The organism is Agromyces mediolanus (assembly GCF_023715325.1).
GTDB lineage: Bacteria > Actinomycetota > Actinomycetes > Actinomycetales > Microbacteriaceae > Agromyces > Agromyces mediolanus_A.
Window position 1 is genome coordinate 227,385 of the sequence record NZ_JAMBNX010000002.1, and the last position, 55,845, is coordinate 283,229.

53 protein-coding genes (2 of these 53 running past the window's edge) are annotated in these 55,845 nt (G+C 72.5%); 30 read left to right on the top strand and 23 right to left on the bottom strand.

Going from position 1 to position 55,845, the window contains the following annotated elements; genetic code table 11:
• Positions 1 to 622 carry the 5' portion of an RDD family protein gene (locus M3147_RS04770; RefSeq protein WP_251202337.1) on the bottom strand. The gene continues 215 nt to the left of window position 1, outside the view, so 622 of the gene's 837 nt are visible here — the first part of the coding sequence; the start codon lies at positions 620 to 622; the stop codon falls past the left edge of the window.
• 17 nt (positions 623 to 639) lie between these two features.
• Between M3147_RS04770 and M3147_RS04775 the strand changes: the two genes are divergently transcribed.
• Entirely contained in the window at positions 640 to 1,635 is a 996-nt protein-coding gene (locus tag M3147_RS04775; protein ID WP_251202338.1) for a stage II sporulation protein M, read from the top strand.
• 63 nt (positions 1,636 to 1,698) lie between these two features.
• Here the strand turns inward: M3147_RS04775 and M3147_RS04780 are convergent, their stop codons facing one another.
• The 6 genes from M3147_RS04780 to M3147_RS04805 form a co-directional block, all read right to left on the bottom strand.
• The gene (locus M3147_RS04780) at positions 1,699 to 2,424 is read right to left on the bottom strand and encodes an aquaporin (protein ID WP_251202339.1); all 726 of its coding nucleotides are present in this window, start codon (positions 2,422 to 2,424) and stop codon (positions 1,699 to 1,701) included.
• Between the two features lie 176 nt (positions 2,425 to 2,600).
• Positions 2,601 to 3,986, bottom strand: coding sequence for a DUF58 domain-containing protein (locus M3147_RS04785; RefSeq protein WP_251202340.1), 1,386 nt, complete (start codon positions 3,984 to 3,986; stop codon positions 2,601 to 2,603).
• A gap of 1 nt (position 3,987) precedes the next feature.
• Positions 3,988 to 4,959, bottom strand: coding sequence for an AAA family ATPase (locus M3147_RS04790; protein ID WP_251202341.1), 972 nt, complete (start codon positions 4,957 to 4,959; stop codon positions 3,988 to 3,990).
• Entirely contained in the window at positions 4,956 to 6,224 is a 1,269-nt protein-coding gene (locus M3147_RS04795) for a DUF4350 domain-containing protein (protein ID WP_251202342.1), read from the bottom strand. The genes M3147_RS04790 and M3147_RS04795 overlap by 4 nt, the downstream gene beginning before the upstream one ends.
• Positions 6,221 to 6,871, bottom strand: coding sequence for a DUF4129 domain-containing protein (locus tag M3147_RS04800; protein ID WP_251202343.1), 651 nt, complete (start codon positions 6,869 to 6,871; stop codon positions 6,221 to 6,223). The genes M3147_RS04795 and M3147_RS04800 overlap by 4 nt, the downstream gene beginning before the upstream one ends.
• Before the next feature lie 5 nt (positions 6,872 to 6,876).
• Positions 6,877 to 8,130: a hypothetical protein gene (locus M3147_RS04805; protein WP_251202344.1), complete on the bottom strand. Its 1,254-nt coding sequence runs from the start codon at positions 8,128 to 8,130 to the stop codon at positions 6,877 to 6,879.
• Between the two features lie 174 nt (positions 8,131 to 8,304).
• Between M3147_RS04805 and mtrA the strand changes: the two genes are divergently transcribed.
• The 6 genes from mtrA to secA all read left to right on the top strand — a co-directional run bounded on the left by mtrA (position 8,305) and on the right by secA (position 16,943).
• On the top strand, positions 8,305 to 8,985 hold the full coding sequence (gene mtrA / locus M3147_RS04810; protein ID WP_251202345.1) for an MtrAB system response regulator MtrA: 681 nt from the start codon (positions 8,305 to 8,307) through the stop codon (positions 8,983 to 8,985).
• A 3-nt stretch (positions 8,986 to 8,988) separates the two neighbouring features.
• The gene (mtrB, locus tag M3147_RS04815; RefSeq protein ID WP_251202346.1) at positions 8,989 to 10,656 is read left to right on the top strand and encodes an MtrAB system histidine kinase MtrB; all 1,668 of its coding nucleotides are present in this window, start codon (positions 8,989 to 8,991) and stop codon (positions 10,654 to 10,656) included.
• Positions 10,649 to 12,325, top strand: coding sequence for an LpqB family beta-propeller domain-containing protein (locus M3147_RS04820; RefSeq protein ID WP_251202347.1), 1,677 nt, complete (start codon positions 10,649 to 10,651; stop codon positions 12,323 to 12,325). The genes mtrB and M3147_RS04820 overlap by 8 nt, the downstream gene beginning before the upstream one ends.
• Positions 12,326 to 12,421: 96 nt before the next feature.
• A complete protein-coding gene (locus M3147_RS04825) occupies positions 12,422 to 13,123 on the top strand; it encodes a ComF family protein (protein ID WP_251202348.1) in 702 nt (233 codons plus the stop codon).
• A 90-nt stretch (positions 13,124 to 13,213) separates the two neighbouring features.
• Complete coding sequence (gene hpf / locus M3147_RS04830) at positions 13,214 to 13,918, top strand: ribosome hibernation-promoting factor, HPF/YfiA family (RefSeq protein ID WP_251202349.1); 705 nt, start codon at positions 13,214 to 13,216, stop codon at positions 13,916 to 13,918.
• 223 nt (positions 13,919 to 14,141) lie between these two features.
• Entirely contained in the window at positions 14,142 to 16,943 is a 2,802-nt protein-coding gene (secA, locus tag M3147_RS04835) for a preprotein translocase subunit SecA (RefSeq protein WP_251202350.1), read from the top strand.
• Between the two features lie 162 nt (positions 16,944 to 17,105).
• Here secA and M3147_RS04840 read toward each other — a convergent pair whose 3' ends face one another.
• Positions 17,106 to 17,549 (bottom strand): Rv3235 family protein, encoded by a 444-nt coding sequence (locus M3147_RS04840; RefSeq protein WP_251202351.1) that lies wholly within the window; start codon positions 17,547 to 17,549, stop codon positions 17,106 to 17,108.
• A gap of 178 nt (positions 17,550 to 17,727) precedes the next feature.
• Between M3147_RS04840 and M3147_RS04845 the strand changes: the two genes are divergently transcribed.
• Positions 17,728 to 18,306: a hypothetical protein gene (locus M3147_RS04845; RefSeq protein ID WP_251202352.1), complete on the top strand. Its 579-nt coding sequence runs from the start codon at positions 17,728 to 17,730 to the stop codon at positions 18,304 to 18,306.
• Positions 18,307 to 18,494: 188 nt separating this feature from the next.
• Here the strand turns inward: M3147_RS04845 and M3147_RS04850 are convergent, their stop codons facing one another.
• The gene (locus M3147_RS04850) at positions 18,495 to 18,788 is read right to left on the bottom strand and encodes a helix-turn-helix domain-containing protein (RefSeq protein ID WP_251202353.1); all 294 of its coding nucleotides are present in this window, start codon (positions 18,786 to 18,788) and stop codon (positions 18,495 to 18,497) included.
• 164 nt (positions 18,789 to 18,952) lie between these two features.
• Here M3147_RS04850 and M3147_RS04855 point away from each other — a divergent pair, with 164 nt between their 5' ends.
• From M3147_RS04855 to bcp, 4 genes are all read left to right on the top strand, one after another.
• On the top strand, positions 18,953 to 19,561 hold the full coding sequence (locus tag M3147_RS04855) for a hypothetical protein (protein ID WP_251202354.1): 609 nt from the start codon (positions 18,953 to 18,955) through the stop codon (positions 19,559 to 19,561).
• A complete protein-coding gene (locus M3147_RS04860; RefSeq protein WP_285873388.1) occupies positions 19,561 to 20,880 on the top strand; it encodes an AAA family ATPase in 1,320 nt (439 codons plus the stop codon). Before M3147_RS04855 ends, M3147_RS04860 begins: the two co-directional genes overlap by 1 nt.
• A 3-nt stretch (positions 20,881 to 20,883) precedes the next feature.
• Positions 20,884 to 22,377, top strand: a complete 1,494-nt coding sequence (locus tag M3147_RS04865; RefSeq protein WP_251202355.1) for a sensor histidine kinase — start codon at positions 20,884 to 20,886, stop codon at positions 22,375 to 22,377.
• Between the two features lie 75 nt (positions 22,378 to 22,452).
• A complete protein-coding gene (bcp, locus tag M3147_RS04870) occupies positions 22,453 to 22,929 on the top strand; it encodes a thioredoxin-dependent thiol peroxidase (RefSeq protein WP_251202356.1) in 477 nt (158 codons plus the stop codon).
• A 36-nt stretch (positions 22,930 to 22,965) separates the two neighbouring features.
• Here the strand turns inward: bcp and M3147_RS04875 are convergent, their stop codons facing one another.
• Positions 22,966 to 23,418, bottom strand: a complete 453-nt coding sequence (locus M3147_RS04875; RefSeq protein ID WP_251202357.1) for a hypothetical protein — start codon at positions 23,416 to 23,418, stop codon at positions 22,966 to 22,968.
• A 235-nt stretch (positions 23,419 to 23,653) separates the two neighbouring features.
• On the opposite strand from M3147_RS04875, the gene M3147_RS04880 reads away from it, so the two are divergent.
• Complete coding sequence (locus tag M3147_RS04880; RefSeq protein ID WP_055859573.1) at positions 23,654 to 23,902, top strand: WhiB family transcriptional regulator; 249 nt, start codon at positions 23,654 to 23,656, stop codon at positions 23,900 to 23,902.
• Between the two features lie 66 nt (positions 23,903 to 23,968).
• Here M3147_RS04880 and rsgA read toward each other — a convergent pair whose 3' ends face one another.
• Both rsgA and aroA read right to left on the bottom strand, forming a co-directional pair.
• Positions 23,969 to 25,039, bottom strand: coding sequence for a ribosome small subunit-dependent GTPase A (gene rsgA, locus M3147_RS04885; protein WP_251202358.1), 1,071 nt, complete (start codon positions 25,037 to 25,039; stop codon positions 23,969 to 23,971).
• On the bottom strand, positions 25,036 to 26,397 hold the full coding sequence (gene aroA, locus M3147_RS04890) for a 3-phosphoshikimate 1-carboxyvinyltransferase (RefSeq protein ID WP_251202359.1): 1,362 nt from the start codon (positions 26,395 to 26,397) through the stop codon (positions 25,036 to 25,038). The genes rsgA and aroA overlap by 4 nt, the downstream gene beginning before the upstream one ends.
• 111 nt (positions 26,398 to 26,508) lie before the next feature.
• On the opposite strand from aroA, the gene M3147_RS04895 reads away from it, so the two are divergent.
• From M3147_RS04895 to M3147_RS04905, 3 genes are all read left to right on the top strand, one after another.
• A complete protein-coding gene (locus M3147_RS04895) occupies positions 26,509 to 27,132 on the top strand; it encodes a sigma-70 family RNA polymerase sigma factor (protein WP_251202598.1) in 624 nt (207 codons plus the stop codon).
• A complete protein-coding gene (gene rsrA / locus M3147_RS04900) occupies positions 27,129 to 27,383 on the top strand; it encodes a mycothiol system anti-sigma-R factor (RefSeq protein WP_251202360.1) in 255 nt (84 codons plus the stop codon). Before M3147_RS04895 ends, rsrA begins: the two co-directional genes overlap by 4 nt.
• A gap of 74 nt (positions 27,384 to 27,457) precedes the next feature.
• On the top strand, positions 27,458 to 29,650 hold the full coding sequence (locus M3147_RS04905; RefSeq protein WP_251202361.1) for an MMPL family transporter: 2,193 nt from the start codon (positions 27,458 to 27,460) through the stop codon (positions 29,648 to 29,650).
• Positions 29,651 to 29,718: 68 nt separating this feature from the next.
• Here M3147_RS04905 and M3147_RS04910 read toward each other — a convergent pair whose 3' ends face one another.
• On the bottom strand, positions 29,719 to 33,534 hold the full coding sequence (locus M3147_RS04910) for a multifunctional oxoglutarate decarboxylase/oxoglutarate dehydrogenase thiamine pyrophosphate-binding subunit/dihydrolipoyllysine-residue succinyltransferase subunit (protein WP_251202362.1): 3,816 nt from the start codon (positions 33,532 to 33,534) through the stop codon (positions 29,719 to 29,721).
• Positions 33,535 to 33,680: 146 nt separating this feature from the next.
• Here M3147_RS04910 and M3147_RS04915 point away from each other — a divergent pair, with 146 nt between their 5' ends.
• From M3147_RS04915 to M3147_RS04930, 4 genes are all read left to right on the top strand, one after another.
• Complete coding sequence (locus tag M3147_RS04915; RefSeq protein ID WP_251202363.1) at positions 33,681 to 35,120, top strand: GuaB1 family IMP dehydrogenase-related protein; 1,440 nt, start codon at positions 33,681 to 33,683, stop codon at positions 35,118 to 35,120.
• Between the two features lie 127 nt (positions 35,121 to 35,247).
• Entirely contained in the window at positions 35,248 to 36,573 is a 1,326-nt protein-coding gene (locus M3147_RS04920; RefSeq protein WP_251202364.1) for a hemolysin family protein, read from the top strand.
• Positions 36,570 to 37,607, top strand: a complete 1,038-nt coding sequence (locus M3147_RS04925; protein ID WP_251202365.1) for a hemolysin family protein — start codon at positions 36,570 to 36,572, stop codon at positions 37,605 to 37,607. The genes M3147_RS04920 and M3147_RS04925 overlap by 4 nt, the downstream gene beginning before the upstream one ends.
• Before the next feature lie 109 nt (positions 37,608 to 37,716).
• On the top strand, positions 37,717 to 38,148 hold the full coding sequence (locus M3147_RS04930; RefSeq protein ID WP_251202366.1) for a VOC family protein: 432 nt from the start codon (positions 37,717 to 37,719) through the stop codon (positions 38,146 to 38,148).
• Positions 38,149 to 38,154: 6 nt separating this feature from the next.
• Here the strand turns inward: M3147_RS04930 and M3147_RS04935 are convergent, their stop codons facing one another.
• Positions 38,155 to 38,799 (bottom strand): HAD family hydrolase, encoded by a 645-nt coding sequence (locus tag M3147_RS04935; RefSeq protein WP_251202367.1) that lies wholly within the window; start codon positions 38,797 to 38,799, stop codon positions 38,155 to 38,157.
• Positions 38,800 to 38,822: 23 nt separating this feature from the next.
• Between M3147_RS04935 and M3147_RS04940 the strand changes: the two genes are divergently transcribed.
• Positions 38,823 to 39,671 (top strand): ADP-dependent NAD(P)H-hydrate dehydratase, encoded by an 849-nt coding sequence (locus M3147_RS04940; protein ID WP_251202368.1) that lies wholly within the window; start codon positions 38,823 to 38,825, stop codon positions 39,669 to 39,671.
• Positions 39,672 to 39,708: 37 nt separating this feature from the next.
• Here the strand turns inward: M3147_RS04940 and M3147_RS04945 are convergent, their stop codons facing one another.
• Genes M3147_RS04945 through M3147_RS04955 form a run of 3 tightly spaced genes read right to left on the bottom strand, consistent with a single transcriptional unit; the run spans position 39,709 to position 42,237 of the window.
• Positions 39,709 to 40,497, bottom strand: coding sequence for an amino acid ABC transporter ATP-binding protein (locus tag M3147_RS04945; RefSeq protein WP_251202369.1), 789 nt, complete (start codon positions 40,495 to 40,497; stop codon positions 39,709 to 39,711).
• On the bottom strand, positions 40,494 to 41,360 hold the full coding sequence (locus M3147_RS04950) for an amino acid ABC transporter permease (protein WP_251202370.1): 867 nt from the start codon (positions 41,358 to 41,360) through the stop codon (positions 40,494 to 40,496). Before M3147_RS04950 ends, M3147_RS04945 begins: the two co-directional genes overlap by 4 nt.
• 40 nt (positions 41,361 to 41,400) lie before the next feature.
• On the bottom strand, positions 41,401 to 42,237 hold the full coding sequence (locus M3147_RS04955; RefSeq protein ID WP_251202371.1) for an ABC transporter substrate-binding protein: 837 nt from the start codon (positions 42,235 to 42,237) through the stop codon (positions 41,401 to 41,403).
• A 103-nt stretch (positions 42,238 to 42,340) separates the two neighbouring features.
• On the opposite strand from M3147_RS04955, the gene M3147_RS04960 reads away from it, so the two are divergent.
• The 4 genes from M3147_RS04960 (at position 42,341) to M3147_RS04975 (ending at position 45,680) form a co-directional block, all read left to right on the top strand.
• On the top strand, positions 42,341 to 43,660 hold the full coding sequence (locus tag M3147_RS04960; protein WP_251202372.1) for a glycosyltransferase 87 family protein: 1,320 nt from the start codon (positions 42,341 to 42,343) through the stop codon (positions 43,658 to 43,660).
• Positions 43,657 to 44,007, top strand: coding sequence for a hypothetical protein (locus M3147_RS04965; RefSeq protein WP_251202373.1), 351 nt, complete (start codon positions 43,657 to 43,659; stop codon positions 44,005 to 44,007). The genes M3147_RS04960 and M3147_RS04965 overlap by 4 nt, the downstream gene beginning before the upstream one ends.
• Positions 44,008 to 44,016: 9 nt before the next feature.
• A complete protein-coding gene (locus M3147_RS04970; protein ID WP_251202374.1) occupies positions 44,017 to 44,322 on the top strand; it encodes a thiamine-binding protein in 306 nt (101 codons plus the stop codon).
• 80 nt (positions 44,323 to 44,402) lie between these two features.
• Positions 44,403 to 45,680, top strand: coding sequence for an MFS transporter (locus M3147_RS04975; protein WP_251202375.1), 1,278 nt, complete (start codon positions 44,403 to 44,405; stop codon positions 45,678 to 45,680).
• A gap of 39 nt (positions 45,681 to 45,719) precedes the next feature.
• On the opposite strand, the gene M3147_RS04980 is transcribed toward M3147_RS04975, so the two are convergent.
• From M3147_RS04980 to M3147_RS05005, 6 genes are all read right to left on the bottom strand, one after another.
• The gene (locus tag M3147_RS04980; protein ID WP_251202376.1) at positions 45,720 to 46,376 is read right to left on the bottom strand and encodes a response regulator transcription factor; all 657 of its coding nucleotides are present in this window, start codon (positions 46,374 to 46,376) and stop codon (positions 45,720 to 45,722) included.
• A complete protein-coding gene (locus tag M3147_RS04985) occupies positions 46,377 to 47,621 on the bottom strand; it encodes a hypothetical protein (RefSeq protein WP_251202377.1) in 1,245 nt (414 codons plus the stop codon).
• A complete protein-coding gene (locus M3147_RS04990) occupies positions 47,618 to 48,772 on the bottom strand; it encodes a sensor histidine kinase (RefSeq protein ID WP_251202378.1) in 1,155 nt (384 codons plus the stop codon). The genes M3147_RS04985 and M3147_RS04990 overlap by 4 nt, the downstream gene beginning before the upstream one ends.
• A 161-nt stretch (positions 48,773 to 48,933) precedes the next feature.
• Positions 48,934 to 50,139 (bottom strand): homoserine O-acetyltransferase MetX, encoded by a 1,206-nt coding sequence (gene metX, locus M3147_RS04995; RefSeq protein WP_251202379.1) that lies wholly within the window; start codon positions 50,137 to 50,139, stop codon positions 48,934 to 48,936.
• Between the two features lie 216 nt (positions 50,140 to 50,355).
• Positions 50,356 to 51,678 (bottom strand): bifunctional o-acetylhomoserine/o-acetylserine sulfhydrylase, encoded by a 1,323-nt coding sequence (locus M3147_RS05000; RefSeq protein WP_251202380.1) that lies wholly within the window; start codon positions 51,676 to 51,678, stop codon positions 50,356 to 50,358.
• A 118-nt stretch (positions 51,679 to 51,796) separates the two neighbouring features.
• Entirely contained in the window at positions 51,797 to 52,957 is a 1,161-nt protein-coding gene (locus M3147_RS05005) for an acyltransferase family protein (protein WP_251202381.1), read from the bottom strand.
• 34 nt (positions 52,958 to 52,991) lie between these two features.
• On the opposite strand from M3147_RS05005, the gene M3147_RS05010 reads away from it, so the two are divergent.
• The 5 genes in view from M3147_RS05010 to M3147_RS05030 are tightly spaced (each overlapping or abutting the next) and all read left to right on the top strand, a layout consistent with a single transcriptional unit that may run on beyond the window.
• Positions 52,992 to 53,774, top strand: coding sequence for an SDR family NAD(P)-dependent oxidoreductase (locus M3147_RS05010; RefSeq protein ID WP_251202382.1), 783 nt, complete (start codon positions 52,992 to 52,994; stop codon positions 53,772 to 53,774).
• On the top strand, positions 53,771 to 54,568 hold the full coding sequence (locus tag M3147_RS05015; RefSeq protein WP_251202383.1) for a potassium channel family protein: 798 nt from the start codon (positions 53,771 to 53,773) through the stop codon (positions 54,566 to 54,568). The genes M3147_RS05010 and M3147_RS05015 overlap by 4 nt, the downstream gene beginning before the upstream one ends.
• Positions 54,549 to 55,064 (top strand): phosphoribosyltransferase, encoded by a 516-nt coding sequence (locus M3147_RS05020; RefSeq protein WP_189086348.1) that lies wholly within the window; start codon positions 54,549 to 54,551, stop codon positions 55,062 to 55,064. Before M3147_RS05015 ends, M3147_RS05020 begins: the two co-directional genes overlap by 20 nt.
• Complete coding sequence (locus tag M3147_RS05025) at positions 55,061 to 55,777, top strand: Type 1 glutamine amidotransferase-like domain-containing protein (RefSeq protein ID WP_251202384.1); 717 nt, start codon at positions 55,061 to 55,063, stop codon at positions 55,775 to 55,777. Before M3147_RS05020 ends, M3147_RS05025 begins: the two co-directional genes overlap by 4 nt.
• Positions 55,774 to 55,845: the beginning of a uracil-DNA glycosylase gene (locus tag M3147_RS05030; RefSeq protein ID WP_251202385.1), read on the top strand. Its footprint extends 630 nt past the window's final position; 72 of the gene's 702 nt are visible here — the first part of the coding sequence; its start codon is at positions 55,774 to 55,776; its stop codon lies off the right edge, out of view. The genes M3147_RS05025 and M3147_RS05030 overlap by 4 nt, the downstream gene beginning before the upstream one ends.

Consider the following 55,845-nt stretch of genomic DNA (forward strand, 5'->3'; position numbering starts at 1 on the left):
CGAGGTGCTCGGCGTTGCGGAAGAACGCGGCGATGCGACGCTCGAGGGTCGTCGGGAGGCGCCCGACGTCGGCCGTCGCCGCCCACGCCGTGAGCGGGGCCGGCACGCCGAACGGGTCGATCGTCAGCTTCGGCACGCGCTCCATCTGCGCGTGGGTGCCCGCGAGGAGATCGCCGAGCCGCTTCGAGGAGGGGTTCAGGAAGCCGACGAGGAGCGCCAGCCCGCCGAGGGTGAAGTAGATCTCCAGCACGCCGGTGAGGGCACGGATGAACGCGTGCCGGAAGCCGATGGAACCGCCGTCGTCGCGGACGACCCGGAGGCCCACCGCGAGCTTGCCGAGCGAACGGCCCCGGCTCGCCGTCTCCACCGCCGTGGGCGCGACCACGAGACAGACCACGAGCAGGGCGATCCCGATGGCGCGGAGCGCGGCCTCGTCGAGGCTGATGCTCGCGGTCAGCCAGAACAGCCCGCCGCCGACGAGGAGCGTCGCGAGCACGTCGATCGCGGCGCCCGCGGCTCGCAGCACCGCCCCGGCCGGGCGGACGTCGAGCTGGACCGCCTCGCCCGTCAGCAGGCCCTCGTCGGCCACGGTGGAACGGCGCTCTGGCGCTGCGACGGTCATGGGTAGTATTCAAGCAGATGGATCTCGACGCTCTCGCCGCAGCCCGTGCCGATGACTGGCAGCGCCTCGACGCGCTCACCCGGCAGCGCCGGCTCGACGGCCGGGAGACCGACGAGCTGATCGAGCGCTACCAGTCCGCCGCCTCCGACCTCTCGGCGGTGCAGACGACGGCGGGCTCGACGGCGCTCGGCGACCGAGTCTCGATCCTGCTCGCCCGCGCGCGGCTCCGGTTCACCGGGGTTCCCGAGAACCCGCTCCGGCAGTTCACCCGCTTCTGGCTCGTCTCGCTGCCCGCGGCGCTCTACCGGGTGCGCTGGGTGACCCTCGCCGTGGCCGTCGCGACCGTCGTCGTCGCGGCGCTCTTCGCCTCGTGGGTGCTCTCCGACCCGAGGGTGATCGCGAACCTCGGCAGCGAGGCCGAGCTCGAGCAGATCGCCGACGAGGGCTTCGCCGCCTACTACTCCGAGCACCCCGCCGGCTCCTTCGCCGGCTCGGTCTGGACGAACAACGCCTGGATCGCCGCGCAGTGCGTCGCGTTCGGCGTCGTCGGCGTCTGGGTGCCGTGGGTGCTGCTGCAGAACGCGCAGAACCTCGGCGTCATGGCCGGCATCATGCTGCACTTCGACGAGGCCGACACCTTCTTCCTCTACATCGCCCCGCACGGGCTGCTCGAGCTCACCAGCGTCTTCGTCGCCGCAGCCGCCGGGCTTCGCATCTTCTGGGCCTGGATCGCACCCGGCCGACGCAGCCGCAGCTCCGCGCTCGCCTCGGAGGCCAGGGCACTGTTCACCATCGCGATCGGCCTCGTGTTCTGGCTGTTCGTCGCCGGCCTCATCGAGGGCTTCGTCACCCCGCAGCCCTGGCCGTGGGCGGTGAAGATCGGCATCGGCGCGCTCGCGCTCGCCGCCTTCCTGTTCACGATGCTGGGGCTCGGCCGTCGCGCCGCGAAGGCGGGAGAGACCGGCGATCTCTCCGAGTTCGACTCGGGCGAGCGTCGCATCGTCGCCGGCTGACCGGCCCGGAGACGCCGATGGCGGATGCCCCGTCCGGGACATCCGCCATCGTGGTCGAGAGGCTCAGGCGGTGAGCTTCGTCGTGCGATCGAAGACCGCCTTGTAGATCACGCCGGCGACGAGGCCGCCGACGATCGGGGCGACGATCGACGCCCAGAGCTGCACGAGCGCGTCGCCGCCGCCGAAGACCGCGGTCGCGATCGAGCGGGCCGGGTTGAACGAGCCGTTGGTGATCGGACCGGCGACGAGCACCAGCACGGTCAGGGTGAGGCCGATGGCGAGCGGCGCGAGGTTCGCCGCCGAGCGTCCGGCCGAGGTCACGCCGAGGATGACGAACAGGAACACCGCGGTCGCGACGATCTCGGCGATGAAGAACGCGCCGAGGCCGTACCCGTCGGGCGAGAGCTCGTCGTAGCCCGTTGACGCCGCACGGAACGTGGCGACGACGTCGGCGCCGGGCGCGCTCGCGACGATGCCGAGGAGGACGACGGCACCCAGGATGCCGCCGACGATCTGTGCGACGAGGTACCCGGCGACGTCCTTCCAGGCGAAGCGGCCCGCGACGGCGAGGCCGAGGGTGACGGCCGGGTTGAAGTGCCCGCCCGAGATCGGGCCGAAGGCGTAGACCCCGACGAGCACGCTGAGGCCGAGCGCGAAGGCGACACCGAGGAGGGTGGCGTCGGCGGACGAGAAGATCGCCGCGCCGATGACGCCGAAGACGAGGATGAAGGTGCCGAGGAGTTCGGCGGTGAGCTTCTGCCCCGTCGAGGGGGCGGCCGTTCCGGCCATGCTGGTGTCCTTTCCTTGGAGACGAATCGCCCCCTGCGGGGGCGACGAAACGGCGCGGGACCCCTCCGCGCCGGGCATGAGCCTATCGACAACGGGGATCGCCGCCGCGGCGAGCCGCGCCGGTGTGTCGTGCCACGACGTCGGATGACGGCGGGAGTCTCCGCGTGCGCGGGGGCCTACAGTCGGCCTGCCGCCTTCAACGCCAGATACCGGTCGGCGAGGGCCGGCGGGAGCTCGTGCGGAGGGGCGCTGACGGTCTCGGCGCCGAGGCGCCGGATGGCCGCCTCGACCCGTGCCCCGTCGAGGAGGCCTCGCTCGGCGGCGGCGGCATGGTAGACCTCGTCGAGATCGTTCGTGCGCGTGCTCGCGGCGACGGCCTCGGGGTCGGCCACGGAGGCGACGATGACGAGGTGCCGGGCGGTCAGCTGGGGGAGCATGGCGAGCAGTCCGGCGGCGTTCGCGGGGGAGTCCACGCCGGTGAGGATGACGACGAGCGCCCGACGGCTCGTGAGGCGGCGCACGTGCGCCGGCACCGCCGACCAGTCGGCCTCGATGAGCTCGGGGTCGATGGTCGCCATGGCGTCCACGAGCCTCGCGAGCAGCTCGGCGCCGTTCGCCCCGTGGACGCGCCCCCGGACGCGGCGGTCCCAGGCGAGCCAGTCGATCCGGTCGCCGGCGTGCGAGGCGAGGGCGGACAGCAGCAGGGATGCCTCGAACGCAGTGTCGAGTCGCGGCTCGTCGGCGATGCGGGCCGCGGCGGTGCGCGAGGTGTCCGTGACGATCACGATGCGCCGATCGCGCTCCGGGCGCCAGGTGCGCACCATGAGCCGCGTGCCGCCCGGGGCATCCGGGTCGGTGCGGCGCGCGGTCGCCCGCCAGTCGATCGATCGGACGTCGTCGCCCCGCACGTACTCGCGGATGGAGTCGAACTCGGTGCCCTGCCCGCGGATCAGGAGCGGCGTCCGGCCGTCGAGCTCTCTCAGGCGGGTCAGTCGCGAGGGCAGGTGCACCCGGGACGCGAACGGCGGCAGGACGCGCAGCACTCCGGGGGCGGCGAGGGTGGCCTGCCGCGACCACAGGCCGAGCGGCCCGGCGCTGCGGACGGTGACCTGCTCGACGCGACGATCGCCTCGCCGCCGGGGCACGAGCACGAGGGCGACGCGTCGGCGTTCGCCGGCGGGGATCCGGAGGCGCGTGCGGTTCGCGCCCGTCACGCCGGCGGAGGGCTGCCAGCCGTCGCGGACCACGGCGCGCAGCAGGCGCGGGCCGAGGTTCTGCACGATGAGCTGCGAATCCGCCGGCTCGCCGAGCCGGACCCGGGCGGGCAGCTCACGCTGGAGCGCGATCCGCCGAGGCGACGCCGCAAGCGAGAGGTCGATCGCCCCGAGGCCGATGCTGAGCGCCGCCCAGGCGAGCAGCGCGAGCCACGCCGCCTGGGCCCCGGCCGCCGCCGCGTCCGCGGGGAACGGCGCGCCCGACGCGGCGCTCGCGAGCACGCCCGCCGCGACGACCGGCACGACGCCGAGCGCGAGGAGCAGGACGAACCTCCCGGAGATGGTCATCTCAGAGGGGAACCCGAACCTGCTGGACGATGCCGCGCAGCACCTGGTCGACGGCGACGCCCTCGAGCTCGGCCTCGGGCCGCAGCTGGACGCGGTGACGCCAGACCGGCAGCAGCATCGCCTGCACGTGGTCGGGGGTCAGCCGATCGTAGCCGGTCAGCCAGGCCCACGCCTTCGCCGCCGCGAGCAGCCCCGTCGCCGCGCGGGGGCTGACGCCGAGCCGGAGCGACGGCGCGCGGCGGGTGGCCCGGGCCAGGTCGACGAGGTACGCGAGCACGTCGTCGGAGGCGCCGACCCGGCCCGCGGCGGCCCGCGCGGCGGCGAGCTCGCCGGCCGAGAGCACGGGCTCGACTCCGGCGGCCGCCAGATCGTGGGGGCTGAATCCGTCGGCGTGCCGGCGCAGCATCGCGAACTCCGCGTCGCGCTCGGGCACCTCGAGCACGAGCTTCATCAGGAAGCGGTCGAGCTGCGCCTCGGGCAGCGAGTAGGTGCCCTCGTATTCGATGGGGTTCTGGGTGGCCGCCACGAGGAACGGGTCGGGGAGGGGGCGGGTGACGCCGTCGGCGGAGACCTGCCGTTCCTCCATGGCCTCGAGCAGCGCGGACTGGGTCTTCGGCGGCGTGCGGTTGATCTCGTCGGCGAGGAGCAGATTCGTGAACACCGGGCCCTCGCGGAACGCGAACTCCCCGGAGCGCGGGTCGTAGGCGAGGGAGCCCGTGACATCGCCCGGCATCAGGTCGGGGGTGAACTGCAGCCGGCGGGTCTCGAGCCGGAGGGTGCGGCTCAGGGTGCGCACGAGCAGCGTCTTGGCGACGCCGGGCACCCCCTCGAGGAGCACGTGGCCGTCGGCGAGCAGCGCGATGATGAGGCCCGTGATCGCGCCGTCCTGGCCGACGACGGCCTTGCCGACTTCGGCGCGCACACGGTTCAGGGCGTCGCGCAGCTCGGCGTCCGTCTGGATGGGGTCGGTCATGAGGGCCTTCCTGGTCGTTCGGTGGTCTGCGTGAGGTCGGCGTCGGGCCGGAGCGTTCGCCGCACCTCGGCCTCGAGCTCGTGGATGCCGGCGGCGAGCTCGACCAGCCGCCGGTCGTCGGCGGGCTCCTCGCCGACGAGCAGCCGCTCGGTGGCGTACGGGTCGCGGCCGGTCGCCAGCGCGGCGGCGAGGGCGATCTCTCGGGCGTCCGCCGAGCGAGGCAGCTTCAGCACGCCGGTCAGCCGGCCGAGCGCGCCGATCCTGAGCTGATCGAGCGCGTGGGTGCGCACCGCGCTGCGCTCGTAGAGGCGTGCGCGGCCCTCTCTCGTCTCGGCGACCGGGACGTCGACGACGAGGTCCTCCGCGACGAGCGGCCCGAAGCGGCGGCCCCGCCAGACGGCCGCCACGACGACGAGCACGATGGCGAGCAGGATGGTCGGGGTGACCCAGCCCGGGGTGAGCTCGCCGAGGGTGGGAGCCGTGGACGCGTCGACGTCCTCGATGCCGGGGACATACCAGGCGAGCTCGGCGGTCTGCCCGAGCAGCCCGAGCGCGAGCGCGGCGTTCCCGGCCTCGTCGACGGTGTCGTTCGCGAACGCCGTGGCCGCGGCGACGATCGCGACGCGGCCGCCCTCGCTCGGCCCTTCGGCGACGGCGACGCCGAACTCGCCGTCGGGGAAGCAGCCCTGCCAGCCCTCGGCCTGTGCCTCGTCGTCGACGCGGAGCAGCCGTTGCCCGTCCGACAGGGTCCCGGCCCGCTCCGCCGCCGGGAGGCGGCAGTCGGCTCCTTCGATCGCCCCGCTCGCAGCGCCGGCGAGCCGCACCCCGTCGACGAGTGCGGAGAGCGAGGCGAAGCCAGGTTCGACGACGACGAGCCGCTCGGCCGCGTGGCTGAGCTCGGCGAGGCGATCGGGGTCGAGGAAGCCCGCGGAGTCGGCGACGACGACGGTCGCTCCCGCACGGGCGGCGTCCTCGGCGTCGTCGAAGGCCGACACCTCGCGGACGTCGACGCCCTGTGCGCGGAGCACTTCGACGACGGCCTTCGCCCCGGCGGGACCGGGGTTGTCCGCGCCGAGCGCGGGGCCGCCGCCCCCCGGTGCTCCCTGGAGCAGGATCAGGGCGGCCGCCCCGAGGATCGCGACGGCGGCGATGGCGATCCAGGTGCGCGCACGACGGAGCCCGCCCCGGAGCGTCGGGGTGAGCGAGGTCGCCTGGGCGGGGCCGGCCGCGTCCTGCTCGGCGGGCGGCGCCTCCCGGCGGCTCATACGGGCACCGCCGGCCGGGCGGGCGCCGGTTCACTCGGCGTCGTGGCGGCGAGCCTCGTCTCGAGCTCGGTGAGCTGCTCGTACTCCGCCACCCCGCCGCTGCGGCCCAGATAGCGGACTTCGTCGAACGCGCGCGCGCCCTGCTGCAGCGCGGCCGAGGCGTCGGGGAACGGCGTCGCCGCGGCGGTCGCGATCGCGTGCGCGGTCGTGCCGGGGTGGATGCGCACGAGCTCGCGCTCGACGAGACCGCGGGCGAGCGCCCGGAACCGCTCCTCGATCGCGAGCGGCCAGTCGCCCGCCTGCGCCGCGAGCTCGGCGGCCCGACGGAGCTCGTCGAGCCCCCGGACGTCGCGGTCGTCGAACAGCGGCACCTGCGCGGCCCGCCGACGGCGGAGCCTCGGGAGGCCGAAGACCAGCAGGCCGACCACGACGAGTGCGACCACGATCAGCACCACGATGCCGATGACGAACGGCTGCGGGACCCCGCCCGCGCCGGAGAACAGCTCGTTCAGCGCCTCGCCGATGCGCTGCATCAGCCGGTCGAACCAGCTCGGCTCCGCCGCACGGTACTCCGGCTTCGCCAGCTCGTCGATGAGCCACCGCCGGGCCTCCTCGGCGTCCGGATCGACCGGGATCTCGATGCGCACGGGGCTCAAGCCCAGGTCGGCGCGGTCGCGGAGGGCGTCGCGGACGGCGCGAAGGGGTCGCCGACCGGGTAGCCCGCCTCGCGGAGCTCGACGTGCCGTTGCAGGACGAGGTCGAGTCCCTCCTTGCGCATGCGGAGGTCGACGTAGACGACCGCCACGACGGCGGACTGGACGACGGCCGTGACCGCGCCGATGACGAGCGAGAGCACCATCGAGATGGCGTACACGGCGATGATCGCCCCCGTGCCGCTGCCCGTGCCGGTCGGGTCGACGAGGCCGGCGATGATGCCGCCGATGAGGCTGACGGGCGTGGTCACGAGCTGCGCGGCGAAGGAGAGGATCACGGCCACGAGGGCCTCGACGCCGAAGGTGCGCCAGAAGTACCCGTTCGTGAGCTGCCACGACCGTGCGATCCCGCGCCCGACCCCGGCCCCCTCCATCACGATGACGCTCGGCACCAGGGAGAGCTTGACGGCCAACCAGACGGCGACCGCCCCGATGGCGAGGGCGACGACGCCGATGATGAGCACGGTCGCGACGACCCCGCCGACTCCGCCGGACGTGGTCGATGCGAAGCCGACGCCCACGAGGATGCCGAACAGCACGAGCGCGACGATCGCGATGATGACCGCGAGCGCGACGAGGAGCGTCCAGCCGATGAGGGGCCAGATGCGCCGGGCGGTGCGTCGCCAGAGCTCGCCGAAGCGGAGCCGCTCGCCGAGGGTGCTGCTCGCCACCTCGACGACCATGATGCCCTGCAGGAACGCGCTGCCCACGACGGACAGCGCCAGCGGGATCAGCATCAGGAGGAGGAAGCCGCCGATGGCGCCGGCGGTGACGGCATCCTGGTCGGCGGCGCTCGCGGACCCGACCCGCGACGTCATGGCGAAGAAGAACGGGACGAACGCGCCGACGGTCGTGAGCGCCACGACGAGCTGCACGATGAGGCCGCTGCCGAGCACGGGGCCGGGGTTGCGCCGCAGGGTGCGGAACGGCGCCCACATGAGGGTGCCGAACCCGAGCGGGCGGAGCGGCAGGAGGCCCGGCTTCGGCGGCGGCGTCCAGCCGGGCTGGGGTGCGCCGTACCCGGGCGGCTGGGGCGGGCCGTATCCCGGCTGGGGTGCGCCGTATCCCGGCTGGGGTGCGCCGTACCCGGGCTGCGGTGCGCCGGGCGCCGCCCACCCGCCCGCGGGAGTCCCGCCGTTCACCGGCGGCGGCCACGCGCCCTGTCCGGGCGCCTGCCACTGCGGATCGGTCACGAAGGGCTCCTTCCGGCGGTCTCCCCATGCTTTCACATCCAGCGCGGGACGCGCGTCCGCCCCGCACTGTCCGGCCGGGGAACGCCGGGTTCCAGCCTCGTCCGTCGTCGAGCGGCTACGCTTGGACGACCGGCCACGTCGCAGAAGCCCCGGCCCGAGCGGAGATGTGAATCGATGTCCCAACGCATCCTGGTCGTCGACGACGACACGGCCCTCGCCGAGATGATCGGCATCGTGCTGCGTTCCGAGGGCTTCGAGCCGCTGTTCTGCGCCGACGGCGCGCAGGCCGTCGAGGCGTTCCGCGAGGCGCGACCGGATCTCGTGCTCCTCGATCTCATGCTGCCCGGCATGGACGGCATCGAGGTCTGCGGCCGCATCCGCGCCGAGTCGGGGACCCCGATCATCATGCTCACGGCGAAGAGCGACACGACCGATGTCGTGCGCGGCCTCGAGTCGGGCGCGGACGACTACATCGTGAAGCCCTTCAATCCGAAGGAGCTCATCGCCCGCATCCGCACGCGCCTGCGCCCCGCCCCCGAGCAGGCTCCCGAGACGCTCGGCGTCGGCGATCTCGTCATCGACGTCGCGGGGCACGAGGTGCGGCGCGGCGACGAGCGCATCAACCTCACACCGCTCGAGTTCGACCTGCTGCACACCCTCGCCGCGAAACCGCAGCAAGTGTTCACCCGCGAGATGCTCCTCGAACAGGTCTGGGGCTACCACTACAAGGCCGACACCCGGCTCGTGAACGTGCACGTCCAGCGCCTCCGGGCCAAGGTCGAGCACGACCCGGACAACCCCCGCATCGTCATGACCGTGCGCGGCGTGGGCTACCGCGCCGGCGCCACCACCTAGCCCATGAGCACGGCCGAGGCGGCGCCGGCGACGCTGCGGATCGGCCGCTGGCGAGGCATCCCGCGGCGGCTGGCGACCCTGTGGCGCCACTCGCTGCAGTTCCGCACCGTGCTGATCACCCTGGCGTTGTCCGGGCTCGCCATCCTCGTGATCGGGCTGTACATCAGCTTCAGCGTCGCCTCCAATCTCTTCCAGACGCAGCTCGAGCAGGTGCTGGGCTCGTCCAACAACGCGACCGCGGCGGCGCAGCGCATCCTGAACCCCTCCGACGCCTCCGACCAGGCGGCCATGCAGTCCCTGATGGACTCGACGGTGAAGATCGTGCAGTCGAGCTCGGGCAGCTCGCTCATCGGCGTGTACCGCGCGCCCGACCAGGACCCGTCGACGATCGCCCCCCTCGGCAGCATCGCGCCCGGCCTCGAGGCGGTCCTCAGCGACGAGCTGCGCGAACGGGTGCAGGAGAACCCCGGCGGCCAGTTCTGGCAGTCGGTCGCGCTCGACGACGGCGAGGGCGGGACGGACCCCGGGGTGGTGGTCGGCTCCGACCTGCAGGTGCCCGGTGCCGGGCGCTACGAGCTGTACATCGGCTACGACTTCGCGGACGCCCAGCAGACCCTCGACCAGATGCAGGCCACGGGCATCGTCGGGGCGATCGCGCTGCTCGCGCTGCTCGCGGTCATCACCCTCCTCGTCGTGCGGTGGGTCATCGAACCGATCCGCACCGCGGCCGTGACCAGCCGACGGCTCGCGGCCGGCGACCTCGGCGTGCGGATGCCGGAGAAGGGCGAGGACGAGCTCGCCACGCTCGCGGCCTCCTTCAACGGCATGGCCGACAGCCTGCAGGCCCGCATCCGCGAGCTCGCCGAGCTCTCGGTCGTGCAGCAGCGCTTCGTGTCCGACGTCTCGCACGAACTCCGCACGCCGCTCACGACCATCCGGCTCGCGGGGGACGTGCTCTACGGCCAGCGCGACGACTTCCCGGGCCCGACGGCGAGGACGGTCGAGCTCCTGCACACCCAGACCGACCGCTTCGAGCAGCTCCTCGCCGACCTCCTCGAGATCAGTCGATACGACGCCGGCTCGGTGGAGCTCGCGACCGAGCCGACGAACCTGGTGCACCTGGCGGGCGACGCCATCGAGTCGATGCACGAGCTCGCGCAGGAGCGCGGCAGCGAGCTCCGCCTCGACGCGCCCGGCGGCCACCTCGACGCGCACGTCGACCCCCGGCGGATCCGTCGCATCGTCCGCAACCTCCTCGGCAACGCGATCGAGCACGGCGAGGGACGGCCCATCGTGATCGCCGTCGACTCGAACGAGCAGGCGGTCGCGCTGAGCGTCCGCGACTACGGGCTCGGGATGAGCGACGAGGAGCAGTCGCACGTCTTCGACCGGTTCTGGCGCGCCGACCCGAGCCGGACCCGGACGATCGGCGGCACCGGGCTCGGGCTCGCGATCTCGCTCGAGGACGCGGTCGCCCACGGCGGCGCGCTCGACGTCTGGTCTCGGCCCGGCGTCGGCACGCTCTTCCGGCTGACTGTGCCGCGGATGGCCGGCGGCGAGATCGCCTCCTCGCCGCTGCCGCTGATCCCGGTCGACCCGGAGGCCGTCGGGCCCGGGGCGCCGAACGCGATGACGACCGACACGAAGAGCCTGGGGGTGCCCGATGCGTAGGGGGATCGCGCTCGCCGCGGCGGCGCTCGCCGCCCTGCTGCTGGCGAGCTGTGCGTCGCTGCCGAGCTCCGGCGGGGTGAACGCCGGCAGCCCGGGCACGGGCGACGAGGCGCTCGAGCTCGACCTGCAGGCCCCCTCGCCGACGGAGGGCGCGAGCCAGGAGGAGATCCTCCGCGGCTTCATCAACGCGGCGACGAGCCCGCGGAGCAACTACGCCGTGGCGAGGCAGTACCTGGCGCCCGAGTTCGCCGACGAGTGGCAGCCGGGCGAGGGCGCCACGATCGACCGATTCGCCGATCGCGACACGGTCCGCGTGAACGACGGCGAGCTCCGGATCGACGCGGTGCCGGCCGCGGAACTCGCGGCGAACGGGCAGTACCAGGCGGCGCAGTCGCAGGCGCCGATCCAGCTCGACTACCGCTTCGCGCGGGTCGGCGGCGAGTGGCGGATCAGCGAGGCCCCCGCCGGCGTGCTGATGGACGAGTCGAACTTCTCCCGCGTGTACCGCACCCACACCCTCTACTACTACGATCGCGACTTCCGCTTCGCGGTGCCGGACGTGCGCTGGTTCGCGGGGCGCGAGTCGGTGCAGACGAGCATCGTGCGGGCGCTCCTCGCCGGCCCGGCGGACTGGCTCGACGCCGGCGTGGTCTCGGCGTTCCCCGAGGGGGTGCGGCTCGATCCGGACGCGGTCCCGATCGACGGCGGCATCGCCGACGTCTCGCTCGAGGGCGTGCCGGCCGATGACGAGCTGGCGTCGCAACGCATGCGCTTCCAGCTGAAGGAGAGCCTCGCCTCGGTGCCGAACGTGGACGACGTGCAGCTCTCGCTCGACGGGACGGTCCAGGGTGGCGCGCTCACCTTCGCCGCCGTGACCGACCCGGTCGGCGACTCGAGGCCCGTCGTCTACGACGGCACCACCTTCGGCCGTCTCGTCGCCAACGGCGGCGGGATCGAGCCGATCCCCGGGCTGTCCGACCAGGTCGCGGCGCTGCTGCCGACGGCGGCGGCGCTCGCCCCGGAAGCGCAGTCGGCGGCGGTCCGCTCGGTGGAGGGCGACGTCTATCGCGTCCGCCCGGACGAGCAGCCGGTCCGCGTCGACGATCGCGACGGGCTGATCGCGCCCGCCATCGACGGGCAGGGGTACATCTGGACCGTGCCGGCCGGGGCGGCGCGCGAGATCCGCGCCACGGGCACGGACGGCACCACGGTGGCGCTCACCCCGCCCTGGACGGCGAACACCATCGCCTCGATGGAACTCTCCCCGGACGGCACGAGGCTCGTCGCGCTCCTCGACGACGGCACGGGGAGCCGCTTCGTCGCGGTCTCCGTGGGCCGGACGGCCGCCGGTGCGCCCCAGTCGATCGGTTCGGTGCAGCTCGTGCTGGCCGGCGAGGCCGGTGCGGCCGAGGACGTCAGCTGGCTCGACCAGACGACCGTGGCCTCGTTGACCTCCGCGGAGGGCGGCAGCGCGATCGTGAGCCAGGTGCTGGGCGGGCTCGCCACCCGTCGCGACGGACCGGCGGGGGGCGTGCAGATCGACGCGGCGGCGAGCCCTCGGGAGTACCGGGTGCTCACCACGGCCGGCGAGCTCGAGACGGTGAGCGGGGTCGGCTGGCAGGTCCGGGCGGGCGATCTGCGGTTCCTCGGCACCCAGCTCGCCGGCTGAGTCGCGCCCCTCCGTCCCCACGCCGACCCCGGCGTCGTCATCCACGGATCCTCGCTCGGACGTGGCAGCGCGCAATCCCGCTGGAATGGTGGCGGAATGAGGTTCGCCGCGGTCCGCGCCGCCGTCGCCGAGGCGGTCGCGCTCGCACTCCCGGTCTCCTGCGCCGGCTGCGGCGCGTTCGACCGGGCGGTCTGCCGAGCCTGCCGGGCCGAGCTCGTGCCGGCGCCGCGGCTCGTCGTCCGAGACCGCGCCGGGACGGCCCTCACGGCCTGGGCGGGGCTCGCCTACCGCGGAGCGGTCCGCCCCGTGCTCGGCGCCTACAAGGACGGCGGGCGCACCGACGCCGCCCCGGCGCTCGTGCCCGCGCTCGCCGCGTCGATCGACGCGGCGCTCCGGGCCGCGGCCCACCGCACCGGGAGCGCCGGCATCGAACTCTGCACGATCCCGTCGACGCCGTCGGCCATCCGGGCGCGCGGGTACCGCCCGGTCGACCGGTTGCTCGCGCGGCTCGACCTGCGCGCCGCGCGCGTGCTGCGACCGATCGCCGGACACCTCGATCAGGCGGGTCTCGACGCCGAGGCGCGCCGGCGCAACGCGTCGGGCTGGCTGCGGGCCCGCGGGGCCGGAGGGCGCCGCTTCCTGGTGGTCGACGACGTGCTCACGACGGGGGCGACGCTGGCCGCGGCGGTGGCCGCGCTGGAATCTGGCGGTGCCGAGGTCGTGGGGTGCGCGGTGCTGGCCGAGACGCCGCTGCACCGTGATGAACATCGCAGGAGATCCTCGGCGAACTCTCCGTGACAACCGAGCCGAAGCGGGCTACGGTGGCAGCACAGGCGTGGTCCAACCACCCTTCAGAACCGGGTGACACGCCGGGAGATGGAGGCCGTAATGGAACTGAACATCGTCGGACGCAACCTTGGGGTCACCGATCGATTCCGTGCCTACGTCACAGAGAAGGCCGAGAAGGTCTCGCACCTGGCCGAGCGTGCGATCGCGCTGGATGTGAAGCTCGTGCGCCACAGCGAGAAGAACGGCAACCCCGGTCCAGACCGCGTCGAGCTCACGCTCGTCGGGCGCGGTCCCGTCGTCCGGGCGGAGGCGGACGGCAGCGACAAGTACGCCGCGTTCGATGTGGCGCTCGGGCGATTGCTCGAGCGGGTCCGCCGGGCGAAGGATCGGAAGAAGGTGCATCGGGGTGGGGCGCACCGGCCCACCTCGCTCAGAGAAGCTGCCGACGCGGGCTTCGCGGGAGTCGGAGTCCAGGCCGCGGGGGCGGAGGTGCTCGAACAGGTCCGCACCGGCAGCATCCCGGTCGTCGACGAGCAGGAGGACCACGGCGAAGACGAGGTGTACACCCCGGTCGTGATCCGGCGGAAGGTGTTCGCCTCCGCGCCGATGTCGGTCGACGAGGCCCTGTACTTCATGGAACTCGTCGGACACGACTTCTACCTCTTCGTCGACTCCGAGTCGGGCCGGCCGAGCGTCGTCTATCGCCGCAAGGGCTGGGACTACGGGGTCATCGGCATCGACGAGCAGGCTGACGCCGTCGTCGACAGCCCGGTGACGAAGGGACGCGAGGCGGTCGCCTCCTAGAACGTGGGAACGCGCGGGGCATCCGGTCCGAGATCGGATGCCCCGCGTCACGTCCGTCCGCCCGCCCCGACGCGCGCCGCCGCGCCCGGCGCCGGCGTCCCGGCATCCGGCTCGTGTCCAGCTCGCTGGCCACTAGCATGGCTATGATGACCGTCTGCACAGGCGGCAGCGGGCGCGCCCTCCACCCGAGCGGGTGCGGCCGACGACACTGGGAGAGCATTTCGTGGCTTCGATTCTGGAAAAGGTCCTGCGCGTCGGCGAGGGCCGCACCCTCAAGCGCCTCGAGAACTACGCGAAGGCCATCAACGCCCTCGAGGACGACTTCAAGGACCTCAGCGACGAGGAACTGAAGCACGAGACCGTCGAGCTTCGCGAGCGCTACTCGAACGGCGAGTCGCTCGACGACCTGCTGCCCGAGGCGTTCGCGGCCGTGCGCGAGGCCTCTCGCCGCACGCTCGGCCTTCGTCACTTCGACGTGCAGCTCATGGGTGGGGCGGCGCTCCACCTCGGCAACATCGCCGAGATGAAGACCGGTGAGGGCAAGACGCTCGTCGCGACGACCGCGGCGTACCTCAACGCCCTCACGAGTCGCGGCGTCCACATCATCACCGTGAACGACTTCCTCGCCTCGTACCAGTCGGAGCTCATGGGCCGCGTGTTCCGCGCGCTCGGCATGACGACGGGCTGCATCCTCTCCGGGCAGACCCCGCAGCAGCGACGCGAGCAGTACGCGGCCGACATCACCTACGGCACGAACAACGAGTTCGGCTTCGACTACCTGCGCGACAACATGGCGTGGCAGGCCTCCGACATGGTGCAGCGCGGTCACTACTTCGCCATCGTCGACGAGGTCGACTCGATCCTCATCGACGAGGCGCGCACGCCGCTCATCATCTCCGGCCCCGCCTCGGGCGAGGCGAACCGCTGGTTCACCGAGTTCGCCCGGCTCGCCGAACGCCTCGTCCCCGGCGAGGACTTCGAGGTCGACGAGAAGAAGCGCACCGTCGGCGTGCTCGAGCCCGGCATCGAGAAGGTCGAGGACTACCTCGGCATCGACAACCTGTACGAGTCGGCGAACACGCCGCTCATCTCCTTCCTGAACAACTCGATCAAGGCGCGGGCGCTGTTCAAGAAGGACAAGGACTACGTCGTGATGAACGGCGAGGTGCTGATCGTCGACGAGCACACCGGCCGCATCCTCGTCGGCCGCCGCTACAACGAGGGCATCCACCAGGCGATCGAGGCGAAGGAGGGCGTGCAGGTCAAGGCCGAGAACCAGACGCTCGCGACCGTCACCCTGCAGAACTACTTCCGGCTCTACTCGAAGCTCTCCGGCATGACCGGTACCGCCGAGACCGAGGCAGCCGAGTTCATGTCGACGTACAAGCTCGGCGTCGTGCCGATCCCGACGAACAAGCCGATGCAGCGCATCGATCAGCCCGACCTCGTCTACAAGAACGAGGAGTCGAAGTTCGCGCAGGTCGTCGAGGACATCGTCGAGCGGTACAAGAACGGCCAGCCGGTGCTCGTCGGCACGACGAGCGTCGAGAAGAGCGAGTACCTCTCCCGGCTGCTCGCGAAGAAGGGCGTGCGCCACGAGGTCCTGAACGCGAAGAACCACGCGCGCGAGGCCGCGATCATCGCCCAGGCCGGCCGCCACGGCGCCGTCACCGTCGCCACCAACATGGCCGGTCGAGGCACCGACATCATGCTGGGCGGCAACGCCGAGTTCATCGCCGTGCAGCGCATGCACGAGAAGGGCCTGTCGCCGGTCGACACGCCCGAGGAGTACGAGGCCACCTGGGACGAGGTCTTCGCCGAGGTGAAGCGCGAAGTCGAGACCGAGGGCGAGAAGGTCCTCCAGGCCGGTGGGCTGTACGTGCTCGGCACCGAACGGCACGAGTCGCGACGCATCGACAACCAGCTCCGCGGCCGTTCCGGTCGACAGGGCGACCCCGGCGAGAGCCGCTTCTACCTCTCGCTCACCGACGACCTCATGCGCCTGTTCAACGCCGGCGCGGCCGAGAGCATCATGTCGCGCGGCGTGCCCGACGACGTGGCGATCGAGTCGAAGGTCGTCTCCCGGGCCATCCGTTCGGCGCAGTCGCAGGTCGAGGCGCGCAACGCCGAGATCCGCAAGAACGTGCTGAAGTACGACGATGTGCTGAACCGCCAGCGCGAGGCGATCTACTCCGACCGCCGGCACATCCTCGAGGGCGACGACCTGCACGAGCGCACGCAGGCGTTCCTCGAGAACGTCATCGACGAGGTGCTCGACCAGCACACGGCCGAGGGCAACCCCGACGAGTGGGACCTCGACGCGCTGTGGACCGAGCTCAAGACGCTCTACCCGATCGACATCACGATCGACGAGGTCGTCGCCGAGGCCGGCGAGAAGGGGCGGGTCAACCGCGACTTCATCCGCCGCGAGATCCTCTCCGACGCGAAGCTCGCCTATCAGCGCCGCGAGGAGCAGCTCGGCAGCCCGGCGATGCGCGAGCTCGAGCGCCGCGTCGTCCTCTCGGTGATCGACCGCCGCTGGCGCGACCACCTCTACGAGATGGACTATCTGAAGGACGGCATCGGCCTGCGCGCCATGGCGCAGCGCGATCCGCTGGTCGAGTACCAGCGCGAGGGCTACGCGATGTTCCAGCAGATGATGGGCTCGATCCGCGAAGAGACGGTCGGCTTCCTGTTCAACCTCGAGGTCGAGGTCGCGCAGCAGGGCGGCGTCGCGGGGCCGAACATCGAGGCCAAGGGGCTCGGCCGGCAGGCCACCCCCGAGGAGAAGCTCAGCTACACCGCGCCGAGCGATTCTGGCGAGGCCGAGGTGCGCAACCAGCGCGGTCAGCTGCAGCAGGCCGCGACGCAGCGTCTTCGCCGTGCGGTTGCCGAGTCGCAGAGCGAGGGCGCGGGCGAGGCGCCCACCCAGGGCGGTGCCCGGGGCGCCTTCGGGCAGGCCACCGGCGAGGCGGCTCCGCAGAACCGCGCCGAGCGGCGCGCGCAGGACCGCAAGGGCCGCTAGCGGGTCACCGCCGAGACTCGACCGAGGAGGGCCGCGCATCCGAGCGATGCGCGGCCCTCCTCGCGTCGCGTGGCGGTCGGCCGGCGGGGGATGCCGCGTCGATCGCCGGAGGATGCCGCTCCGCGGGCTCGACGCGTCCGGACGGAGGCCGGGCGGTGCGGCTCAGAGCACGCCGAGGACCGAGGCCCGCCAACGGGCGTCGAACCCCTCGATGCGGATGACGATGGCACGGGTGCGCGGGCGCTGGTGCACGAGCACCACGGCTTCGACGACGCCGTCGGCGGGCTCGCTGGCTCGGATGGTGCCGATCGCGAACACCGGCCGGTGCGGCCGTGCACCGCGAACACGCCTCGCGCGGGATGCGAGGGCGACGCGCTTCTCGAGCCCGCGATAGACGTCGTCCGTCACCCAGCGCGCCAACTGTTCGAGGTCTCTCGCGCCGGCGAGGGCCTCGACGACGCAGTGCGCGAGGTTCCGAAGCACCGGGATCGGGTCGGGAAGCTCGGCGCGACCGACCGGCTGCGGCCCGAAGAAGTCGTCGCGGTCGAGGGGGCCGGGTTCGTCGAACGCGTCGCCGGCGTGCGCCGGCTCGAAGTGCGGGGCCATCGTGCTCCTGGATCGTGGCGATCGTCGGAGACAGCCCGACGACCGGATCACCCCCGGACGGGGGAGGTGGGGGATCCGTGCTTGAACGCTAAGGCGCGCCTGGAATCCCTGTCAAGCCGAGCGGGCTCCTGTGGAGAGTCGAGGGCGGAGGGTGCCCGCCCAGACTAGGGTCGTCGGCATGCGCTGGGAACGCCTGATCGACGACCTCGCCGCGCAGATCGATCACGAGCAGCGCGAGGAGGAGCGCGCGCTCGCGCTCGAGGAGGAGCGGCACCGGCTCGGCCGGCTGACGTTGCGTGATCGCGTCCGTGCACTGCACGGCGCCGGGCTGCCGGTGCGCTGCGAACTCGTCGACGGGCGGGCGCTCACCCTCGTGCCGGATTCGATCGGCCGAGACTGGCTGGCGGGCAGGGCGGAGGTCCACCTCGGCGCTCGGGTGATCGTGCACTTCCCCGCCGTTGAGGCGATCCTGCCGGTTCGCGACGAGCTCGCGGCGAGTCTCGAGCCGCTTCCGGAGTCGCCGACGGCGCTTGCGGCTCGGATCGGATTCGGCTTCCTGCTGCGGGATCTCGCGCGTCGCCGATCGCCGGTGCTCGTCCATGGCGTCGCGGGTGCCGACTGGCACGGCACCATCGATCGCGTCGGCGCCGACCACGTCGAGCTCGCCCTGCACGCACGCGGAGTGCCGCGCCGCGAGGCTGAGGTCCGGGGCTATCGGCTCGTGCCGTTCGAGCGGATCTCGACGGTCGTGTTCTGAGGCGAGCGCGTTCGATCGGCTCGGCGGGTTCGGCCCATTCGTGGTATCCCGTGATGGACTTGTGCTGGCGCCGTCCTCACGGTCGGCGCCTTCAGCGCCCGGCCCCAGTTCGACTGACGGGTTGGTCGGCTGACGGGTCGGTCGGGTGTCACGCTGGCCGGTGGTCGGCCCGGTCGAGGGGAACCGGCTCAGTCGACCGGGCGGACGCCGCCGCGTCGAACGCCCGAGAACTCGACGACGTTGGCGAACTCGCCCTGATTCCACGCGGTGTGCCGTCGGGTCGCCTCGTACTGCTCGTCGATCCACACTTCGAGCTGCGCCCGCTCGACGCGCCACGGGCCGCGTTCGCCGATGCGGATGGCGGGGAGCTCGCCGGAGCGGATGAGCCCGTCGACGGTGCCCACATCGACGGCGAGCAGCTCCGCCGTGTCGGCGATGGACAGGAATCGCCCGAGCTCGCCGTCGGATCCGGGTGAGGTCATGCCTCGATTATCGACCCGGTGGGCGCGGAAGGCACCCGCTGTGGATAACTCCGGGCGCGGAGTCGCTGCCGTCGCGACGATGGGTGTGCTCGGTCGTCTGCTGGAACGACGCCGAGCGAAGGCGACGCCGAGCCGCGACGGCGAACGAACGAGAGGGAGAACGAATGGGCTGGCGTGGGCGACGGGGCCGGAGCATCGATGTCAGGCTGGTGGTCGGGGTGCTGCTCGTCGTCGGGTCCGTCGTCGGCGTCTGGGCGATCGTCGGTGGGCTCGACCGTTCGGTCGAGGTCTACGCGGCTCGCGACACGATCACCGCGGGCTCGAAGCTCGACCACGACGATCTCCAGGTGGTCCGCGTCGTGCTGGGCGAGCGTGCGGCGCACTACCTCTCGGTCGAGTCCGACCCGGCGGCCGACGCGGTGCTCGCGCGCACGGTCGGGCCGGGCGAGCTCGTTCCGCTCGCCGCCGTCGACGAGGTCGGCGATGCGACCACCGCGGCCGTGGTGGTCGCGAGCCGCGGGGCGCTGGCGGCGGCCGTCCAGCCCGGCGCCATGGTCGATGTCTGGGCGGCCGACGCGGTCGACCGAGGCTTCGCCCCGCCGGTGGTGCTCGTGCCCGGTGCGGAGGTCGCCTCGGTACGGCACCCCGATGGGCCCGGCGCCGACGGCCCGCTCGTCGAGTTGCGGATCGATCGCGAGCGCGTGCCGCTCCTGCTCGAAGCGCTCGCCTCCGGCGACACGATCGACCTCGTGCCCGCGCGGCCGGCCGACTGATGGCCCGGCTCGCCGTCGCGCTCGGGCGCGAGTTGGAGCACCGGCTGCTTCCGGACGCGGTCGAACACGGCCATCGCGTGGTCGCGCGCGTCGGCGCCTGGCCGGAGCTGCTCGTCGCCCTGCGCGAGTGCGCGCCGGAAGTGGTCCTCGTCGGCGCCGGTGCGCTCACGTTCGATCGGGAGCTTCTGAGCGCGTGCGATGCCGCCGGCGTCCGCGTCATCGCGATCGCGGACGATGACCGCGAGCGCGCGGCGGCGCGCGCCGCCGGGCTGCTCGAGGTCCTCGGGCCGGCGGTCGCGTGGTCCGATCTCGAGCCGGTCGTCGCGGGCACGGCTCCGACGCCCCCGCCTCCCCTCCCGAGCACGGCGCGCACGATTGCCGTCTGGGGGCCGTCCGGAGCGCCGGGGCGTACGACGATCGCCGTCAACCTCGCGGCCGAGCTCGCGGCCGCCGGCCGGCGCGTCGTGCTCGTCGACGCCGACCCGTACGGTGGAGCGGTGGCCCTCGCGCTCGGGCTGCTCGACGAGACCCCCGGGTTCGCCGCCGCGTGCCGGCTGGCCGGCATGGGGGCGCTCGACCGATCCGAACGCGAGCGGCTGGCGCAGCGATGCACGACGAGCGGTGCGGAGTTCGAGGTGTTCACGGGGCTCATCGGGCCGGCGCGCTGGCCTGAGCTCGGCGCGGAGCGGGTGGCCTCCGCCGTCGCCTCGATCGCGGAGCACGCCGACGCGGTGGTCATCGACACGGGCTTCAGCCTCGAGCGCGACGAGGAGCTCACGAGCGACCAGTTCGCGCCGCGGCGAAACGCCGCGACCTTCGCCGCGCTCGAGGCGGCCGATCGGGTGCTCGCCGTCGGGCTCGCCGACCCGCTCGGCCTCGGTCGGCTGCTCCGCGGCTGCGTCGAGCTCGCCGAGCTGGTCGACCCCGCGCAGCTCGACGTGATCGTGAACCGGGTGCGGCAGGGCGCACTCGGGGTGGGGGCGTACGCCCAGGTGCGAGCGACCCTGCAGCGGCTCGGCGGCATCGAGCGGGCCTGGCTCCTCCCGCACGACGGCCGAGGCGCGGATGCCGCGATCCTCCGGGCGCGGGCGCTTCGCGATGCGGCGCCGCGTTCGCCGCTGGCGACGGCGATCCGGGAGTACGCGGCGGAGCGGTTCCCCGCTCCACCCGGGACCATCGGCACCGACGGGGGCGGGGCGACCGGGCCCCGGTCGGGCGCCGCCCGGACGGGACGCCCGGCGCCCGAGTCCTCGGGTTCCGGCATCCGTGGAACGCGTCTCCTCGATCGCGTGCGACGCCGCCCGCCGCACTACGCTTGAGCTGTGTCGACCCTCAGTGAACTCGTCCTCGCCCAGGGCCGCAGCAGTCAGGCCGACGTCGACTGGCTGCACATGCTCGTCGGCGACCTGCAGCTGCTCGCCGATCTCGCCTTCGCGGACATCGTGCTGTGGGTGCCGTCCGGCGACGACGACTTCGTCGCGGTCGCGCACTCGCGTCCGTCGAGCGCCGCGACGCTCTTCTACCGCGACTTCGTCGGTCAGCGCATCAAGCCGCAGTGGCGGGAGCTCGTCACGCAGGCGTACTCGGGCGCGCAGATCGTCGATTCCTCCGCTCCCGACTGGTACGAGGAGATGCCGACCAGGGTTCGCGCCGTCCCCGTCATGCGACGGCTCGCCGAGGCGAGCACCGCCGTGGCCCCCGAGCCGGTCGCCGTGATCACCCGCCACACGAACCTGGGCGCGACCCGGACCCCGAGCCGGCAGGAGCTGACGTTCAACGACTGCGCCGGCGAGCTGTTCCAGATGATCGCCTCCGGTGACTTCCCCGATCTGGGGGCGCCGACCGGGCCGCGCCGCGGTGCGCCCCGCGCCTCCGACGGGCTCATCCGGCTCGACGTCGACGGCATCACCACCTTCGCGAGCCCGAACGCCCTCTCGGCGTTCAACCGCATGGGCTTCGACGACGAGCTGGAGGGCGAGTCGCTCGCCGACGTCACCACCCGCCTGCTCGCCGGCAAGCTGGTCGTCGACGAGTCGCTGCCGCTCGTCGTGACCGGCCGCGCCCCCTGGCGAACCGACGTGGAGTCCCGGGGGGTCACCGTCTCCCTGCGAGCCATCCCGATCCGCCGCACGGGCGAGCGCATCGGCGCGATCGTGCTCACGCGCGACGTCACCGAACTCCGCCACCAGGAGCAGGAGCTCATCACGAAGGACGCGACCATCCGGGAGATCCACCACCGGGTGAAGAACAACCTGCAGACGGTGGCGTCGCTGCTGCGCATCCAGGCGCGGCGCACCCACTCCGACGAGGCGCGCGAGGCGCTCACGCAGGCGATGCGCCGGGTCGGCGCGATCGCGGTCGTGCACGACACACTGTCGACCGGTCTCTCGCAGAACGTCGACTTCGACGAGGTCTTCGACCGGGCGCTGCTGCTCGTCGCCGAGGTCGCCGCGGCGCACAACACGACGGCGCACCCGAAGCGTTCGGGGAGTTTCGGCGTCCTGCCGAGCGAGTACGCGACCCCCCTCGCGCTGGCACTGACCGAGCTCGTCACCAACGCGGTCGAGCACGGGCTCGCGGGCCGCGTCGGCGAGGTCGAGGTGGTGGCCGACCGATCCGACCAGGTGCTGACCGTGCAGGTCCGTGACACCGGTTCGGGGCTGCCGGAGGGGCGGGTCGGCGAGGGGCTCGGCACGCAGATCGTGCGCACCCTCATCCAGGGCGAGCTCGGCGGGACGATCGACTGGCACACCGTCGTCGGAACCGGCACCGAGGTGACCATCGAGGTGCCGATGCGCTGGATCGCCCCGGCCTGAGCGGGCGCGCGGGCGGTCGGCGCACTCCGGGCCGGTCGGGGGACTCGCGCCTCGGGGCGGCCTACCATGGTCGGTATGAACGATGCACGACTCGCCCCCGGCGATCTCGCCCCCGACTTCACGCTCGACGACCAGGACGGCACTCCCGTGACGCTCTCGTCGCTCCGCGGCGGCAAGGTGGTGCTCTACTTCTATCCCGAGGCGATGACCCCGGGCTGCACCACCGAGGCGTGCGACTTCCGTGACAGCCTCAACTCGTTCAAGGCCGCGGGCATCCGTGTGCTCGGCGTCTCCAAGGACGAGGTCGAGAAGCTGAAGCGCTTCGCCGAGCGCGACCGACTGAACTTCACCCTGCTCGCCGACCCGGATCTCGCGGTCCAGCAGGCCTACGGCGTCTGGGGCGAGAAGTCGCTCTACGGCAAGATCGTCGTCGGCTCGATCCGTTCCACCTTCGTGGTCGACGAGGACGGCCGCATCGCGAAGGCCTTCTACAACGTGAAGGCCACCGGGCACGTCGCCCGGATCCGCCGCGAGCTCGGCCTCGACGGCTGACCCATCGCCGCACACCGCCGGGGCGGTGCCGGGCGCTCAGTGCTCCGGTGCCGCCCCGGCGTTCCCGTAGGCGCGGCGCACCGACGGCGCGAGCATCAGCACGACGACGACGATCGCCGGGATGAGGAGCGCCCACCCGAGATCGGGCCTGGCGAAAAAGCCCTGGAAGGCGCCGGCCGCGACGGAGACCTGGAGCACCTGCCAGACGATGGCGCCGGCCCTCGACCAGCCGGCACGGCGGATCGAGGCGACCGCCACGGCGGCGGTGAAGACGGCGCCGATCGCGACGAGCACGACGAGTGCGACGGCGGTCGCGTAGGACGACGGCGCGAGCGTGAAGAGATCGACGACGAGCCAGATCAGCACGCCCGCCACGGCGAGCGCCTCGAGCACGAGCAGCACGTTCACGATCGCGAGTGCCGCGCGGGGGACTCCCTGATCAGCGGGCGGTTCCTCGGCTGAGGCGGGGCGGTCGGAGCTCTGATTCACAGCGATATCCCATACACGGCTATTGATTCGACCCCGTCGCTATGCCACGATTTACAAGGCCGAGTTGATGCTCACAGGGTGGTGAGCCGATCAATCATGATCCTACTTCCCGAGACTTGGCTTTCCCCCCGCAACACCGCCACCGAGTTCGTGCGTACGCGAGTACGTCCGAACGAATTGGCCGCGCGAGAGCGCGCGAGCGTGACTGCGACGAGTAGCAACAAGGAGCATCTCCATGGATTGGCGCGACAAAGCCGCCTGCCTCACCGCCGACCCCGAACTGTTCTTCCCGGTGGGGAACACTGGTCCGGCCGTCGACCAGATCGAGAAGGCGAAGGCCGTCTGCGCCCGTTGCACGGTCACCGAGATCTGCCTGCAGTACGCCCTCGAGACCGGTCAGGACTCGGGCGTCTGGGGTGGCCTCAGCGAAGACGAGCGCCGCGCTCTGAAGCGCCGCGCCGCGCGCGCCCGCCGCGCCGGCTGACCACCGCACCACGACCTCCATCGAGCCGAGGCCGGACGACACCACCCCGTCCGGTGCTCGGCTCGATCAGTGTCCGCCGCGATCGGCGGCGCCCGGTGCGGTCGAGAACGTCTCGAGCAGCCGCTGCAGCGAGTCCAGCCGGGCCCGCCCGGTCTCGTCGAGCTCGCCGTCCGCGGCCGCGTCGTTGAGCGCGCAATCCGGGGCGTCGGGCAGGTGGGTGCATCCCCTCGGACAGCGTTCCGCGATCTCGGCGAGGTCGGTGAACGAGCGCAGGATGTTCGCGGGGTCGACATGGCCGAGGCCGAACGAGCGCACGCCGGGGGTGTCGATGACCCAGCCGTCGCCCTCCGCGGCCTCGAGGCGGAGCGAGACCGTCGACGATGAGGTGTGCCGGCCGCGCCCGGTGACGTCGTTCACGCGGCCGGTGGCGCGCTCCGCGCTCGGCACCAGGGCGTTCACGAGCGTCGACTTGCCGACGCCGGAGTGTCCGACGAAGACCGTGCGGTGCCCCACGAGCGCCGCGCGGATCTCGTCGAGCGGCATGTCCTCGGCGGCCGAGCGGAACACCGGCAAGTCGAGCCCGGCGAAGCTCTGCAGGAAGGGCTCGGGGTCGGCGAGGTCGGTCTTGGTGATGCAGAGGAGCGGGGTGATGCCGGCGTCGTAGGCGGCGACCAGGTAGCGGTCGACGAGCCGGGTGCGCGGTTCCGGGTTCGCTGCGGCGACGACGACGAGCATCTGGTCGGCGTTCGCCACGATGATGCGCTCGACGGCGTCGGTGTCGTCGGCGCTCCGCCGCAGGAGGCTCGTGCGCTCGCCGATCCGGACGATGCGGGCGAGGGTGCCGTCGGCACCCGTCGTATCGCCGACGACGTCGACGAGGTCGCCCGTCACGACGGACTTCCGCTTCAGCTCGCGCGCGCGTGCCGCGGTGACCTCGCGCTCGTCCGGGCCGCCCTCGTCGACCAGCACCGCGTACCGGCCCCGGTCGACTCCGAGCACGCGACCCTGCACGGCGTCGGCGTGCTCCGGGCGCTGCTTCGTGCGCGGGCGGCTGCCACGGCGGCTCGGACGCACCCGGATGTCGGACTCGTCGAACTCGGGCTCGTCGTCCTCGTCGTCGGCGTCCCACCAGCTCATCGCAGCAGCCCGCCCCAGAGCTCGGGGAACTGCGGCAGCGTCTTGCCCGTCGAGGCGATGTCGTCGATGATGACGCCCGGCACGGCGAGGCCGACGATGGCGCCCGTCGTCGCCATGCGGTGATCGGCGTAGGCGCGCCATCCGCCCTCGTGCAGCGGTGCCGGCTCGATGCGGAGCCCGTCGTCGAGTTCGGTGACGCGGCCGCCGAGGCCGTTCAGCTCCGCCGCGAGCGCAGCGAGCCGGTCGGTCTCGTGATGGCGGATGTGACCGATGCCGGTGAACGTCGAGGGGCCGTCGGCGAACGCCGCGATCGCGACGAGGTTCGGTACCAGCTCGCCCGCCTCGCCTAGATCGAGGTCGACGGCGCGGATGCCGCCGGCGGCCGCGCCGACGGCCCGGACGGTGAGGCGGTCGCCGGTGCGCTCGACCTCGGCGCCGAAGCGCGGCAGCAGGGTCTCGAGCTGCGCGCCGACCTGCGTGGTGGTCTCCGGCCATCCTGAGACCGTCACCTCGCCGCCGGCGACGAGCGCGGCCGCGAGGAACGGCGCGGCGTTCGAGAGATCCGGTTCGATCTCGACGTCGGTGGCGGCGATGGCGCCGGGCGCGACGATCCAGCGGCCGGGCTCCGGCGACTCGACGACGACGCCCCGGCGCGCGAGCGCCGCGACCGTCATCTCGATGTGCGGCATGCTCGGCAGCCGCTCGCCGGTGTGCCGGAGGTCGAGGCCCTGCTCGAAACGCGGGGCGGACAGCAGCAGTCCGGAGACGAACTGGCTCGAGGCCGAGGCGTCGATCTCCAGCACGCCCCCGGCGATGCGGCCCGTGCCGTGCACGGTGAACGGGAGGGCGCCGCGGCGGTCGTCGTCGAGGTCGACGCCGAGGCCCTTGAGGCCGTCGATGACGCCGGACATCGGCCGCCGCCTGGCGGCCTCGTCGCCGTCGAAGGTGGTCGGGCCGAGCGCCAGTGCGGCCACGGGCGGCACGAAGCGCATGACCGTGCCGGCGAGGCCGCAGTCGACCGTCGTCGATCCGAGGAGCTCCTCGGCGGGCGTCACCCGCAGGTCGTCGCCGAATCCGCCGCGGCCGGGCAGACGCTCGAAACCGACGCCGAGGGCGGAGAGCGCCTCGACCATGAGCTCGCTGTCGCGGGACCAGAGGGGCGCGCGCAGCACGGACGGCCCGTCGGCGAGGGCGGCGAGCACGAGCTCCCGGTTCGTCAGCGACTTCGAGCCCGGCACGGACACGGTCGCGTGCAGCGGCCGGCTCGCGGTGGGCGCGAGCCAGCCCGGGTCGGGCTCGGTCCGGCGGGCGTCGCCGTACGGGTCGAACTCGGGCTCGGAATATGGCGTGATCTGCATCGGTTATCAACAGTAGCGTCCGTGCGGGCGCGGGAGGAGAGGGTGCAGGTGAGCCTCGCACTGCTGGAGCGGACGGCGGCCGAACAGGTCGACGATCTAGGATGGCCGGTGATGACCGGTGATGAGATCGACGAGCCCAAGGTCGAGGCCGAGCGCCCGCTGGGCGAGCTGTTCGAGGAGCAGGCGCTGCCCTTCATCGATCAGCTGTACGCCGCCGCGCTGCGGATGACCAAGAACCCCGCCGACGCGCAAGACCTCGTGCAGGAGACCTTCGTGAAGGCCTACGCCGCCTTCGCCCAGTTCAAGCAGGGCACGAACCTCAAGGCCTGGCTGTACCGCATCCTCACGAACACCTTCATCAACACGTACCGCAAGAAGCAGCGGGAGCCGTACCAGGGCACGATCGACGAGCTCGAGGACTGGCAGCTCGGCGGCGCCGAGTCGACGACGGCCGCGACGAGCCGCTCCGCCGAGGCGGAGGCGATCGACCACCTGCCCGACAGCGCAGTGAAAGACGCCCTGCAGGCACTCCCGGAGGACTTCCGTCTGGCGGTCTACTTCGCCGACGTCGAGGGTTTCTCCTACCAGGAGATCGCCGACATGATGAACACCCCGATCGGGACCGTGATGAGCCGCCTGCACCGTGGCCGGCGGATGCTTCGCGAGTCCCTCGCCGACTACGCCCTCGAGCAGGGCATCCGGTCGGCGGCCAACCCCACCAGGAGCAAGAAATGAACGACTGCGGCTGCGAGAAGGCGCGGGCCGAGCTCGAGGAGTACCTGCACAACGAGCTCTGCAGCGAGGATGCCGCCGACATCCGGGCGCACATGGAGAACTGCCCCGAGTGCTCCGGCGAGCTGAAGGTCGGCATCACCATCACCGAGGTCGTGCAGCGGGCGTGCCGCGAGAGCGCGCCCGACGAGCTGCGCACCGTCGTGCTCACGCGGATCCGCGAGATCCAGGCGCACGCCGTCTTCGCTGACTAGTCCGGCGGTCCGGGCGCGGCCAACCTTTCGATGGACGCGCCGCGGCCGGCGTCCGGCCTAACGTCGAGAGCATCATGAACGATGCACACCTTCGACCCGCCCGTTCCGGAGTGCCGCGCTGGCTCCGCGTGCTGCTCCCCGCCGTCCTGATCCTGCTCTGGACGGCGGCGTTCGGCATCGGCGGGGCCTCGTTCGGCGCCATCTCCGAGGTGCAGACGAACGACCAGACCCAGTTCCTCCCCGCGAGCGCCGAGGCCACCGAGGTCCACGCGCTCGAGGAGGGGTTCCGCACCGGCGACGAGGTCCCCGCGATCGTCGTCTACGCGAGCGAGGACGGCGCGAAGCTCGACCCTGCGGCGCTCGCTGAGATCGACGACGTCCGCGGGCTCGTGGCCGGCGTGCAGGGCGCGGGGGAGACCTCGCCGGTCATCCCCTCGGAGGACGGCGCCGCGGCCCAGTTCGTCGTCCCGGTCGACTCCGCAGCGGATGGCGGCGTCGACGAAGTGGTCGGCGAGGTGCGGGACCTCGTCGCCGAGCATCCCGTCGACGGCGCCACGAGCGCCGTGACCGGGCCGGCGGGGTTCACCGCCGACCTCGTCGCCGCCTTCGCCGGCATCGACGGCCTGCTGCTCGCCGTCGCGCTCGCCGCGGTGTTCATCATCCTGGTCGTCGTCTACCGCTCGCTCCTGCTGCCGTTCATCGTGCTCTTCACGAGCCTCTCGGCGCTCTGCGCCTCGGTGTTCGTCGTCGTCGCGCTCGCGCGCAGCGGAGCGATCCTGCTGAGCGGTCAGACGCAGGGCATCCTGTTCATCCTCGTCATCGGGGCGGCGACCGACTACGCCCTGCTGTACACGGCGCGCTACCGGGAGGCCCTCGAAGCGTCGCCGGGCAAGTGGGCGGCGACGCTGACCGCGCTCCGCCGCGCCTGGGAGCCGATCGTCGCCTCGGGCGGCACGGTGATCGCCGGGCTCCTGATCCTGCTGTTCAGCGAGCTCAACTCAAACAAGGCCCTCGGGCCGGTCGCGGCCATCGGCATCGTCGCGGCGATCCTCGCCGCGCTCACCCTGTTGCCGGCACTCCTCCTCTGGGCCGGTCGCACGGCATTCTGGCCGCGGAGGCTCCACCGACCGGATGCCTCGAGCATCGGTGGGGCGGCGGAGCCCGAGCTGCCCGCCACCGGGCTCTGGGCGAAGCTGGCGGGGCTCGTGGGCCGCCGCCCCCGCCTCGTCTGGGTGCTCTCCGTGCTGCTGCTCGCCGGCCTCTCGCTCGGGCTCGCGAGGCTCGACGCCGACGGGGTGCCCTCGAGCGAGTTCGTGCTCGGGCAGTCCGAGGCCCGCGACGGGCAGGAGCTCCTCGCCGAGCACTTCCCGGGCGGCTCCGGCGCGCCCGCCGCGATCGTCGGCCCGGAGGACGAGCTGCAGGCGATGGCCGACACCGCGCTCGCGACGGACGGCGTGGCGAGTGTCGCCGTCGTCTCGGCGGACTCCCCGTCGGGCACCGCGCCGGTGACGGCCGACGGCATCGGCGCGTTCGGCCCGCCCGGAACGCCGGCGCCGGAGCCCACGGTCGTCGACGGCCGGGTGCTGCTGCAGGCGACCCTCGACGACGCGCCCGACTCGGCGGCCGCCGAGCACACCGTCCGGGCGCTGCGCGACGCGCTCGACGCGGTGTCGGCCGACGCGCTCGTCGGCGGCCCCACGGCCGTCGCCCTCGACACGAACGACGCCGCGATCGCCGACCGGACGCTGATCATCCCGCTCGTGCTCGCCGCGATCCTCCTGATCCTGATGCTGCTGCTGCGCGCCATCGTGGCGCCACTGCTGCTCATCGCGAGCGTCGTGCTGTCCTACACGGCGGCCCTCGGTGTCTCGGCCTGGGTGTTCGAGGGGATCTTCCGCTTCCCCGGGGCCGACCCGAGCGTGCCGCTGTTCGGCTTCGTGTTCCTCGTGGCGCTCGGGGTGGACTACAACATCTTCCTGATGACCCGCGTGCGCGAGGAGTCCCTGCGCTTCGGGGCGCGCGAGGGCGTGCTGCGGGGGCTCCGCCTGACCGGCGGGGTGATCACCTCGGCGGGGCTCGTGCTCGCGGCGACGTTCGCGGCGCTCGGGGTGCTGCCGATCCTCTTCCTCGCGCAGATCTCCTTCATCGTGGCGTTCGGGGTGCTGCTCGACACCTTCCTCGTGCGGACGCTGCTCGTGCCGGCGCTCGCCTACGATCTCGGCCGGTCGATCTGGTGGCCGTCGAAGCTCGCCCGCGGGCGGCGCTGACCGCGCACGCGAACGCCGAAGGGCGCGGATGCCTCGGCATCCGCGCCCTTCGGCGTTCGTCGCTCGTGTTACAGCGTCAGCGCGCGCCGCACCAGCTCGCTCTGCTCCGCCGCGTGACGTTTCGCGGATCCGGTCGCCGGCGAAGCGGCGGCCGCCCGCGAGACGATCTGCACCTCGCGCGGCCCGAGCTTGTTCGTCTCGATGATGAAGTACGGCCAGGCGCCCTGGTTCTCCGGCTCGTCCTGCGCCCAGACCAGCTCGGCGTTCGGGTAGGAGTCGGCGACCGCCTTCAGCTCGCCGGCGGGCAGCGGGTACAGCTGCTCGAGGCGGACGAGGGCGATCTCGGGGTTCGGCGACTTCTCGAGCTCGGCCGCGAGGTCGTAGTAGAGCTTGCCCGACATGAACACGACCCGCTTCACGGCCGCCTTGTCGGTGATGCGCGCATCGTCGATCACCGGTTCGAAGCGACCCTGGGTGAAGTCGGCCACCTCGCTCGTCGCGCCGCGCAGGCGCAGCATCGCCTTCGGCGTGAACACCACGAGCGGCTTGCGCGGCCGTGCGTACGCCTGACGGCGCAGCAGGTGGAAGTACGAGGCCGGCGTCGAGGGACGGGCGACCGTCATGTTGTTCTCGGCGCAGAGCTGGAGGTACCGCTCGATGCGGGCGCTCGAGTGGTCGGGGCCCTGTCCCTCGTAGCCGTGGGGGAGCAGCAGCACGACGCTCGAGCGCTGACCCCACTTCTGCTCGGCGGAGGAGATGAACTCGTCGATGATGGTCTGCGCACCGTTGGCGAAATCGCCGAACTGTGCCTCCCAGGCCACGAGCGTGTCCGGCCGCTCGACCGAGTAGCCGTACTCGAAGCCCATCGCCGCGTACTCGCTCAGCAGCGAGTCGTAGACGTAGAAGCGGCCCTGGTTCTCGGCGAGGTTCATGAGCGGCAGCCACTCCTGGCCGTTCACCCGGTCGTGCATGACCGCGTGGCGCTGCACGAAGGTGCCACGGCGGGCATCCTGACCGGCGAGGCGCACCGGGGTGCCCTCGAGCAGGAGCGAGCCGAAGGCGAGCAGCTCGCCGAAGCCCCAGTCGATCTTGCCGTTCCGGCTCATGTCGACGCGCTTCTGGAGCAGCTGCTGGATCTTCGGGTGCACGGTGAAGCCGTCGGGCTTGTTGCCGAACGCGTCGCCGACGGCGTGCACGACCTCGAGCGCGACGCCGGTGGTCTCGAGCTCGCCGCTGGCGGGCTCGGGCTCGGCCACCGACTCGGTGGCGCCGATCACCGGGATGGCGCCGGTCTGCGCGGCGTGCGTCTCCGCGAAGGCGCGCTCGAGGCGGTCCTGGAAGTCGCGGTGCGCGTTCTCGTACTCCTCCTCGGTGATGTCGCCGCGGCCGACGAGCGCCTCGGTGTAGAGCTTGCGCACGCTGCGCTTCGCCTCGATGAGGTTGTACATGAGCGGCTGCGTCATCGAGGGGTCGTCGCCCTCGTTGTGCCCGCGGCGGCGGTAGCAGATGAGGTCGACGACGACGTCGCGCTTGAACTCCTGGCGGTAGCGGAACGCGAGCTCCGCGACCCGCACGACGGCCTCGGGGTCGTCGCCGTTCACGTGGAAGATCGGCGCCTGGATCGTCTTCGCCACATCGGTCGAGTAGATCGACGAGCGGGCGTCGCCCGGCACGGTGGTGAAGCCGACCTGGTTGTTGATGTTGACGTGGATCGTGCCGCCCGTGCGGTAGCCGCGCAGCTGCGACATCTGCATGGTCTCCACCACCACGCCCTGGCCGGCCATCGCCGCGTCGCCGTGGACGAGGATCGGCAGGGTCGAGAAGGTGCCGATGGGCTTGCGGTCCTGCTTCGCGCGGACGATGCCCTCGAGCACACCGTCGACGGCCTCGAGGTGCGAGGGGTTCGCGGCGAGCGAGACGGGAACCTGCTGGCCGCCGTCGGCGATGAAGGTGCCCTCGGTGCCGAGGTGGTACTTCACGTCGCCCGAGCCCTGCCCGGCGGTCGCGCCCTCGAACTCGCGGAACACCTGGCCGTACGTCTTGCCGGCGATGTTCGTGAGCACGTTGAGCCGGCCGCGGTGGGCCATGCCGATCGCGACCTCGTCCATGCCCGCCTTGGCGGCGCCCTGGAGGATCTCGTCGAGCAGGGCGATGACCGACTCGCCGCCCTCGAGGCTGAAGCGCTTCTGGCCGACGTACTTCGTCTGCAGGAAGGTCTCGAACGCCTCGGCCTCGTTCAGCTTGCCGAGGATGCGCATCTGCTCGTCGTGGGTCGGCTTCTCGTACGGCCGCTCGACCTCGTTCTGGATCCAGGCGCGCTGCACCGGGTCCTGGATGTGCATGTACTCGATGCCGATGGTGCGGCAGTAGGAGTCGCGGAGGACGCCGAGGATGTCGCGGAGCAGCGCCTTGCGCCGGTCGCCGAAGCCGCCCGTCACGAACTCGCGGTCGAGGTCCCAGAAGGTGAGGCCGTGGCTCGCGATGTCGAGGTCGGGGTGGGTGCGCTGCACGTACTCGAGCGGGTCGGTGTCGGCCATCATGTGGCCGCGCACGCGGAACGCGTTGATGAGTTCCTGCACCCGCGCGGTCTTGTCGATCGCGCTCGCGACGTCGACCGCGATGTCGGGGGCCCAGCGGATGGGCTCGTACGGCAGCCGCAGCGCGGCGAAGATGCCCTCGTAGAAGCCGCGCTGGCCGATGAGGAGCTCGTGCACCTTCTTCAGGAACTCGCCCGAGCCGGCGCCCTGGATCACCCGGTGGTCGTAGGTCGAGGTGAGCGTGATCGTCTTGCCGATGGCCAGGTTCGCGAGGGTCTTCTCGCTCGCGCCCTGGAACTCGGCGGGGTACTCGAGGGCGCCGGCGCCGATGATGCAGCCCTGGCCCTTCATGAGCCGGGGCACCGAGTGCACCGTGCCGATGCCGCCCGGGTTCGTGAGCGAGATCGTGCCGCCCTGGAAGTCGTCGGCCTTGAGCTTGTTCTGACGCGCCCGCGACACCAGGTCTTCGTAGGCGGCGAGGTACTCGTTGAAGGTCATCGTCTCGGCGCGCTTGATGGCCGGGACGAGGAGGGCACGGGTGCCGTCGGGCTTCGGGAGGTCGATCGCGATGCCGAGGCCCACGTGCGCGGGCTTCACGAGCGACGGCTTGCCCTCGACCTCGGCATAGAACACGTTCTGGCTCGGGAACTCCTTCAGCGCCTGGATCAGGGCCCAGCCGATGAGGTGGGTGAAGCTGATCTTGCCGCCGCGGGTGCGCCGCAGGTGGTTGTTGATCACGATGCGGTTGTCGATCATGAGCTTCGCGGGCACGGTGCGCACGCTCGTCGCGGTGGGGACGGTGAGCGAGGCGTCCATGTTGGCCGCGAGGGTCTTCGGCATGCCCTTGAGGGTGACCACCTCGTCTTCGCGCTCGGAGGCGACGACGGGCTGCGGGCTCGTCACCGGCACATCGGCCGGGACCGGCTCGGAACGCGGCGCCCGGGAGGTGGTGCGGGCGGCCGGGGTCTGCCCGATGACGGGCGTCGGGGTGGTCGGCGTCGGCACGGCGCCGTTCGCCGAGCCGTCGGCCGATTGCGGCGCCGTCTGGGCCGCCTGGGCCGCTTGGGCTGGTTGGGCCGGTTGAGCCGCTTGGGTGGCGCCCTGGGTCGCCTGGGCGGCCGGTGCCGTCGGCGCGGCGGATGCCTCGGCCGCGGGTGCGGGGGCGGCGGCGGCGCTCTCGGCCGTCTTGGACCGGTGGTAGTGCTCCAGCACCGGCCGCCAGGTCTCGTCGACCGAATCGGGGTCGGCGAGGTACTTCTCGTACATCTCGTCGACGAGCCATTCGTTGGCTCCGAATTCGCCCGACGCCGTCTCTTCGGCACCCGCCCCGGTCAATTGGCTCGACACAGCCTCTCGCCCACTCTCTCCGTTGATGAAAGGATTCCGCGGAGATCGGACCGGCCGCGCTCGCGACCGCGCCCCGATCACCCACCCAAGCCTAAACCCGTTGCGACCCGGCCGAGGACCCCACGCCTGGCAGTAGCGTGGGAGCCATGGAGTTCTATCGCACGGCGCCGACGCACGACCTGACGTACTCCGACGTGTTCCTCGTCCCGAGCCGCTCCGGAGTTCCGAGCCGGCTCGACGTCTCGCTCGCCCCCGACGACGGCTCGGGCGGCTCGATCCCCATCGTCTCGGCGAACATGAACTCGATCACGGGTCCGCGCCTCGCCGCCACGCTCGCCCGTCGCGGCGGCATCGGCGTGCTGCCGCAGGACCTCCACCTGCAAGACCTGGCGGAGTCCATCCGCTGGGTCAAGGCGCAATCGCCGAGCTTCGACATCCCGCACCGCTTCTCACCCGACCAGACGGTGGCCGACGCGCTCGTCGCCCTCCCCGCGGCGGCCGGCCACGGCCTCGTGCTCGAGGACGAGCACGGCGGGTTCCGCGGCTGCATCCCGGCCGAGCGGCTCGCCACGGCGCTGTCCGACGCGCGGCTCGGCGATCTCGTGCACGGGGGCAGTCCCGCGCTCGACGCCGAGGACGTCGACACGGCGCGGCGCGCCTTCGACCTGATGGTGGAGGCGGAGCTCGAGTTCGCCCCGGTGCTCCGGCACGGGAAGGTGGTCGGCACGCTCAGTCGGCGCAGCGCCCTCCGCGGCACGATCTACGAGGCGAACGTCGACGGCGACGGGCGGCTCCGGGTCGCCGCGGCGGTCGGCATCAACGGCGACGTCGAGGCGAAGGCGCGTGCGCTCGCCGCCGCCGGGGTCGACATGCTCGTCCTCGACACCGCGCACGGGCACCAGGAGGGCATGGTCGCGGCAGTGCGCCGGGTCCGCGACCTCGAGCTCGGCCTGCCGATCGTCGCGGGCAACGTGGTCACCGAGCAGGCCGTGGCCGATCTCGTCGGGGCCGGGGCCGACGTGCTGAAGGTCGGCGTCGGACCGGGCGCGATGTGCACCACCCGGATGATGACCGCCGTCGGGCGGCCGCAGTTCTCCGCCGTGCTCGAGACGGCCGAGGCCGCGACGGCGCTGGGTGCGAAGGTCTGGGCGGACGGGGGCGTGCGCTACCCGCGCGACGTCGCGCTCGCGCTCGCGGCGGGGGCGGCGTCCGTGATGATCGGCTCGTGGTTCGCGGGCACCATCGAGGCGCCCGGCGTGCTGCGCTCGGACGCGGACGGCCGCTTGTACAAGGAGAGCTGGGGGATGGCCTCCACGAAGGCCGTCCGCGAGCGCTTCGACCGGCTGTCGCCGTACGAGCTGGCGCGCAAGGAGCTCTTCGCCGAGGGCATCTCCTCCTCGGCGATCTACCTCGACCCGCTCCGTCCCTCGCTCGAGGACCTGCTCGACATGATCACGTCCGGCGTGCGCAGCTCCTTCACGTACGCGGGCGCGCGTTCGCTGGCGGAGTTCCGGGATCGGGCGCTCGTCGGCATCCAGTCGGCGGCCGGATACGAAGAGGGCAAGGCGCTGCCAGTCAGCTGGTGACGGATGCGGCGGCTTCCCAGTCTCCGGGCGGGACGCCGCCGATATACTGGGCGGACCATGGACGAACCTCCTTCTGCGACCCCGCCCGGCCATAGACCCTCGCCCGTGACGCGTCGGGGAGGTGCCCGTGTCTGAGTGGATTCTGCTCGGAATCGGGGTGCTTCTCACGATCGGCACGGGCTTGTTCGTTGCGAGCGAGTTCGCGCTCGTCAACCTCGATCGCGCCGACCTCGAGGCGCGTCGCGCCAGGGGCGAGACCCGCTTGGGTCTCACGATCCAGGCGCTGAAGATCACCTCCACCCACCTCTCGAGTGCGCAGCTCGGCATCACGCTGACGACGCTGCTCACGGGCTACACGATGGAGCCGGCGATCTCCTCGCTGCTCGCGGGGCCGCTCACCGCGATCGGCCTGCCCGAGGAGCTCGTGCGGCCGGTCGGGGCGACCACCGCGGTCGTCATCGCCACCCTGCTGTCGATGCTCGTCGGCGAGCTCGTGCCGAAGAACTTCGCGCTCGCGCTCCCGCTCGCCACGGCGAAGGTCGTCATCCCGTTCCAGACCGCGTTCACCTGGGTGTTCCGCCCGGCGATCGCGGTGCTGAACGGCAGCGCGAACGCGGTCATCCGCTCCTTCGGCATCGAGCCCAAGGAAGAGCTGTCCGGTGCGCGTTCGGCCGAGGAGCTGAGCTCGCTCGTGCGCCGCTCGGCGAGCGCCGGGCTGCTCGAGCAGGACACGGCGACGCTGCTCGGCCGCACGCTGCGCTTCTCCGGGCACGATGCCTCCGACGTGATGACCCCCCGCCCGCGGCTCGCGGCGGTGCAACGGCTCGAACCGGCGGAGGCCGTCATCGAGCTCGCGCGCCAGACCGGCTACTCGCGCTTCCCCGTCTACGACGAGAACCTCGACGACATCGTCGGCGTCGTGCACGTGAAGCAGGCCGTCGCGGTGCCGCGCGAGCGCCGCGGCGAGGTGCCGACCTCGGCGCTGCAGTCCGACGCGCTCCGAGTGCCGGAGACGATGAAGCTCGACTCGCTCCTCGGCGAGCTGCGCGCCCGCGGCTTCCAGATGGCGGTGATCGTCGACGAGTACGGCGGCACCGCCGGCGTCGCGACGCTCGAGGACCTCGTGGAGGAGCTGGTCGGCGAGGTCGCCGACGAGCACGACCGCACACGCGCGGGCATCGTCCGCCGCGGCGACGAGATCAGCTTCCCCGGCATCCTCCGGCCCGACGAGCTCGAGGAGCGCACCGGCATCCGCGTGCCCGAGAACGGCGACTACGAGACGGTCGCCGGGTTCATCACCGCGGCGCTCGGGCGGCTGCCCGTCGTCGGCGACACCGTCGAGATCGACGAGGGGCGGCTCGAGGTGCGCCGCCTCGACGGCCGCCGCGTCGACCGGGTGAGGTTCATCCCCACCCCGCTCCCGACGGCTGACGAGGAAGGGGACGAGCGATGAGCGACTGGGCCGGCCTCGCCTGGCTGTTCGTGCTGCTGCTCGCGAACGCCTTCTTCGTGGGCGCCGAGTTCGCCGTCATCTCGGCGCGGCGCTCGCAGATCGAACCGCTCGCCGAGCAGGGCAAGCGCAGCGCCAAGACCGCCCTCTGGGCGATGGAGCACGCGACGCTGATGCTGGCGATGAGCCAGCTCGGCATCACGATCTGTTCGCTGCTGATCCTGAACGTCTCCGAGCCGGCGATCCACCACCTGCTCGAGGTCCCGCTGGCCCTCACCGGCTGGAGCGAGGAGGTGATCGGGACGATCGCGTTCATCATCACGCTGGTGCTCGTGAGCTACCTGCACGTGGTGTTCGGCGAGATGGTGCCGAAGAACCTCTCCTTCTCGGTGCCGGACCGCGCCGTGCTGCTGCTCGCGCCGCCGCTGGTGTTCATCGCCCGCATGCTGAAGTTCGTGATCGTCGCCCTGAACGCGACGGCGAACGGGGTGCTGCGGCTCTTCGGCGTCGAGCCGAAGAACGAGGCGAACTCGACGTTCACGCTCGACGAGGTGCAGACCATCGTCGACCAGTCGCGCCGCGAGGGCGTGCTCGACGACGCGAGCGGCACGCTGAGCGCGGCGTTCGAGTTCACGACGAAGCGCGTCTCCGACGTGGCGGTGCCGATGGACTCGCTCGTCAGCCTCCCGCCGGGGGCGACCCCGCGCGACGTGGAACGGGCGGTCGCCAAGCACGGCTTCTCGCGCTACGTCATCCTGGGCGACGACGGGGAGCCCGACGGCTACGTGCACCTGAAGGACGTCATCGATCTCGACGACGGCGAGTTCGACGACCCGCTGCCCGCGAAGCGGGTGCGCCGACTGGTGTCGGTGTTCGACGGCACCGAGGTCGAGGACGCTCTGTCGACGATGCGCCGGCTCGGCACCCATGTCGCCCGGGCCTTCGACCGCCAGGGCGCGACGACGGGCGTGGTGTTCCTGGAGGACATCATCGAGGAGCTCGTCGGAGAGGTGCAGGACGCGACTCGGCGCGGATGAGGCGTGCGCGGCGGCGGGGCGTGCCCCCGCCGCCGCGTCGTCGCCTCGGACGCCGGGCGGATGCCGGCAGGCGTAAACTCGTCTCGACCCGAGGAATCGAGATTCACTCATGTTTGAGACGATCCTGGCGACGGCGGTCCTGCCGGCGCACGACCTCGACCGCGCCGAGCGCTGGTGGGCGGAGGTGCTCGGCCGCCAGCCGATCGGCGGCGAGCCCGGGGGCGAGACGCTGTTCTACGAGATCGGCGGCGTGCCGGTGATGGTGTACCGCACCGGGTTCGCCGGCACCGCGCAGAACACCGCCTTCAATCTGCTGACCGACGACCTCGACCGCGACATGGCCGCGTTCCGCGCCGCCGGGGTGACCTTCCACGAATACGAGCTCCCCGGCCTCGGCACGGTCGACGGCGTCGCCGAGCTCGGCGATGAGCGCGCGGCCTGGTTCAGCGACAGCGAGGGAAACATCTTCTCGCTCAGCGAGCCCGCGGCGGAGTCGGCGGCGCTCGTCGAACGGCTGCGGGCCCGCGGCCGTTCCAGCTGAGTGCGCTCAGCCGGCCCGCTCGCGGAGCCAGCGCTCGAGGCCCGCCGCGTCGATGAAGACGTGGCCGTCGCCGCCGACCGCTCGCGCACCCTCGACGTTCTCGGCGCGGTTGTCGATGAACAGGAACTCGCCCGGCGCGATGCCGAGCTCGGCGATGACGTGCTCGTAGATGTCGGCGTTCGGCTTCACCAGGCCGAGCTCGCCGCTCACGAACACCCGCTCGAACAGTGGGCCGAACGAGCCGTGCCGGAGCCACCCCGAGAAATCCGCACCCGCGTTGGACAGCAGTGCCAGACGGGTGCCGCCGGCCTGCAGCGCGTGCAGCACGGCGAGCGTGCCCGGGTCGACGCTGAGCCACCCGCGGTGGTCGATCGCCCAGAGCTCGTGCACGTCGACCGGCGAGAACTCGGTGCCGAGACCCGCGGCGACCGCCGCCCAGTACCCGGCGATCGAGAGCGTGCCCTGGTCGAGGCCCTCGCGGTGCGCCCAGTACTCCGTCCAGAACGCGGCCTCCTGCCCGGGCGCGACGCGCGCACGGGCGACGAGGGCGGCCCGGTCGGCCGGGCCCGGCTCCCGGGAGATCACCTCGCCGTAGTCGAAGACGACGACGGCGGGGGAGAGGGCGATGGGGGCGAGGGCTGTCGGAGTCATCCCCGCCAACCTATCGTTGAAGCATGAGCGCTGGTGGATGGCAGGAATGGCGGGCCGAGGACGCGGCGGAGTGGCTGCGGCCAACCACCGCGGAAGACGATAAGTACTCCCGCGGCGTCCTCGGCGTGGTGACCGGCTCCCACGAGTACCCCGGTGCGGCGCTCCTCGGGGTCGAGGCGGCCACCCGGAGCGGAGTCGGAATGGTGCGCTACACGGGGCCGCGGCCGGTGCGTGCGCTCGTGCTGGCCCGCGCCCCCGAGGCGGTCACGACCGCCGGGCGGGTGCAGGCCTGGCTGCTGGGCTCGGGAATGGACCCCTCGCGCCGCTCCTTCGTGCTCATCGGCGAGCTCGAGCACGCGCTCGCCTCCGGGGTGCCGGTCGTGCTCGACGCGGGCGCCCTCGACCTGGTCGGCGCGCATTCGGCGCCCACCGTCATCACCCCGCACGCCCGCGAGCTCGCCACCCTCCTCGCCGATCGGGAGGTGCGAACGAGCGTGGAGGAGGTCCGCAGCGACCCGGCCGCGTGGGCGGCGCGCGCCGCGCGAGAGATCGGTGTCGTGGTGCTGCTGAAGGGCGCGGTGACGCACATCGCCGATCCGGACGGCGCGGCGATCGCCGTCACCGCGCCGACGCACCGGCTCGCCACCGCCGGCTCGGGCGACGTGCTGGGCGGAATCCTCGGCGCCCTCGTCGCCGGCGCCCACGAGCGGCTCGCGAACGACGCGCACGCGCTCGCACCGATCGCCGCCACCGCGGTGCTCGTGCACGGGCTCGCCGCGGAGCGGGCCGTCGCCGCGGTCGACGGCGGGCCGATCGTCGCCTCCGACATCACCGCGCAGGTGCAGCGGGTGCTGGGGCAGCTCGCGGGCTGAGCACCGCGCCGGATCGCCGTCGGGAGCCGCCCGGCCGTCAGCCGGGGAGCACGCGGGCGAGGAAGGCGCGGGTGCGCTCCTCGCGCGGTGCAGCGAAGAACTCCCGCGACGGTCCCTGCTCCACGATGCGGCCGCCGTCGAGGAAGACCACCCGGTCGGCGACGTCTCGCGCGAAGGCCATCTCATGCGTCGCCATCAGGATCGTCGTGCCGCCGTCGGCGAGCGAACGGACGAGCGCCAGTACCTCGCCGACGAGCTCAGGATCGAGGGCGCTCGTCACCTCGTCGAGGAGGAGCAGCTCGGGGCCGGTCGCGAGGGCCCGCACGATCGCGACGCGCTGCTGCTGCCCGCCCGAGAGGCGGTCGGGGTAGGCCCGCGCGAAGTTGGCCAGGCCGATCGAGGCGAGCAGCTCCTGCCCGCGGCGCTCCGCTTCGGCCTTCGACGTGCGGTGCACCAGGCGCGAGGCGAGCGTCACGTTGTCGAGCACGCTCAGGTGCGGGAACAGGTTGTAGTGCTGGAAGACGGCGCCGATCCGCGCGCGGACCGCGTCGGCATCCACTCGCGGATCGCTGATGTCGCGACCCGCGAGCCGGATGACGCCGTCATCGATCGGCTCGAGGAGGTTCGCGGTGCGCAGCAGCGTCGACTTGCCCGAGCCGGAGGCGCCGATGAGGGCGACGACCTCGTGCGCGCGCACCTCGAGGTCGACGCCGTCGAGCACGACGTGCTCGCCGTACGCGCGGCGGACGCCCGAGAGGGCGAGCACGGGCTCGCGCTCGCCCGCGGCCCCGGCGGGCGGCTGCGCCTCGTCGGCCGCGCGGCTCATACGATGCTCCCGATCTGCTCGCGCCGCCGCATCCGCGCCGTCACCCAGTCCGTGAGCCGCACCATCGGCAGCGCGAGGAGGACGAACAGCAACCCGGCGACGACGTAGGGCGTGAAGTTGAAGTAGTGCGCCGTCTCGATCTGCGCCGCCCGCACCGCGTCGACCGCGCCGAGCACCGAGATCAGCCCGACGTCCTTCTGCATCGCGACGAAATCGTTCATCAGCGCCGGCGTCACCTTGCGGATCGCTTGCGGTAGCACGACCCGGCGCATCGTCTGCGCGTGACTCAGGCCGAGCGAGCGGGCGGCGAGCCGCTGCGAGGGGTGCACCGCCTCGATGCCGGCCCGGAACACCTCGGCGACGTACGCGGAGTAGACGAGCACGATCGCGATCGTGCCCCAGACCGCGACCGGCAGCCGTGGGAAGAACTCGAGCGCGGGCACCCCGTAGCCGACGAGGTAGAGCACGATGAGCAGCGGCACCCCGCGGAAGAGGTCGGTGTAGCCGGCCGCGATCGCTCGGAGCGGGAAGAACACCGGGCCGCGGAGGGTGCGCAGGGTCGCCAGCGTGATGGCGACGAGCAGCACGCCGACGGCGGCGAAGACGAGCACCTGGAGGTTCAGCAGCAGCCCCTGGGCGATGCGGGGGAGGGACGCGATCGCGACCTCGGGGTCGAAGAAGGTCTCCGCAACCCGCGCCCACCCCGGCGACCCCAGCACCGCCCAGGCGAGCAGGCCGGCGAAGACGAGGGTGCTGAGTGCGCTCACGAGCACCGAGCGCCAGGTCTGCCGACGGCGGAACGCCCGACGGCCGAGCTCGAGTTCGCTCGGCCGCCAGGCGCCGTCGGGGGATGCTGCGCTCATGCGGCCGCCGGAGCTGAGCCGGCCGGAGCGGCCACGCGGGTCACTTGAGGACGGGCGCCGTGTCGTCGCCGCCGAGCCACTTCGCCGCGAGCTCGTCGAGCGTGCCGTTCTCGCGGAGCGCGTCGACCGCGGCGGTGACCTTCCCGGTCAGCGGGGAGTCCTTCGCGAGCACGAGGCCGAATTGGTCGCCGCCGCCCGTCGAGGGCAGCTGACCGATGATCTTGCCGCCGTCGAGCTCGGCGCCCGTCAGGTAGAACGCGGTCGGCAGGTCGACGACGATCGCGTCGACGGTGCCGCTCTGCAGCGCGAGCTTCGCGTCGTCGTTCGTGTTGAAGATCTGCGCTCCGCCCTCGGGGGCGATCGTCTCCTCGACCGCGGCGAGGCTCGTCGTGCCGGTCTGCGCGCCGATCTTGAACGGCTTCAGCTCGGCGATCGTCGTCGCGCCGGCCGCGGGGGAGGCGTCGACCGTGACGACCACCTGCGTGGTCTCGTAGTAGGGCGAGGAGAAGTCGACCGCCTGCTTGCGCTCGTCGGTGACGGAGAACTGCTGGAGGTTGAAGTCGAAGTCCTTCGGCCCCGGTGCGATGGCCTGCTCGAAGGTGGACCGGACCCAGACGACGTCGTCCTTCGCGAAACCGAGCTCGTCGGCGACCGCGTAGGCCACGGCCGACTCGAAGCCCTCGCCGGACTCGGGGGCGTCGTCGATCACCCAGGGGAAGTAGGCGGGCTGACCCGTGCCGATCGTGAGCTTGCCGTCGGTCACGTAGCCCTCGGCGCTCGGGCCGGCGGCCTGGCCGTCACCACCAGCAGTGCAGCCGGCGAGGGCGAGGGCCGCTGCGGCGGCGAGGGCGACGGCGGTGAGCGTGCGACGGGTCATGGCTGGGCCTTCCGATCGGGATGGCTCAAGCTTGGCCGAACTCGCCGGATTCCGCAGCACGCATGGCGTCGTATGACATCGCGACGCGGCTAGGCTCTGAGCCATGCCGGTTCGGGTGGGGGGTCGTCGCGCGAGCCGTGGCATCCGCCGTCTCCTCGCCGGACGGGGCGCGATCTGGATTGCCTTCGCGCTCGTGCACGCCGGGCTCGTCGCGCTGAACCTGTTCGCGCCCGGGCTGCCGCTCGGTGACGTGACGGGCGTCTACCGGGTCTGGGCGGAGAACGCGGCGCACGGGTACGCGCGGATGGGGATCGACCTGCCGTGGGTCTACCCGATCCTCGCCTTCGCCCCGATGGCGGTCTCGCTCGCCTTCGGCGGGGAGTGGTTCGGCGAGACGTGGCTCGCCCTGGTGACGCTGCTGAACGGCATCACCCTGTCGGTGCTGCTGGGCCGCGCGGCGCTCTCGCGGCACCGCCGGCTCGCCGCCTGGTGGTGGCTCTGCTTCCTCGCCCTGCTCGGTCCGATCGCGCTCGGGCGGATCGACGCCGTGACCGTGCCCTTCGCCATGCTCGGGCTGCTCTTCGCCGCCGGGCGGCCACGCGTCGCGGCGGTGCTGCTCACCGTCGGCGCGTGGATCAAGGTGTGGCCGGCGGCGCTCGTCGCGGCGCTCGTCGTGGTGCTCCGTCGTCGCGCCGAGGTCGCGATGATCGCGCTCGCGCTGAGTTTCGGCATCCTCGCGGTGAGCCTCGTGGCCGGCGCCGGGGCCAACGCGGTCGGCTTCATCTGGGAGCAGGCGGGCCGGGGCCTGCAGGTCGAGGCGCCGCTCGCGGTGCTCTGGCTGTGGGGGATCGTCGCCGGCGCCCCGGGCGTGCACGTGTCGTACGACCGCGAGATCCTGACCTACCAGGTGTACGGTCCGGGGGTCGAGGTGGCGGCCTGGCTCACGACGCCGCTGCTCGCCGTGGGGGTCGCGGCCGTGCTCGCCGTCGGCATCCGCGCCGTCCGTCGCGGGGCGCCGCTCGGCCGACTGCTGCCGCCGCTCGCCCTCGCCTTCGTCGTCGTGCTGCTGCTCGGCAACAAGGTCGGCTCGCCGCAGTTCGTCACCTGGCTCGCGGCACCCGTCGTGCTCGGACTCGTGCTGCGTTCCGCACGCTTCACGGTGCCCGCCCTCCTCGCGGCCGGCGCCGCGCTGATCACCCACGTCATCTACCCGTACTGGTACGGCTGGCTGCTCGTCGCAGACCCGGCGTTCGTGCTGCTCCTCACCGGGAAGGTGGTGCTGCTCGCCCTCCTGCTCGTGTGGGCGCTGCGGCGGCTGTGGCAGGCTGGGAACCGGGTCGCGCTCCCGGCGGGATACCCGATCGCTGTCGATGGAGTCACGGTCGAGTCTCGGGCGGGCGATCGACGGGAGGGACTGAGATGATCCGCGTACTGCGGGACAGCGAGGAGTGGGACTCCCCGCATCTCGAGCTGCTCCAATCGAACATTCTGGAGCAGCTCGACGCGGAGAACATGCTCTGCGACCTGGGGCTCGAGGCCGACGCCCTGGAGAGACTGGCCTGGGCCCTGACGGCGAACATCCAGTATGCGTTCGACGTGCGTTGGGCGCCGAAGTGGGTGCCGAAGGGGTCCCCGCACATCTGGGGCCAGTGGGACCAAACATTCGCACGGTGCAACGAGTGCCTCGCCGAGAGCCCTGCGCTCGCCTCGGAGAACCAGGCAAAGGCGTGGTTCTCCTCGCACCGGGTGATTCACGAGAACACGGAGTAGGGAGCAGACATGCTGGTGGCATTCTCAGTCGCGCCGAGCGGCACGGGCCGGAGCGACGGGTCGGTGCACGACGCCGTCGCGGCGGCGGTGAAGATCGTGCGGGAGTCCGGGCTGCCGAACCGCACCACCTCAATGTTCACCGAGATCGAGGGGGAGTGGGACGAGGTCTTCGACGTGGTCCGGCGGGCGACCGAGGCCGTCGGTGCGTACGGCTCGCGCGTCTCGCTCGTGCTGAAGGCCGACATCCGCCCGGGCTACGCCGGGGAGCTCGACGCGAAGGTCGAGCGGCTGGAGCAGGCGATCGACGAGTCGTAGCAGGCGGATGCCGCGAACGCACGACGGCGGATGACGGCATCCGCTTGTCGAATCGATTCGAGGCGTGGCAGAATCGCCGAGTGATCCCCGACTCCTCCGGGCCGACGACGCTGTCGCCGGCCCGTCTTCGTTTCGCGCTGCTGGCGCTCGCCCTCGGCGGCTTCGGCATCGGCGCCACCGAGTTCGTCGCGATGGGCCTGCTCCCCGACATCGCGGGCGACCTGCTGCCCGGCCTCGCCGCCACCTCGCCCGACGAGGCGAACGCGCAGGCCGGCTGGCTCATCTCGGCGTACGCCCTCGGGGTCGTCGTGGGTGCGCCCACGATCGCCGCGGCGGCCGCGAAGTGGCCGCGCAAGCGGCTGCTGCTGGCGCTCGCCGCCTGGTTCGCCCTCGGCACGCTCGCCTCGGCGCTGCTGCCGAGCTTCGGCCTGGTGCTCGTCGCCCGCTTCGTCGCGGCCCTGCCGCACGGCGCGTACTTCGGCATCGCCTCGCTCGTCGCGGCGAGCCTGATGGGTCCGGGCAAGCGCGCCCGCGGCGTCGCGCTCGTGCTCTCGGGGCTCACCATCGCGAACGTCGTCGGCGTGCCGAGCATCACCTGGCTCGGGCAGCTCGCCGGCTGGCGGATCGCCTACCTCGCCGTCGCCGTGATCTTCGTGCTCACCTTCCTCGCCATCGCCGCGGCGGTGCCGTGGCAGGCGGGGGACCCCGCGGCGAGCATCCGTCGGGAGCTCGGGGCATTCCGCCGCTCGCAGGTGTGGTTCGCGATCGCGATCGGCGCGATCGGCTTCGGCGGCTTCTTCGCGATGTACAGCTACATCGCCCCGCTCGCCACCGAGGTGACGGGGCTCCAGGCGGCCTTCGTGCCCTTCGTGCTCGTCGCCACGGGACTCGGCATGACCGTCGGCAACCTCATCGGCGGCCGGCTCGCCGACTGGAGCGTGCGCCGCACCATGTACCTGTTCTTCGTCGCCCTCGCGGCCGCGCTGCTCCTCCTCGCCCTGACGGCGAGCCATCCGCTCGGCCTGTTCGGCGGGGTGTTCCTCGTCGGCGTGACGTCGTCGGCGCTCGCGCCGACCATCCAGACCCGCCTCATGGACGTCGCGCGCGACAGCCAATCGATCGCCGCCGCGCTGAACCACTCGGCGCTGAACGTCGGCAACAGCCTGGGCGCGGTGCTCGGCGGGCTCGTGATCGCCGGCGGCCTCGGCTACCTCGCCCCGATCTGGGTCGGCTTCGCGCTCACGCTTGCGGGCATCGCCCTCGCGTTCGCGAGCTTCGCGCTCGACCGTCGGCGGATCGGACGTGGCGTCGACGTGCCGTACGCGACGGGCGCAGTCGCGGCGGCCGAGCGGGACTGAGCGGCGCCGCCGGTCGCGTGCCGCCGGCCGCGCGCCGCGTCAGTCGGTCTGCAGCAGGATGCCGTCAGCGATGGCGCGCTTGCGGAGCGCGACCTTCGTGCCGACGTCGTAGCCGGCGACGCGGTACTTCTCACGGATGCGCTTCAGGTAGCTCTTCGCCGTCTCCTCGGAGATGCCGAGCTGGAACGCGACGGCCTTCACCGGCTGCCCGGCGCCGTAGAGCGCCATGACGCGCCGCTCCTGCGCGGAGAGCTTCGGGGCCTGCACCGCGTCGGCGTCGGCGAGCGTCGTCTCGAGCTCCGGCGTGATGTACGAGTCGCCGAGCCGCGCCGCCCGGATCGCCTCGACGATGGTCTCGACCGGCTCCGACTTCACGAGGTACCCGAGCGCACCGGCGTTCAACGCCTCCCGCACCACCGCGGGCTCCGAGTAGGTGCTCATCAGCATCGTCTGCACGCCGGCGGACTTCAGCATCGACAGCTTCAGGGAGACCGGGATGTTGTCGCGCAGGTCGAGGTCGAGGAGCACGACGTCGGCCGGGAACTCCGGATGCGCGAGCAGCTCCGACCAGGACGGCACCGCGGCGACGAGCTGGATGTCGGGCGCGGCACCGCGCAGCCACTCGGATAGGGCGCCGAGCAGCATGCGGTGATCGTCGACGATCGCCAGGCGGATCGGTGTGGCCGGTTCAGGCATTCATCTTCCCCTCGTTCGGGCGCTTCGAGGCGCCGAAGCGGCTGCCGGGGCGTTCGGGTCGACCGGGCAGACGAGTTCGATCCTGATCGAATCCGACGCGGACACGACCTCGTGACTTCCGAGACTACCGAGTGCATCCCAGATGGCGGGGTCCAGATGACGCCGCGCCACGCCGGAGACCTCGATCTCGATCGCGAGCGGGCCGCGTTCGTCGTCGTCGAACGGCTCGCTGCGGACCCGGACGACGACCCTCGCCCCCGCCGCCCGGCGCGGGCGGCGCTCGCCCGCGATCAGCCAGAGCGCGAGCAGGAGGCCGTCGCGCTGCGCCGGGGCGAGGACGCCCGCGTCGCCCTCCGCATCGTCGATCGTGACGCGGCGGCTGAGGTACGCCGACTCGGTGACGGCGTGCTTCAGCCAGGTGTCGCTGCGGCCCTCGATGAGACGCACGCGGAGTTTCGCCGCGAGCGCGGCCGCCCGGAGGGCCGCATCGGTCGGCAGCGGGATCGGCAGGCGCCCCGAGCCGACGTCTTCGAGCAGAGACTCGGCGTCGAAGTCGAGCCGGGCGAGCTCCTCGGACGCGCGCATGCCGACGGCACTCCGCGGGGTCTGCACGGTGCTCTGCACGAGGGAGAGGTCGAGCTCGCGCCCGACGAGGCGACGGAAGCCCACGATCGCGAGCGCGGCGACGACGACCGGCAGCACGGCGGACACCGCCACGGCGACGCCCACCACGACGAGCGAGCCCGCGGCGGGCAGCTGCACGAGCGCGGCGATCGCGATCGCCGCGCCGATGACCCCGGCGACCGCGACGGGGACCCGCCGGCCGCGCAGCGTCGTCACGGGCATCAGGACGACGGCGGATGCCGCGGCCGCCGTCGGCGCGATGCCAAGATCGAGCAGCCCCTGGGTCGCGACGAGGTCGAGGCCGACGGGCACCGCGAGCGCGGTGAACAGGGCGAGGTAGACCCACGCCGGCATCCGCGGCGAGAAGAGCCGGGAGACGACCCCGCCGGCGAGGATCACCGCGAGCGCGATCCAGCCCGCCCAGGGGTCGCGGCCCGCCGGATAGGCGCCCGCCGTGGCGAGGAGATGCACGAGGTGGCCGACGACGAGCACGGCGGCGGCGATCGTGATGCCGGCCGACATCCGCCGCCCGCCGTGCCGCTCGCGCATGTCGACGGCGGCGCGGGCCGAGCGGGCCGGGCGCCGGAAGGAGCGTTCGATGGTGGTGTGCAGTCCGCTCATGGCTTCGGCACCTCGAGCATGACGGTCGTGCCGGCTCCGGGGGAGGAGAACACTCTGGCGCGCCCCCCGACGGCGTGCAGCCGGCCGACGACGGACTCGGCGAAGCCCAGCCGGCCGGGCTCGACCGCGTCGGTCTGGAAGCCGCTGCCGGCATCCGTGATCATCGCGCGCACCGCGCGCTCGTCGTCGGTCACCGTGACGTCCGCTTCGTTCACGCCCGAGTGGCGACGCACGTTCTCGAGGCACTCGCCGAGCGCGCCGAGCAGCGCGTCGAGGCTGTCGCGGGGGAGCAGCAGCTGGCCAGCCCCGTGCCAGTTCACGTCGAGCCCCATCCGGGCGAAACGCTGGCGGACGGACTCGAAGGTCGAGCCGAGCGCGTCCTCGTCGGCCTCCGGGGCGTACATCGGGTGCGAGCCGACCTCGAGCGGCACGCCCAGGCGCAGCTGGCGCAGAAGGCGCGCGTCGTCGCGGGCCTGATCGCGGAGCGCGGACTGCCCGACGCCGACCCCGGAGTGCGCGAGGAGGCTGAGGGTGGCGAGCACGGTGTCGTGGAGGAGGCGGGCATCCTGGCGCTGCTGGGACTCCGCTTCGCTCGCGAGCCGCTCGGCCTCGTGCGCGCGACCCACCTCCGAGATCCGATCGGCCGCGCGGTCGATCGACTGCGCGGTCCAGGTCGCGAGCAGGCTGCACGCGGCCCAGCCGGCGATCGCGGCGACGATCGGCAGCAGCGAACCGCGACCGGCCACGGCGCCGAACCAGACGGCGATGACGACGAGCGCGCCGAGGCTCGCGACGAGGAGCTGCCCGTGCCGCCGCGGGACGAGGGTCAGGGCGAGCGCGGCGGTCGCGGCTCCGGCGAGGGCGGCGATGGCCGTCGACCCGGCCGGCCCCGGGGTGTCGAGCCCGATGAGGAGGATGGCGGCCACGCCGGCGGCGACCGCGCCGAGCGCCGGGCCGAGCTCGCCGCGCTCCGTGTGCAGCACGATCGCGCCGGCCACGAGCAGGGTCAGCACGATGGCCACGATCCGGGCGACGAGGCCGGTGGAGTCGGGGACGAGCAGGCACAGCACCGCACCGGCGCACCCGGAGAGGCCGGTCAGCCGCGCGAGCCGGGCGAGGAGCCGGTCGCGTTCGTTGTGGATGCGATGCACGATCTTCCTCAGCCGAACAAGGGCGCCCTCGACGGCAGCCCGATAGTCGAACCCTAGTGCAGAGTGCGCGGGCCGCGCGCGGCCCGCCGGCGAGACCTCCCCGGGGGGACCGTTCGGGCCGGTGCCCGGGGCGGCCTTCCGGCCGGCGATCGGGGTGGGTGTCAGGCCGCGAGCAGCTCCGCGATCGCGCGGCCCACGGCGTCGGACTCGATCAGGAAGGCGTCGTGCCCGTACTCGGAGTCGAGCACGACCGGGTCCGGGCCGTGCACGCTGCCGCGCAGCTGCGCGGCGATCTCGCGCTGCCCCGCGAGCGGGAAGTAGCGGTCGCTCTCGATGCCGAGTACGAGGCTCTTCGCCCGGATGCCGGCGAGGGCCGCCGCCGTGCCGCCGCGGCCGCGGCCGACATCGTGCGAGTTCATCGCCTCGGTGAGCACGAGGTAGCTGTTCGCGTCGAAGCGGCGGGTGAACTTGTTGCCGTGGAAGTCCAGGTACGACTCGACGGCGAAGCGCCCGCCGCCGCCGAGCGGGTCGAGTCCCGACTGCCAGCTGCGCGCGAAGCGGTCGTTGAGCTCGCTCGCCGTGCGGTAGTTCAGCATCGCCATCCGGCGGGCGAGCGCGAGGCCGCGGCTCGGGCCCTCGCCGTCGGGCGCGTCGTAGTAGGCGCCGCCGGCGAAGGCGGGGTCGGAGCGGATGGCCTCCAGCTGCACGGAGTTCAGCGCGATCTGGTCGGCGGTCGCGGCGGGCGGACCGGCGAGCACCGCGATCCGTTCGACCCGATCGGGGGCCGTGATCGCCCATTCGAGCACGTGCATCCCGCCCATCGAGCCGCCGACGACCGCCGCGAAACGCTCGAGTCCGAGCTCGTCGGCGAGCGCCTGCTGGGCGGCGACCTGGTCGCGGATCGTGAGGAACGGGAAGCGCCCGCCCCACTCGGCGCCGTCCGGGGCGAGCGAAGCCGGCCCCGTCGAGCCCTGGCAGCCGCCGAGCACGTTCGGCGCGATGACGAACCAGCGCTCGGTGTCGATCGCGCGGCCGGGGCCGACGACGTCCTCCCACCAGCCGGCGCTCGGGTGCCCTGGGCCGGCTGAGCCGAGGACGTGGCTGTCGCCGGTGAGGGCGTGCAGCACGAGCACGGCGTTGTCGCGGGCGGGCGAGAGCTCGCCCCAGGTCTCGTACGCGATCGTGACCTCGGGCAGCGTCTCGCCGGACTCGAGCCGCACCGTGCCGATCTCGGCGAAGCGGCGGTCGCCGACCGGGTCGCCGATGCGCCAGGCGCCGGTTGCGGGGGCCCGGCCGAGCAGGCTGTGCGCCCGCGCCTCCGGCACGATGCTCGCCGGGACGACGTCCGCCTGCGTCTGCCAGTCCATGTCTTCGATTCTCCCCGAGCGGGCGGCGCCGCCGGGCATTGTTACGGAAGCTCGAGCCCTCGCACAACTCAGGAACGGGGTCCCGCCGCGACGCGGAATCGGCGGATCACGGCAGCAATAAGTGGCAGATGTTCCTGAGTTGTGTGAAGTGCGAGGGGGAACGGCGGATGCCGCAGGCGTCGGCCTGCGGCATCCGGGGTCGTGCTGGGCTCCGCGTTACGCGCGGAGCGCCTCCGAGGCGGCCCGGGCGGCGGCGAGACCGGCCTCGAGGTCGGCCTTCAGGTCATCGATGTTCTCGATGCCGACCGACAGGCGCACGAGGCCCGGGGTCACGCCCGAGGTGAGCTGCTGCTCGGGGGTGAGCTGCGAGTGCGTCGTCGAGGCCGGATGGATGACGAGCGAGCGCACGTCGCCGATGTTCGCGAGGTGCGAGAACAGCGAGAGGTTGTCGACGAGCGCGCGGCCGGCGTCGACGCCGCCCTTCAGCTCGAACGACAGCACCGCGCCGACGCCCTTCGGCGAGTACGTGTTCGCCGCGGCGTACCACGGGCTCGAGGGCAGGCCCGAGTAGTTGACGGTCGCGACGTCCGGGTGGTCGTCCAGCCACTCGGCGATCTCCTGGGCGTTCTGCACGTGGCGCTCGATGCGCAGCGACAGCGTCTCGATGCCCTGGATGAGCAGCCACGCGCTGTTCGGCGAGATCGCGGCGCCGAGGTCGCGCAGCAGCTGCACGCGCGCCTTGATGATGTAGGCGAGGCCGTCGCCGACCGCGGCCGTGTAGCTCGCGCCGTGGTACGAGGGGTCGGGCTCGGTGAGGCCGGGGAACTTCTCGACGTTCTTCGACCACTCGAACGTGCCGCCGTCGACGATGATGCCGCCGATGGTGGTGCCGTGGCCGCCGAGGAACTTCGTCGCCGAGTGGATGACGATGTCCGCGCCGTGCTCGAAGGGGCGGATGAGGTAGGGCGTCGCGATCGTGTTGTCGACCACGAGCGGGATGCCGGCGTCGTGCGCGATGCCCGCGACGAGACCGATGTCGAGCACGTTGATCTTCGGGTTGCCGATCGTCTCGGCGAAGAAGAGCTTCGTGTTCGGGCGCACCGCGCGGCGCCACTCCTCGGCGTCGTCCTGGTTCTCGACGAAGGTGGTCTCGATGCCGAGCTTCGCGAGGGTGTACTTGAAGAGGTTGTAGGTGCCGCCGTAGATCGAGCTCGACGAGACGATGTGGTCGCCCGCCTGGGCGATGTTCAGCACCGAGAAGGTCGCCGCCGACTGGCCGGAGGCGAGCAGCAGCGCGCCGGTGCCACCCTCGAGGGCGGCGACCCGCTCCTCGACGACCGCCTGGGTCGGGTTCTGGATGCGGGTGTAGATGTTGCCGAACTCGGCGAGCGCGAAGAGGTTCTGCGCGTGCTCGGCGTTGTCGAAGACGTACGAGGTGGTCTGGTAGATCGGGGTCGCGCGGGCCTTCGTGATCGGGTCGGGGGCGGCGCCGGAGTGGACCTGCTTGGTCTCGAAGCGCCAGTCGGCTGCGTTGCTCATCGAGCTCTCCTTCGGTTCGGCCGGCTCGGGTGGCCCGGCCGTGTTGCGACCACGCTAGGCGGGGCGCGCAGGCCGGGCAACGCGACCCGACACACGGCGTAACCGCTGGCCGGCCGGCTCAGTCGCGCGGTGCGGGCGGGGCCGTGGGCGGCGTCGTGCCGGCCGGGCCCGGCGGGAGCGCCTCCGGCGGCAGCACGATCGTGCCGGTCGCGGTCGACGGCTCCGGCCGGAACAGCCACCTGGCGCGCGGCTCGACGAGCGGGCGGAAGAGGCGGCGCACCGGCTTCAGCGACAGCACGATCGAGATGCCGACGCAGAACACGATCATCGCGGGCAGCACCCAGAACGGCTGGTCGCCCTCCAGCACGCCCGACTCCCGGAACGGGAACAGCACGAAGCTGTGCAGCAGGTAGATGTACATGGTCGCCGTGCCGAACGGCGTGAACCAGTGCGCCCCGCGCGGCATCAGGGTGAGGAACGCGACGGCGAGCACCATCGCGGCGAGGAGCAGCCCGAGCCGGATGGCGCCCGTCCACGGTTCGTCGTAGCCGAGATCGGGGTACGACTCGTCGTACAGCAGGAAGCGGCGGAGCTTCACATCGCGCCACCATTCGATGGCGGTCGGCATGGCCACGAGCACGGCGAGGAACAGGGCGATCGCCCCGGCGCGCCAGCGCCAGGCCACCCGGGCCGGGAGCGCCAGCCAGCGGCCGGTGATGCGCCACTGGCGGAGCTTCCAGCCGAAGACGAAGAACGGCAGCATGCCGAAGGTACGGCTGAGGGCGAGCGTCGAGTCGATGGTCTCCGAGTAGCCCGCCGCGACCGAGATCACGATCGCGATGACGAGCGGCGCCCGCAGCATCACCAGGTACGGCAGCACCACGCGCCAGACGGCGAGCGCGATGAGGAACCAGAGCGTCCACGACGGCGTCGCGTAGTCGAGGCCGACGCCCGTGCCGAGCAGGAACCGCAGCACCGTCCAGATGGTCTCGAAGATCAGGTACGGCAGCACGATGTCGGTGATGACCTGGCGGATGGACCGGGCCGTCGGCGGGCCCGATTTCGCGAAGTAGCCCGAGACGGTGACGAACACCGCGACGTGGAACGAGTAGATGAACAGGTAGACGCTGTACGCCGAGTTCGACTCGCCGATGAGAGGCAGGATGCCGTGGCCGACGACCACCAGCACGATCGCGATCCACCTCGCGTTGTCCCAGAGCGGCACCCGCTTCTTCGCGTGCGGCTGGGACTTCGTCGGCGTCGTCGGCGTGGAAGGCATCGCCCCATTCTCCCAGCACGGGCAGAATAGGCGCATGAACGGCAGACGGGCAGTGGTCACCGGGGCGAGCTCGGGCATCGGCGAGGCCACGGTGCGGGCGCTCCGCGCCGACGGCTGGGACGTCGTCGCCGTCGCGCGGCGCGCGGATCGGCTCCGGGCGCTCGCCGACCGGACCGGCGCCGCGTTCCAGGTGTGCGACGTCACCCGCCAGGAGGAGGTCGACGCGCTCGCCGCCGCGCTCGCCGAGGGCGGCCCCGTGCACGGCCTCGTGAACAACGCCGGCGGGGCGAAGGGGGTCGCCTCCGTGGAGGCATCCGACCCCGAGGACTGGCGCTGGATGTTCGAGGTGAACGTGCTCGGCCTGCAGCGCGTGACCGCCGCGCTCCTGCCCCTGCTGCGGCAGGGGGCCGCGGAGCGCGGCGTCGCCGACCTCGTGAACGTCACCTCGATCGCCGGGCATGTGCCGTACGCGGGAGGCGGCGGGTACGACGCCGCGAAGTCGGCGGCGCACGCCGTCACCGCCGTGCTGCGCCTGGAGCTGAACGGTGAGCCGATCCGCGTCGTCGAGGTCGCGCCGGGCATGGTGCGCACGGAGGAGTTCTCGCTCGTCCGCTACGGCGGCGACCGCGAGAAGGCGGATGCCGTGTACGCGGGGGTGGCGGAGCCGCTCGGCGCCGACGACGTCGCCGCCGTCATCGCCGACGCGATGGGCAAACCGGCGCATGTGGACCTCGACCTCATCGTCGTGAAGCCGGTCGCCCAGGCCGCCCCGCACCTGCTGGCGCGCGGCCCGCTCGAGGTGCGGACCGGGCGATGAGCGGGGCGGGGGGCGAGCACGACCGCGAGACCGCCCGCCGCCGCGCCTGGGAGGAGCGCACGACCGGGCCGCTCGTCGTCCTCGGCGCCGCCTTCCTCGTGGCGTACGCGACGCTCGTGCTCGCCGACGCGCTCCCCGCTTGGCTAGTGCTCGCGCTGCAGCTGCTGCTGATCCTCTCGTGGGCGACCTTCGTCGTCGACGTCGTGGTGCGCTGCGCGCTCACCCCGCGCGGGCAGCGTACCGCCTTCCTCGTGCACCACCCGCTCGACGTGCTCTCGGCCGTACTGCCCGTGTTCCGGGCGCTGCGGGTGGTGAGCCTCGTGCACCGGGTCCGGTACTTCCGCGGTCACGGCGGCGACGCGTTCCGGGCGCGGATCGTCTCGTCCATGCTCGTCTACGCCGTCGTCTTCATCATCTTCATCGCGCTCGCGACGCTGAACGCCGAGCGCGACGCCCCGGGCGCGACGATCCAGAGCTTCGGCGACGCGATCTGGTGGGCCTGCGTCACCATCGCCACCGTCGGCTACGGCGACATGTACCCCGTGACCGTGACCGGTCGCATCTTCGCGGTCATGCTGATGATCGGCGGCATCGCGATCGTCGGCACCGCCTCGGCGACGATCGTGTCGCTGTTCACCGAGCGGCTGGGCCAGCTCCGCGAGCGGCCGCACGAGACCGGCGAGGGGCGCGGGACGACGGACCGGGAGCGCGAACGGCGCCGCGAGGGGCGGGCCGCGGATGCCGGCGCCGCCGCCGACGCCGTACCCTTGCAGGATGACCTTCGACGCGAATGACGCGGCCATCGGCGAACCCGGTGTGCGTCGCGAGATCCTCGGCTGGGACCAGTTCGGCGAGGCGGCGAGGACCCTCGCCGCGGACGTGCTCGGGTCGGGGTTCCGCCCCGACGTCGTCATCGCGATCGCGCGCGGCGGGCTGCTGCTCGCCGGGGCGATCTCGTACGCGCTCGGCACGAAGCAATGCGGCTCCATCAACGTGGAGTTCTACACCGACATCGAGCAGGTGCTGCCCGAGCCGATCGTGCACCCGCCGATGCTTGACGCGCCCGCACTCGCCGGCTTGAAGGTGCTGCTCGTCGACGACGTCTCCGACTCGGGCCGCACGCTCGCGAAGGTCCTCGAACTGCTCACCGACGTCGGCTCCGAGGTGCGCACGGCGACGCTCTACACGAAGTCGCGCACGGTGCTCGTGCCCGACTACAGCTACCGCGCCACCGACGACTGGATCGTCTTCCCCTGGTCGGCGCAGCCGCCGGTGCAGGTCACCGCGTGAGCGTCCACCTGCTGGGCGGCGGCGCGCTGGAGCCGGCGGACGCCGCGCTGTACGCCCCGTTCCTCGCCGAAGCGGCGGCGCGCGCCCGGGCCGCGGGCCGCCCCGTGCCCCGGATCGCGATCCTGTCGATCCACCCGGGCGGGCCGGAGCGCGCCGAGGCGCTGCGCCGGGTGCTCGCCGCGGCCGGCGAGGTGGAGGCGCACCTCACCAGCTCGCCCGGTGGCGAGGAGCTCCCGCCCACCGCGATCTCGGACGTCGACGGCATCCTCGTCGGCGGCGGCATCGTGGAGCAGGTGCGCGCCGCACTCGAACCCCTCTTCGGCGAGCTGCGCCGACAGGTCGCGGGCGGCGTGCCCTACCTCGGCGTCTCGGCCGGCGCCATGATCGCCGCCGAGGGTGCGCTCGGCGGCGGCTCCCGCATCGACGGCGTGCTCGTCGCGCCCGAAGACCCGGACGAGGGGGGTGCGGAGTTCGAGGCGGACGCCGGCATCGGTCTCGTCGACGTCGCGATCGACGTGCACGTCGCGCAGCGCGGCACGCTCTCCAGACTCGTCGCCGCCGTCGAGTCCGGGCTCATCGACGGCGCGCTCGGCATCGACGAGCGCACCGTGCTCATCGTCGGCGACGGCGGGCTCCGCGTCGAGGGCGTCGGCAGCGTGTGGCGGGTGCTGCCGGGCGACGGCGGCGTGCTCGTCTCGACGATCGGCGCATGATGGCGCCCGCGAAGACCCTGCCGGAGCTCGCCGAGGCCGGGCTCATCGACCCGGGCTGGGCGGCGGCG

Excerpts from the sequence above, each read along its gene's own strand:
- M3147_RS04775 (WP_251202338.1), top strand. The coding sequence starts at position 640 with ATGGATCTCGACGCTCTCGCCGCAGCCCGTGCCGATGACTGGCAGCGC.
- M3147_RS04780 (WP_251202339.1), bottom strand. The coding sequence starts at position 2,424 with ATGGCCGGAACGGCCGCCCCCTCGACGGGGCAGAAGCTCACCGCCGAA.
- M3147_RS04785 (WP_251202340.1), bottom strand. The coding sequence starts at position 3,986 with ATGACCATCTCCGGGAGGTTCGTCCTGCTCCTCGCGCTCGGCGTCGTG.
- M3147_RS04790 (WP_251202341.1), bottom strand. The coding sequence starts at position 4,959 with ATGACCGACCCCATCCAGACGGACGCCGAGCTGCGCGACGCCCTGAAC.
- M3147_RS04795 (WP_251202342.1), bottom strand. The coding sequence starts at position 6,224 with ATGAGCCGCCGGGAGGCGCCGCCCGCCGAGCAGGACGCGGCCGGCCCC.
- mtrA (WP_251202345.1), top strand. The coding sequence starts at position 8,305 with ATGTCCCAACGCATCCTGGTCGTCGACGACGACACGGCCCTCGCCGAG.
- mtrB (WP_251202346.1), top strand. The coding sequence starts at position 8,989 with ATGAGCACGGCCGAGGCGGCGCCGGCGACGCTGCGGATCGGCCGCTGG.
- M3147_RS04820 (WP_251202347.1), top strand. The coding sequence starts at position 10,649 with ATGCGTAGGGGGATCGCGCTCGCCGCGGCGGCGCTCGCCGCCCTGCTG.
- M3147_RS04825 (WP_251202348.1), top strand. The coding sequence starts at position 12,422 with ATGAGGTTCGCCGCGGTCCGCGCCGCCGTCGCCGAGGCGGTCGCGCTC.
- hpf (WP_251202349.1), top strand. The coding sequence starts at position 13,214 with ATGGAACTGAACATCGTCGGACGCAACCTTGGGGTCACCGATCGATTC.
- M3147_RS04840 (WP_251202351.1), bottom strand. The coding sequence starts at position 17,549 with ATGGCCCCGCACTTCGAGCCGGCGCACGCCGGCGACGCGTTCGACGAA.
- M3147_RS04845 (WP_251202352.1), top strand. The coding sequence starts at position 17,728 with ATGCGCTGGGAACGCCTGATCGACGACCTCGCCGCGCAGATCGATCAC.
- M3147_RS04850 (WP_251202353.1), bottom strand. The coding sequence starts at position 18,788 with ATGACCTCACCCGGATCCGACGGCGAGCTCGGGCGATTCCTGTCCATC.
- M3147_RS04855 (WP_251202354.1), top strand. The coding sequence starts at position 18,953 with ATGGGCTGGCGTGGGCGACGGGGCCGGAGCATCGATGTCAGGCTGGTG.
- M3147_RS04860 (WP_285873388.1), top strand. The coding sequence starts at position 19,561 with ATGGCCCGGCTCGCCGTCGCGCTCGGGCGCGAGTTGGAGCACCGGCTG.
- bcp (WP_251202356.1), top strand. The coding sequence starts at position 22,453 with ATGAACGATGCACGACTCGCCCCCGGCGATCTCGCCCCCGACTTCACG.
- M3147_RS04880 (WP_055859573.1), top strand. The coding sequence starts at position 23,654 with ATGGATTGGCGCGACAAAGCCGCCTGCCTCACCGCCGACCCCGAACTG.
- rsgA (WP_251202358.1), bottom strand. The coding sequence starts at position 25,039 with ATGAGCTGGTGGGACGCCGACGACGAGGACGACGAGCCCGAGTTCGAC.
- aroA (WP_251202359.1), bottom strand. The coding sequence starts at position 26,397 with ATGCAGATCACGCCATATTCCGAGCCCGAGTTCGACCCGTACGGCGAC.
- M3147_RS04895 (WP_251202598.1), top strand. The coding sequence starts at position 26,509 with ATGACCGGTGATGAGATCGACGAGCCCAAGGTCGAGGCCGAGCGCCCG.
- rsrA (WP_251202360.1), top strand. The coding sequence starts at position 27,129 with ATGAACGACTGCGGCTGCGAGAAGGCGCGGGCCGAGCTCGAGGAGTAC.
- M3147_RS04905 (WP_251202361.1), top strand. The coding sequence starts at position 27,458 with ATGAACGATGCACACCTTCGACCCGCCCGTTCCGGAGTGCCGCGCTGG.
- M3147_RS04915 (WP_251202363.1), top strand. The coding sequence starts at position 33,681 with ATGGAGTTCTATCGCACGGCGCCGACGCACGACCTGACGTACTCCGAC.
- M3147_RS04925 (WP_251202365.1), top strand. The coding sequence starts at position 36,570 with ATGAGCGACTGGGCCGGCCTCGCCTGGCTGTTCGTGCTGCTGCTCGCG.
- M3147_RS04930 (WP_251202366.1), top strand. The coding sequence starts at position 37,717 with ATGTTTGAGACGATCCTGGCGACGGCGGTCCTGCCGGCGCACGACCTC.
- M3147_RS04935 (WP_251202367.1), bottom strand. The coding sequence starts at position 38,799 with ATGACTCCGACAGCCCTCGCCCCCATCGCCCTCTCCCCCGCCGTCGTC.
- M3147_RS04940 (WP_251202368.1), top strand. The coding sequence starts at position 38,823 with ATGAGCGCTGGTGGATGGCAGGAATGGCGGGCCGAGGACGCGGCGGAG.
- M3147_RS04945 (WP_251202369.1), bottom strand. The coding sequence starts at position 40,497 with ATGAGCCGCGCGGCCGACGAGGCGCAGCCGCCCGCCGGGGCCGCGGGC.
- M3147_RS04950 (WP_251202370.1), bottom strand. The coding sequence starts at position 41,360 with ATGAGCGCAGCATCCCCCGACGGCGCCTGGCGGCCGAGCGAACTCGAG.
- M3147_RS04955 (WP_251202371.1), bottom strand. The coding sequence starts at position 42,237 with ATGACCCGTCGCACGCTCACCGCCGTCGCCCTCGCCGCCGCAGCGGCC.
- M3147_RS04960 (WP_251202372.1), top strand. The coding sequence starts at position 42,341 with ATGCCGGTTCGGGTGGGGGGTCGTCGCGCGAGCCGTGGCATCCGCCGT.
- M3147_RS04965 (WP_251202373.1), top strand. The coding sequence starts at position 43,657 with ATGATCCGCGTACTGCGGGACAGCGAGGAGTGGGACTCCCCGCATCTC.
- M3147_RS04970 (WP_251202374.1), top strand. The coding sequence starts at position 44,017 with ATGCTGGTGGCATTCTCAGTCGCGCCGAGCGGCACGGGCCGGAGCGAC.
- M3147_RS04980 (WP_251202376.1), bottom strand. The coding sequence starts at position 46,376 with ATGCCTGAACCGGCCACACCGATCCGCCTGGCGATCGTCGACGATCAC.
- M3147_RS04985 (WP_251202377.1), bottom strand. The coding sequence starts at position 47,621 with ATGAGCGGACTGCACACCACCATCGAACGCTCCTTCCGGCGCCCGGCC.
- metX (WP_251202379.1), bottom strand. The coding sequence starts at position 50,139 with ATGGACTGGCAGACGCAGGCGGACGTCGTCCCGGCGAGCATCGTGCCG.
- M3147_RS05000 (WP_251202380.1), bottom strand. The coding sequence starts at position 51,678 with ATGAGCAACGCAGCCGACTGGCGCTTCGAGACCAAGCAGGTCCACTCC.
- M3147_RS05005 (WP_251202381.1), bottom strand. The coding sequence starts at position 52,957 with ATGCCTTCCACGCCGACGACGCCGACGAAGTCCCAGCCGCACGCGAAG.
- M3147_RS05010 (WP_251202382.1), top strand. The coding sequence starts at position 52,992 with ATGAACGGCAGACGGGCAGTGGTCACCGGGGCGAGCTCGGGCATCGGC.
- M3147_RS05015 (WP_251202383.1), top strand. The coding sequence starts at position 53,771 with ATGAGCGGGGCGGGGGGCGAGCACGACCGCGAGACCGCCCGCCGCCGC.
- M3147_RS05020 (WP_189086348.1), top strand. The coding sequence starts at position 54,549 with ATGACCTTCGACGCGAATGACGCGGCCATCGGCGAACCCGGTGTGCGT.